Origin of the sequence: Pseudomonas sp. RW10S2 (genome assembly GCF_014268985.1) — a bacterium.
Taxonomy (GTDB): Bacteria; Pseudomonadota; Gammaproteobacteria; order Pseudomonadales; family Pseudomonadaceae; genus Aquipseudomonas; species Aquipseudomonas wayambapalatensis.
Genome location: NZ_JABWRO010000017.1, coordinates 1 through 55531, shown reverse-complemented (window position 1 = coordinate 55531; position 55531 = coordinate 1). Strand labels below are relative to the sequence as shown.

52 protein-coding genes, 4 pseudogenes and 1 riboswitch (1 of these 57 cut by a window edge) are annotated in these 55531 nt (G+C 63.6%); of the genes and pseudogenes, 28 read left to right on the top strand and 28 right to left on the bottom strand.

Going from position 1 to position 55531, the window contains the following annotated elements; all coding sequences use genetic code 11:
- The 3 genes in view from efeB to efeU are tightly spaced (at most 17 nt apart) and all read right to left on the bottom strand, a layout consistent with a single transcriptional unit that may run on beyond the window.
- Window positions 1-878, bottom strand: the 5' portion of a protein-coding gene (gene efeB / locus HU729_RS06235; RefSeq protein WP_186709108.1) for an iron uptake transporter deferrochelatase/peroxidase subunit. Its footprint begins 421 nt before the window's first position; only the first 878 of its 1299 coding nucleotides appear in the window; it begins with the start codon at window positions 876-878; the stop codon falls past the left edge of the window.
- A 17-nt stretch (window positions 879-895) separates the two neighbouring features.
- Complete coding sequence (gene efeO / locus HU729_RS06230; protein WP_186664671.1) at window positions 896-2104, bottom strand: iron uptake system protein EfeO; 1209 nt, start codon at window positions 2102-2104, stop codon at window positions 896-898.
- 2 nt (window positions 2105-2106) lie between these two features.
- Window positions 2107-2946 (bottom strand): iron uptake transporter permease EfeU, encoded by an 840-nt coding sequence (gene efeU, locus HU729_RS06225; protein WP_186709106.1) that lies wholly within the window; start codon window positions 2944-2946, stop codon window positions 2107-2109.
- Between the two features lie 158 nt (window positions 2947-3104).
- Here efeU and HU729_RS06220 point away from each other — a divergent pair, with 158 nt between their 5' ends.
- Window positions 3105-3455, top strand: a complete 351-nt coding sequence (locus tag HU729_RS06220; RefSeq protein WP_238348318.1) for an HD domain-containing protein — start codon at window positions 3105-3107, stop codon at window positions 3453-3455.
- Between the two features lie 4 nt (window positions 3456-3459).
- On the opposite strand, the gene HU729_RS06215 is transcribed toward HU729_RS06220, so the two are convergent.
- Window positions 3460-4830 carry a gluconate:H+ symporter gene (locus tag HU729_RS06215; RefSeq protein ID WP_186709104.1) on the bottom strand — a complete coding sequence of 457 codons (1371 nt, stop codon included), beginning with the start codon at window positions 4828-4830 and terminating at the stop codon, window positions 3460-3462.
- A 206-nt stretch (window positions 4831-5036) separates the two neighbouring features.
- Here HU729_RS06215 and HU729_RS06210 point away from each other — a divergent pair, with 206 nt between their 5' ends.
- Complete coding sequence (locus HU729_RS06210; RefSeq protein ID WP_186709102.1) at window positions 5037-5543, top strand: peroxiredoxin; 507 nt, start codon at window positions 5037-5039, stop codon at window positions 5541-5543.
- An 8-nt stretch (window positions 5544-5551) separates the two neighbouring features.
- Here the strand turns inward: HU729_RS06210 and HU729_RS06205 are convergent, their stop codons facing one another.
- Window positions 5552-6325 (bottom strand): helix-turn-helix transcriptional regulator, encoded by a 774-nt coding sequence (locus HU729_RS06205; protein WP_186709099.1) that lies wholly within the window; start codon window positions 6323-6325, stop codon window positions 5552-5554.
- Window positions 6326-6416: 91 nt separating this feature from the next.
- On the opposite strand from HU729_RS06205, the gene HU729_RS06200 reads away from it, so the two are divergent.
- On the top strand, window positions 6417-7349 hold the full coding sequence (locus HU729_RS06200; protein WP_186709096.1) for a DMT family transporter: 933 nt from the start codon (window positions 6417-6419) through the stop codon (window positions 7347-7349).
- Between the two features lie 137 nt (window positions 7350-7486).
- Here HU729_RS06200 and HU729_RS06195 read toward each other — a convergent pair whose 3' ends face one another.
- From HU729_RS06195 to HU729_RS06185, 3 genes are read right to left on the bottom strand one after another with little or no spacing between them, the layout of a single operon-like run.
- Window positions 7487-9685, bottom strand: a complete 2199-nt coding sequence (locus HU729_RS06195; protein WP_186709093.1) for a xanthine dehydrogenase family protein molybdopterin-binding subunit — start codon at window positions 9683-9685, stop codon at window positions 7487-7489.
- Window positions 9682-10683: a xanthine dehydrogenase family protein subunit M gene (locus tag HU729_RS06190; protein WP_186709089.1), complete on the bottom strand. Its 1002-nt coding sequence runs from the start codon at window positions 10681-10683 to the stop codon at window positions 9682-9684. The genes HU729_RS06195 and HU729_RS06190 overlap by 4 nt, the downstream gene beginning before the upstream one ends.
- A complete protein-coding gene (locus HU729_RS06185; RefSeq protein WP_186709085.1) occupies window positions 10680-11207 on the bottom strand; it encodes a (2Fe-2S)-binding protein in 528 nt (175 codons plus the stop codon). The genes HU729_RS06190 and HU729_RS06185 overlap by 4 nt, the downstream gene beginning before the upstream one ends.
- A gap of 141 nt (window positions 11208-11348) precedes the next feature.
- Here HU729_RS06185 and HU729_RS06180 point away from each other — a divergent pair.
- The 4 genes and pseudogenes from HU729_RS06180 to HU729_RS25775 all read left to right on the top strand — a co-directional run.
- Window positions 11349-11501 (top strand): annotated as a pseudogene (locus HU729_RS06180) (MBL fold metallo-hydrolase); the annotation flags it as partial.
- 49 nt (window positions 11502-11550) lie between these two features.
- Window positions 11551-12108 carry a nitroreductase gene (locus tag HU729_RS06175; RefSeq protein WP_186709082.1) on the top strand — a complete coding sequence of 186 codons (558 nt, stop codon included), beginning with the start codon at window positions 11551-11553 and terminating at the stop codon, window positions 12106-12108.
- Window positions 12109-12159: 51 nt separating this feature from the next.
- Window positions 12160-12444 carry a hypothetical protein gene (locus tag HU729_RS06170; protein WP_186709080.1) on the top strand — a complete coding sequence of 95 codons (285 nt, stop codon included), beginning with the start codon at window positions 12160-12162 and terminating at the stop codon, window positions 12442-12444.
- A gap of 35 nt (window positions 12445-12479) precedes the next feature.
- Window positions 12480-12575 (top strand): annotated as a pseudogene (locus HU729_RS25775) (copper resistance protein CopD); the annotation flags it as partial.
- Window positions 12576-12645: 70 nt separating this feature from the next.
- Here HU729_RS25775 and HU729_RS06165 read toward each other — a convergent pair.
- From HU729_RS06165 to HU729_RS06145, 5 genes are all read right to left on the bottom strand, one after another.
- Window positions 12646-14697, bottom strand: coding sequence for a TonB-dependent receptor (locus tag HU729_RS06165; protein WP_186709078.1), 2052 nt, complete (start codon window positions 14695-14697; stop codon window positions 12646-12648).
- Between the two features lie 75 nt (window positions 14698-14772).
- Window positions 14773-15180: a DUF2946 family protein gene (locus HU729_RS06160; RefSeq protein ID WP_186664724.1), complete on the bottom strand. Its 408-nt coding sequence runs from the start codon at window positions 15178-15180 to the stop codon at window positions 14773-14775.
- A gap of 101 nt (window positions 15181-15281) precedes the next feature.
- Window positions 15282-15422, bottom strand: coding sequence for a DUF2474 domain-containing protein (locus tag HU729_RS06155; RefSeq protein WP_186709112.1), 141 nt, complete (start codon window positions 15420-15422; stop codon window positions 15282-15284).
- Window positions 15423-15434: 12 nt separating this feature from the next.
- Complete coding sequence (cydB, locus tag HU729_RS06150) at window positions 15435-16442, bottom strand: cytochrome d ubiquinol oxidase subunit II (RefSeq protein WP_186709075.1); 1008 nt, start codon at window positions 16440-16442, stop codon at window positions 15435-15437.
- A 19-nt stretch (window positions 16443-16461) separates the two neighbouring features.
- Window positions 16462-17859 carry a cytochrome ubiquinol oxidase subunit I gene (locus HU729_RS06145; protein WP_186709072.1) on the bottom strand — a complete coding sequence of 466 codons (1398 nt, stop codon included), beginning with the start codon at window positions 17857-17859 and terminating at the stop codon, window positions 16462-16464.
- Window positions 17860-18147: 288 nt separating this feature from the next.
- Here HU729_RS06145 and HU729_RS06140 point away from each other — a divergent pair, with 288 nt between their 5' ends.
- From HU729_RS06140 to HU729_RS06125, 4 genes and pseudogenes are all read left to right on the top strand, one after another.
- Complete coding sequence (locus HU729_RS06140) at window positions 18148-18525, top strand: DUF2946 family protein (RefSeq protein ID WP_186664733.1); 378 nt, start codon at window positions 18148-18150, stop codon at window positions 18523-18525.
- Window positions 18526-18690: 165 nt separating this feature from the next.
- Window positions 18691-19080, top strand: coding sequence for a DUF2946 family protein (locus HU729_RS06135; protein WP_186664736.1), 390 nt, complete (start codon window positions 18691-18693; stop codon window positions 19078-19080).
- Between the two features lie 77 nt (window positions 19081-19157).
- Window positions 19158-19733: a putative natural product biosynthesis protein gene (locus HU729_RS06130; RefSeq protein WP_186709069.1), complete on the top strand. Its 576-nt coding sequence runs from the start codon at window positions 19158-19160 to the stop codon at window positions 19731-19733.
- A 72-nt stretch (window positions 19734-19805) separates the two neighbouring features.
- Window positions 19806-20051, top strand: a pseudogene (locus HU729_RS06125) (LysR family transcriptional regulator); the annotation flags it as partial.
- A gap of 77 nt (window positions 20052-20128) precedes the next feature.
- Here the strand turns inward: HU729_RS06125 and HU729_RS06120 are convergent.
- Window positions 20129-20602, bottom strand: a pseudogene (locus tag HU729_RS06120) (copper chaperone PCu(A)C).
- Window positions 20603-20947: 345 nt separating this feature from the next.
- On the opposite strand from HU729_RS06120, the gene cydB (HU729_RS06115) reads away from it, so the two are divergent.
- Complete coding sequence (gene cydB / locus HU729_RS06115) at window positions 20948-22042, top strand: cytochrome d ubiquinol oxidase subunit II (protein WP_186709066.1); 1095 nt, start codon at window positions 20948-20950, stop codon at window positions 22040-22042.
- Here cydB (HU729_RS06115) and HU729_RS06110 read toward each other — a convergent pair.
- Window positions 22029-23438, bottom strand: coding sequence for a di-heme oxidoredictase family protein (locus HU729_RS06110; protein ID WP_186709063.1), 1410 nt, complete (start codon window positions 23436-23438; stop codon window positions 22029-22031). The two genes, cydB (HU729_RS06115) and HU729_RS06110, sit on opposite strands and share 14 nt — an antisense overlap.
- Before the next feature lie 203 nt (window positions 23439-23641).
- Here HU729_RS06110 and HU729_RS06105 point away from each other — a divergent pair, with 203 nt between their 5' ends.
- The gene (locus HU729_RS06105) at window positions 23642-24088 is read left to right on the top strand and encodes a four-helix bundle copper-binding protein (RefSeq protein ID WP_186709051.1); all 447 of its coding nucleotides are present in this window, start codon (window positions 23642-23644) and stop codon (window positions 24086-24088) included.
- A gap of 76 nt (window positions 24089-24164) precedes the next feature.
- Here HU729_RS06105 and HU729_RS06100 read toward each other — a convergent pair whose 3' ends face one another.
- The 3 genes from HU729_RS06100 to HU729_RS06090 form a co-directional block, all read right to left on the bottom strand.
- A complete protein-coding gene (locus HU729_RS06100; protein WP_060497281.1) occupies window positions 24165-24596 on the bottom strand; it encodes a copper uptake system-associated protein in 432 nt (143 codons plus the stop codon).
- A 54-nt stretch (window positions 24597-24650) separates the two neighbouring features.
- Window positions 24651-26567, bottom strand: coding sequence for a TonB-dependent receptor (locus HU729_RS06095; RefSeq protein ID WP_186664748.1), 1917 nt, complete (start codon window positions 26565-26567; stop codon window positions 24651-24653).
- 108 nt (window positions 26568-26675) lie between these two features.
- Window positions 26676-27056 (bottom strand): DUF2946 family protein, encoded by a 381-nt coding sequence (locus tag HU729_RS06090; RefSeq protein ID WP_186709049.1) that lies wholly within the window; start codon window positions 27054-27056, stop codon window positions 26676-26678.
- Between the two features lie 235 nt (window positions 27057-27291).
- On the opposite strand from HU729_RS06090, the gene HU729_RS06085 reads away from it, so the two are divergent.
- The 9 genes from HU729_RS06085 to HU729_RS06045 all read left to right on the top strand — a co-directional run bounded on the left by HU729_RS06085 (window position 27292) and on the right by HU729_RS06045 (window position 36711).
- Window positions 27292-27672 (top strand): DUF2946 domain-containing protein, encoded by a 381-nt coding sequence (locus HU729_RS06085; protein WP_186664752.1) that lies wholly within the window; start codon window positions 27292-27294, stop codon window positions 27670-27672.
- A 191-nt stretch (window positions 27673-27863) separates the two neighbouring features.
- Window positions 27864-28802: an AraC family transcriptional regulator gene (locus HU729_RS06080; RefSeq protein ID WP_186709047.1), complete on the top strand. Its 939-nt coding sequence runs from the start codon at window positions 27864-27866 to the stop codon at window positions 28800-28802.
- A gap of 106 nt (window positions 28803-28908) precedes the next feature.
- Window positions 28909-30072, top strand: coding sequence for a molybdopterin-synthase adenylyltransferase MoeB (gene moeB, locus HU729_RS06075; RefSeq protein ID WP_186709044.1), 1164 nt, complete (start codon window positions 28909-28911; stop codon window positions 30070-30072).
- A gap of 16 nt (window positions 30073-30088) precedes the next feature.
- A complete protein-coding gene (locus tag HU729_RS06070) occupies window positions 30089-30514 on the top strand; it encodes a M67 family metallopeptidase (protein ID WP_186664758.1) in 426 nt (141 codons plus the stop codon).
- 51 nt (window positions 30515-30565) lie between these two features.
- Complete coding sequence (locus tag HU729_RS06065) at window positions 30566-30844, top strand: MoaD/ThiS family protein (RefSeq protein ID WP_186709041.1); 279 nt, start codon at window positions 30566-30568, stop codon at window positions 30842-30844.
- A complete protein-coding gene (locus HU729_RS06060) occupies window positions 30841-32655 on the top strand; it encodes a CoA transferase (RefSeq protein ID WP_186709039.1) in 1815 nt (604 codons plus the stop codon). The genes HU729_RS06065 and HU729_RS06060 overlap by 4 nt, the downstream gene beginning before the upstream one ends.
- Window positions 32652-34301 carry a class I adenylate-forming enzyme family protein gene (locus HU729_RS06055; protein ID WP_186664767.1) on the top strand — a complete coding sequence of 550 codons (1650 nt, stop codon included), beginning with the start codon at window positions 32652-32654 and terminating at the stop codon, window positions 34299-34301. The genes HU729_RS06060 and HU729_RS06055 overlap by 4 nt, the downstream gene beginning before the upstream one ends.
- A gap of 9 nt (window positions 34302-34310) precedes the next feature.
- Complete coding sequence (locus tag HU729_RS06050) at window positions 34311-35534, top strand: acyl-CoA dehydrogenase (RefSeq protein WP_186709036.1); 1224 nt, start codon at window positions 34311-34313, stop codon at window positions 35532-35534.
- A complete protein-coding gene (locus HU729_RS06045) occupies window positions 35524-36711 on the top strand; it encodes an MFS transporter (protein ID WP_186709034.1) in 1188 nt (395 codons plus the stop codon). The genes HU729_RS06050 and HU729_RS06045 overlap by 11 nt, the downstream gene beginning before the upstream one ends.
- Window positions 36712-36754: 43 nt before the next feature.
- On the opposite strand, the gene HU729_RS06040 is transcribed toward HU729_RS06045, so the two are convergent.
- From HU729_RS06040 to HU729_RS06010, 7 genes are all read right to left on the bottom strand, one after another.
- A complete protein-coding gene (locus HU729_RS06040; protein ID WP_186709032.1) occupies window positions 36755-37045 on the bottom strand; it encodes a c-type cytochrome in 291 nt (96 codons plus the stop codon).
- A 273-nt stretch (window positions 37046-37318) separates the two neighbouring features.
- Complete coding sequence (locus tag HU729_RS06035; RefSeq protein WP_186709030.1) at window positions 37319-37810, bottom strand: DUF1543 domain-containing protein; 492 nt, start codon at window positions 37808-37810, stop codon at window positions 37319-37321.
- A gap of 70 nt (window positions 37811-37880) precedes the next feature.
- Window positions 37881-39356 (bottom strand): PepSY domain-containing protein, encoded by a 1476-nt coding sequence (locus HU729_RS06030; RefSeq protein ID WP_238348319.1) that lies wholly within the window; start codon window positions 39354-39356, stop codon window positions 37881-37883.
- 5 nt (window positions 39357-39361) lie between these two features.
- Window positions 39362-41515, bottom strand: a complete 2154-nt coding sequence (locus HU729_RS06025; protein ID WP_186709026.1) for a TonB-dependent receptor — start codon at window positions 41513-41515, stop codon at window positions 39362-39364.
- A 71-nt stretch (window positions 41516-41586) separates the two neighbouring features.
- On the bottom strand, window positions 41587-41976 hold the full coding sequence (locus HU729_RS06020; protein ID WP_186709024.1) for a DUF2946 family protein: 390 nt from the start codon (window positions 41974-41976) through the stop codon (window positions 41587-41589).
- A gap of 297 nt (window positions 41977-42273) precedes the next feature.
- Window positions 42274-42453, bottom strand: a complete 180-nt coding sequence (locus HU729_RS06015; RefSeq protein WP_186664783.1) for a CsbD family protein — start codon at window positions 42451-42453, stop codon at window positions 42274-42276.
- Window positions 42454-42526: 73 nt separating this feature from the next.
- Entirely contained in the window at window positions 42527-43513 is a 987-nt protein-coding gene (locus HU729_RS06010; protein ID WP_186664786.1) for a hypothetical protein, read from the bottom strand.
- Between the two features lie 197 nt (window positions 43514-43710).
- Between HU729_RS06010 and HU729_RS06005 the strand changes: the two genes are divergently transcribed.
- On the top strand, window positions 43711-45186 hold the full coding sequence (locus HU729_RS06005) for a helix-turn-helix transcriptional regulator (protein ID WP_186709022.1): 1476 nt from the start codon (window positions 43711-43713) through the stop codon (window positions 45184-45186).
- A 1099-nt stretch (window positions 45187-46285) separates the two neighbouring features.
- On the opposite strand, the gene HU729_RS06000 is transcribed toward HU729_RS06005, so the two are convergent.
- The 3 genes from HU729_RS06000 to nikR form a co-directional block, all read right to left on the bottom strand.
- On the bottom strand, window positions 46286-46801 hold the full coding sequence (locus tag HU729_RS06000) for a hypothetical protein (protein WP_186709020.1): 516 nt from the start codon (window positions 46799-46801) through the stop codon (window positions 46286-46288).
- Between the two features lie 307 nt (window positions 46802-47108).
- The gene (locus HU729_RS05995) at window positions 47109-49247 is read right to left on the bottom strand and encodes a TonB-dependent receptor (RefSeq protein ID WP_186709017.1); all 2139 of its coding nucleotides are present in this window, start codon (window positions 49245-49247) and stop codon (window positions 47109-47111) included.
- A 104-nt stretch (window positions 49248-49351) separates the two neighbouring features.
- Window positions 49352-49559: riboswitch (cobalamin riboswitch) on the bottom strand.
- A gap of 52 nt (window positions 49560-49611) precedes the next feature.
- A complete protein-coding gene (gene nikR / locus HU729_RS05990) occupies window positions 49612-50028 on the bottom strand; it encodes a nickel-responsive transcriptional regulator NikR (RefSeq protein ID WP_186709014.1) in 417 nt (138 codons plus the stop codon).
- A gap of 87 nt (window positions 50029-50115) precedes the next feature.
- On the opposite strand from nikR, the gene nikA reads away from it, so the two are divergent.
- From nikA to nikE, 5 genes are read left to right on the top strand one after another with little or no spacing between them, the layout of a single operon-like run.
- Window positions 50116-51690, top strand: a complete 1575-nt coding sequence (gene nikA / locus HU729_RS05985) for a nickel ABC transporter substrate-binding protein (protein WP_186709011.1) — start codon at window positions 50116-50118, stop codon at window positions 51688-51690.
- Between the two features lies 1 nt (window position 51691).
- The gene (nikB, locus tag HU729_RS05980) at window positions 51692-52633 is read left to right on the top strand and encodes a nickel ABC transporter permease subunit NikB (RefSeq protein ID WP_186708999.1); all 942 of its coding nucleotides are present in this window, start codon (window positions 51692-51694) and stop codon (window positions 52631-52633) included.
- Window positions 52630-53475 (top strand): nickel ABC transporter permease subunit NikC, encoded by an 846-nt coding sequence (gene nikC / locus HU729_RS05975; RefSeq protein WP_186708997.1) that lies wholly within the window; start codon window positions 52630-52632, stop codon window positions 53473-53475. Before nikB ends, nikC begins: the two co-directional genes overlap by 4 nt.
- The gene (gene nikD / locus HU729_RS05970; RefSeq protein ID WP_186708995.1) at window positions 53476-54246 is read left to right on the top strand and encodes a nickel import ATP-binding protein NikD; all 771 of its coding nucleotides are present in this window, start codon (window positions 53476-53478) and stop codon (window positions 54244-54246) included.
- Complete coding sequence (gene nikE / locus HU729_RS05965) at window positions 54243-55058, top strand: nickel import ATP-binding protein NikE (RefSeq protein ID WP_186708993.1); 816 nt, start codon at window positions 54243-54245, stop codon at window positions 55056-55058. The genes nikD and nikE overlap by 4 nt, the downstream gene beginning before the upstream one ends.
- Window positions 55059-55531: the final 473 nt, after the last annotated feature.

Here is a 55531-nt window from a genome sequence, read left to right as displayed (position 1 = left end):
TCCTGCTCCTGCAACGGCGTGCGGTCCCAGCGCTCGACCAGATTGCAGATGATCCGCACCACCTGGTAGGTGCCATCGATCGCCCAGGCGGGCTCATCGCCACGCTGTACCCAGACCAGCTGGTTCATCAGCGCCGCGTCGCTGGAGTCGGGGTTGGCCGAGCCGTCACGAAAGCCCAGGAAGTTACGCGCACTTTGCTCGGGCTCTGCAGCCTTGCGCGGTGCCTGCGGCGGCACCGAGCCTTCCTGTTTCCAGCGTACGTAGAGCAGGTCAGGCAGGTTCTTGATGATGTCGCGCAGGGCGTGGATGTTGGTGTCCGGCGCGTTGGAGCAGAACTGCAACCCCAGGTCGCCATGGCAGCGCTCGGCTTCCAGCGCATCGTTGGGGAAGCCGAGCATGCGGCTCAGGCGCTTGGGCTTGGCACTGCTGAGGCCAAATCGCTCGTCGAACAGTGACTCGCCGACCGACACCGTTATGGTCAGGTTGTCTGGCGTGACTACCGGGCCGAGGATGCCCGAGTCCACAGGTGGCAGCTTCGGGTCGACCTGGGGGACTGGGCCGCCGGTCATCAGGAAGCGAATGCGCTGGTCCAGCGTGCGGAACAGGCGCTCGAGATCCTGCTGGTCCTGCGCCAGCACATCGAAGGAGACGAACATCCCGGCGGTAGGACGCGGCGTCACCACCCCCGGTTGATGTTCGCCGATCCATGCGTTGCGCTCTTGCGTGCGGTCGCTGTGCGGGGCTTCGGTGACCTTGGCCGGTGAGGGGGCGGCCAGCGCGTTGCCGGTGGCCATGGCGACGCCCGCGACACCAAGGCCAGCCAGCAGCCGGCGGCGCTCTTGGGATTGCGGGGCGTTACGGGTATCGCGGTCTGTCATCTGGGGCTCGCTTGTCTTTACTGGTCGGCCAGGCCAAGGGCCTGATCGATGGCCGCAATCGCATTGGCCAGTGCATCGGCATCGGCTGCGATCTGCTGTTTCTGCGCCTGCGGCACCTGGTCGTAGGGCATGTAGCCTTCGGCGCCGCGCAGGGCCTGCAGGTGCTGCTCGAACTGAGTCATGGCGCTATCGACTGCCGCCAACGGCTGGGAGCCGGTCCTGGCCAACAAGGGGCGCAGCAGATCGATCACTTTGCGCACACCTTCAAGGTTGGCGGCAAAGCCCTGCAGGTCGAGGTGGCTGTAGCGTTCCTCTTCGCCGCTGCTGCGGATCTGTGCAAGGTTGCGCAGGCTGCGCACGACCGCCTCGGTGAATTGCTGCGGCGCAATGGACTGGGCCAGCAGTTGCGTCTTGAGCTCGCCCAGGTCGGCCAGCAGCGCGTCGGCCACCGGTGTCAGCCCTTCGGTGGTGCGCTGTTGGAACAGGCTGTACTCGATGCGATGCAGGCCCGCAAACGCCGGATCCTGCTCTCGCTGTTCGAAGTAATCGGCGCGGGCATTGATCCGGTTGTCCAGCTCAGCCAGCCGCTGGCTGGCGGGGGCGATGCGCTGGTAGATCACCCGCGCGGCGCCATAGGCGGCTTGTGCCTGCTGCAGGTCGCCGGCCTGAATCGCGTCCTTGAGCGCCTGGCCTGCCCGCACCAGGGCGCTGCTCTGGCTGGCCAGATAGACACGGTATTCGGACAGCGGGCCGATAAAGGCGGTCAGTGCGGGCCGCGCCTTGGCGGCCGCTTCGGAGGCGGCGGTCGGGGTGACGGTCAAACTGCCACGCGGGTTGCTGAGCAGGCCGCAGGTGATCGCGTAGCGACCCGGCTGCAACGTGGCGTTGATCACCTGTGACAAGCCCGGCGCGATGTTCTCGCGTTCTTCGATCACCAGCACGCCATCGAGGATCTCCCACTCCACGGCGCGCTGGGACTGGTTGACGATGCGGAAACTGTTGGGCCCGGCCGGGACGCTCAGGTCGTTCGGTTCGCACGCGTGATCGCGAATGGTGATCAGCGTTTCGTGCCCGGCGTTGGCCGCACGTCTGGCCTGGGCCTGGTGCGAGGCATAGAAGAACACCAGGCCCGCACCGACCATCAGCAGGGCACTGCCGGCAACCGCCAGGCGCAGTACACGGGGGGAGGGGGGCTTGCCGGCGGCGCCGGTCTCGTGACTGGTCATGCTTACCCTTGTTTCTGTGCAGCGTGGGAAGAAGGCTTGGCCGGCGCCGGCCAGAAGAACAGCACCAGCGCACCGACCAGATAGAGCAGGTAGGCCCCCAGGGTGCTCACTGTCGGGGTGTCCTGGTAACCGAACATCCCCGCCAGCACCGATCCGGTCGGGCCATCCATCGGCAGGCTGTGGCTTACATCGAAGACAACCCCCTGCAGCGCATTCCAGATCCCGGCCTCGTGCAGCGCCTGCACCGAGTTGGCGAGGATGCCCGCGGCCACCACGAGGATGAACAGGCCTGTCCAGCGGAAGAACTGCGCCAGGTTCAGGCGCAGGCTGCCGGAGTACAGCGCCACACCAACCAGGATCGCCACCACCAGCCCAAGCAATGCGCCCAGGGGCGCCGCAGGCCCTTCGCTCTGCTGGAACACCGCCAACAGGAAGAACACCGTCTCCAGGCCCTCGCGGGCGACGGCGAAGAACACCATGGCGATCAGCGCCCAGGCCTGGTGCTTCGAACCGCCGAGCGCGGCATCGAGCGAGACATGCAAATCATGCTTGATCGAGCGCGCCACTTTGCGCATCCACAGCACCATGGAGCTGAGGATCACCACCGCGACCAAGCCGACCAGCGCTTCGAAGAGTTCCTGCTGTTTCTGCGGGAACTCGCTGCTCATCAGCTCAAGGCCAGCGCCGACAAAAAGGGAGAGGGCTGCGGCGAGGAATACGCCGATCCACACGGCCGGCATCCACTGGCCACGGCCGGTCTGGCGCAGATAGCTGGCGATGATGCCGACAATCAGCGCGGCTTCGATGCCCTCGCGGAGCATGATTAGGAAGGGGACTAGCATGATTCTCCCGGGATGGCTGAAAGCATCGACCTCATGGCGAGGTCGCCGGGAAATCTACTTCAATGAGAATCATTAGCGCATGTGAATAATATTTTAACTTTTGCCATGTCCTCCCTGCCCAGGCTCGGGGAAATGGGCGTTGCAAGGCTGGAGTACAAATGTGCTCCGCCGCGATTGCCATGCTCAATGAAAGAACGCTGAGGGCGATTGACCACTTCCCTACCAGAATCGACCAGTTGAAAAGCGTGCGTCGCCAATCACCGCTGCTTGACCAGAGCCGCAAGGAAAATTCCGCCGAACACTCCTGGCACTTGGGCATGTACGCGTTGATCCTCAACGAGCATGCCAGCGGGGCAGTGGACAGCAACCGGGTCATTCGCATGCTGCTCCTGCACGACATCGTGGAGATCGACGTCGGCGACTTCCCCATTCATGGAGGCTCGTCCAGCCAGTTGCAGGCGCAGCTGGAAGCGGAGGCTGCGCAGCCACTGTGGCTGCGCTGTCAGTAGCCGCTTACTGGAACCATTGCCACAGCAGCAGGGTGCCGACCAGCCCGACCACCGAGACGATGGTCTGCAGCACCGACCACACCCAGATCGTCTGCTTGAGCTGCAGCCCGAAGTACTCGCGCACCATCCAGAATCCGGCATCGTTGACATGACAGAAGAACACCGAGCCGGCACCGATGGCCAGTGCCACCAGCGAACTCTGGGTGGTCGCCAGGCCGGCCATCAATGGCGCGAGAATACCGGCAGTGGTGGTGGTCGCAACGGTAGCCGAACCCGTCGCCTGGCGTAGCGCCACCGCGATCAGCCAGGCCAACAGCACGTACGATAGGTGCGCGCCGCTGGCCACCTTGCTGATGGTGTCGCTGATTCCGGCTTCGAGCAGGGTCTGTTTCAGCCCACCACCGGCGCCGATGGTCAACAACAGCACGGCGATCGGCGCCAGGCTCTTGCGCAGCACGCTGCCGACCTGGTCACGGGCCATACCAATCGACCAGCCCAGGCAGATCACCGCAGCGATCACCGCCAGGCCCAGGGCAATCAGCGGCTCGCCAAGAAACTTGAGGGTCAGCGCCAGGGTACTTTGCGGTGCCAGGGCGATCTTGGCCAGCGTGCTGCCCAGCATCAGCAGCACTGGCAGCAGGATAATCAGCAGCGATACGGCAAAGCTCGGCTTGCGCCGGATCTCGACCTTGGCAGTGAACAGCGCACCCAGTTCGGCGGGCTCCTGTACATCCAGGCGTTTCGACAGCCAGATACCATACAGCGGGCCGGCGAGGATCACCGCCGGAACAGCGATGCACAGGCCCAGCAACATGGTCATCCCCAAGTCTGCATGCAGGGCACTGACCGCGATCAGCGGCCCCGGGTGGGGAGGCATCAAGGCGTGCAGGGTGGTCATCCCGGCGAGCGCCGGGATCGCCACCTTGAGCAGCGGCTGTCCAGACTGGCGGGCGATGACGAAGATCACCGGCACCATCAGCACCAGGCCAACCTCGAAGAACAGCGGCAAGCCGATGACCATCGCCACCAGCGCCATCACCCAGGGCAGCGCCTTGCCGCGGGCATGGCGCAACAGGGTAGAGGCAATACGGTCGGCGGCCCCGGACTCGGCCATCAGCGCGCCCAGCATCGCGCCCAGGGCAATGATGATCCCGGCCTCGCCCAGCAGGCTGCCGGCGCCCTTGCCGAAGGCCTTGGCCACTTCTTCTGGTGGCAGGGCCGCGCCCAGGCCCGCCACGAAGGTGCCGATCAGGATCGATAGGAAGGGTGGTAGCTTGGTGACGCTGATGAGCACGATGATGCTGGCAATGGCCGCCAGGCAACAGAGCACCAGGCGGGTGTCGTGGGCAAGCCACGTGGCATGAGAAAGATCCAACGGAAACCCCTTCTTGTAATGTCTTGTTACGTGTTTGGAAGGAATATACCCGATGGATTCATATAGACGACTAGCTGATCCAGTTTTTCAGGGCTGGAACACATGAAAGTTTTTTCAGAAACCGCGTAACCCTGCATCCTTGCCGCAAACCTGCTAAAACAGGCCGCCGTGCTCTGCGCAGCAGCCCCACCACCGAGGAGAGACCCATGATCAAGACCGGCGATTCACTGCCTGACATCACGCTGTACGGCTACAGCAACGGGGAGGGCGCCTGTGCGATCGGCCCGAATGCCTTTTCCATCCTCGAGCGCTGCAAGCAACGCAAACTGGTGATTTTCGCCTTGCCCGGGGCCTTCACACCCACTTGCTCCGAGCGTCACGTCCCCGGCTATGTCGCTGCGGCCGATGCGCTCTTTACTGCGGGTATCGACGAAATCCTCTGCGTTTCCGTCAACGATGCCTTCGTCATGAATGCCTGGGGAAACAGCCTGCAGGTGGGCGATGCGGTGAAGATGATCGGCGATGGCAATGGCGAATTCGCCAAAGCCCTGGGCTTGAGCCAGGACCTGACGGCCCGCGGCATGGGCCATCGTTCCCAGCGTTACGCGATGCTGGTCGAAGATGGCGTGGTCAAGCACCTCGCGGTCGAGGCGCCCGGCAAGTTCGAGGTCAGCGATGCGCAGAGCATGCTGGCGTTCATCCAGGGACGTTGAGGTTTTCATCAGTCGTAAAAACTCGAGGGCGGCACGCCGAAATGCCGCCTGAACATCGCGGTGAACGCACTCGGGCTTGCATAGCCACACTCGAAGGCGATGTCGATGATCTTCCGGCCATTGGCGATCTGGCGCAGTGCAAACAGCAACCTGGCCTGGTCACGCCACTGCACGAACGACATGCCGGTTTCCCGCGTGAACAACCGATGGACCGTCTTGCTGGTCACCTCGACCCGCTCAGCCCACTCAGCGACCGTGAAGGTGTTGTCCGGGTAGCTGAGCAGATGCTCGCAGATGAACCTGATCCGTTCATCCCTTGGCAAAGGCAAGTGCAAGGGCAGCGCTTCGGACAGGCGCAGTTCCTCGGCCAACAGCTTCATCAACAGGTCCGCCCTGGAGTGCTCGGCGTAATCACCGGGCATATCGACCGCTGCAATCACCAGCTCGCGCAGTAGTCCGGACACCCCGAGGACGCAAGTACTGGCGGGCAGCCCGTCGATTGCAGTCGTGTCGATGAACATCGTCCGCATCCGCACATCGCCGGTCATTTTCACTTCATGTTCGAGCCCGGCCACCAGCCATAGCGCCCGGTCAGGAGGCACTACCCAACAACCATCGCGCGAGCTGACCACCATTACCCCTTCGATGGCGTAAAGCAGTTGCGTCCTGGGATGGCTGTGCCAGCCGGTCGAGGCGCCGTCCGGCCAGTCAGCCTCCATCGCCGCCATGGGGGCACGCGTGTCGTGATAGCGGAGGTACTTGGTCGAGATATCCTGATGCATGTCCCAATCCCTACAGTTCAGGCCACTATAGAGCAGGAAGGACGCCGGAAGAACGCTTAGCCTCGCAACTCGACATTCCGAGGGTTTCACCATGCGAAGCAGAGCTGCCTATCTCTTTCCTTTTCTCGCCATCCTGATCTGGTCAGGCAACGTCATCGTTTCCCGGCTGTCCGCCCACAGCATCGGCCCAGGCGCGATCACCTTCTACCGGCTGTTGCTGGCGGTACTCATCATGAGCCTTTTCGTCGCGGTTCCGGCGTGGAAGAACCGCGCGGTGATCTGGCCCCATCTCGGCAAGCTGGCGATCCTCGGCTTCCTGGCGCTGTGCTTCTTCCAGGTGATGTCGTACACCGCAGCCGCCTCGACCACCGCGACCAACCTTGCCGTGTTCACCGCGCTCACACCGCTGCTGACGCTCATTCTCGGTGCGATAGTGCTCAAGCACTCGCCCACACCGGCCACGGTGGGTTGTGGTGTGGTGTCATTCCTTGGGCTCATCTACCTGGTGAGCAAGGGCGAACCGGCAAGCCTGTTCAGCGGGGGCGCTCACATCGGTGACCTGCTGATCTTCATCGCCGCACTGGGTTATGCGCTGTACGGCGTGCTGCTCAAGCGCTGGGAGCTTGGGCTGAGCAGTTGGCAATCGACCTACATGCAGTCGATCTGCGCACTGGTGATCATGCTGCCGGCCTACATGGTCACCCCGGCAGCGCAGCGTCAACTGAATGTCGATACCGTACCGCTGATCCTGTATGCCGGAGGACTGGCATCGGTGGCGTTGCCGTTCTTCTGGGTGCGTGGTGTGCAGTTATTGGGCCCCGGGCGCTGCGCCGCATTCATGAATTTGCTGCCGGTACTGACGGCCGTCATCGCAGTGATCGTGCTGGGGGAGGCGGTGCGCGGATACCATCTGGTGGGGGGAGGGGTGGCGCTGCTGGGGGTTGCAGCAGCAGAGTACTTTGCTCGAACGCCCTCCAGGGCGCCATCGGGTGAGCCAGAAAAAACAGGCCAGCGGACGGCCTGAAAAGCAAGGACGCACGTCTGCGCGTCCCTTTTAATGGTCAGCCATAGCATCGACCACCTCTGCACCGTCCTGCGACGGGGGAAGGTCCGAGCGCGCTGCCGATATCGCAAGGCGGATGGGGACCTGGCCCCACCCGATCAGAGCACTTTATCGAGCGTGATGGGAAACTCCCTCACACGCTTGCCCGTGGCATGGTAGACCGCGTTGGCCACCGCAGCGGCCACCCCGACGACGCCAATTTCGCCCACGCCCTTGGAGCCGAGCTCATTGACAATCTCGTCGTGCTCTTCAACGAAGATCACATCAATATCCTCGATGTCTGCGTTCACCGGAATGTGGTATTCCGCCAGGTTGTGATTGACGATGCGGCCTAACCGATGGTCGGTCAGCGCTGCTTCATGCAGAGCCATGCCCACCCCCCACACCACGCCTCCGAGGATCTGACTGCGCGCGGTTTTCGGGTTGACCACACGCCCAGCCGCCACGGCGCTGACCACACGTACCACCTTGATTGTGCCAAGGTCCTCGTCGACGTGGACTTCCACGAATACTGCCGAATGGGTGGCGGTGGAGAACGGTTGGCGCCTGGCGCCGGGCTCTGCCTCGATCTGCACTTCGAACTCACCGTCGGGGGCGCTGGCGACGATGTCTGCCATGGCCATGCGATGGCTGTCCGCGTGCAGGTAGCCATCGGCGAAAACGAACTGCTCCCGGGGTGTGTTGGCCACCTGCGGGTGCATTTTGCGTGCATGCTCCAGCACCTTGGCACGCAGTACCTGACAGGCCTGGCGCACGGCCGAGCCCACCGACGACACCGTGAACGATCCGCCCTGAAGCGGTGCGGTGGGCAGTGAAGAGTCACCCAGCACGAAGGTGACGTCCTGCACCCTGGTGCCGGCAGCGTCGGCTGCGATCTGTGTCATGACGGTATAGGTGCCGGTCCCGATATCGGTGGTGGCACTGCTGACGGTGAGGTGGCCCTTGGCATCGATGCGCGCCTTGGCGCTGGCCTTCATCTGCATGGCTTCCCAGACGCCACCGGCCATGCCCCAGCCGATCAATTGGTTGCCATTGCGCATGCTGCGCGGTTGGGGGGTGCGCTCATGCCAGCCAAAACGCTCGGCACCTTGCTGGTAGCAGGCCAGCAATTCCTTGCTGGAGTAGGGCTTGCCCTCGTTGCCATTGTTAGCGGCGAAATTACGCTGGCGCAGCTCTACCGGGTCGATCTTCGCAGCACAAGCGAGCTCATCCATGGCGCATTCCAGCGCAATCATCCCGGACCCGGCCCCAGGTGCCCGCATGTCCAGCGGGGTGTACACATCGAGCGAGGCCAAGCGATAGCTGAGCGCGACGTTGTCGCATTGGTAGAGCATGCCGCTCCATTCCACCAGGTGCTCGGTGAAGTCCTCGAAGCGGGAGGTCTGGCCAAGCGCATTGTGAGCGATTGCCAGCAAGCGCCCGTTTGCGTCTGCCCCCAGGCGCAAGCGTTGCTCGGTGCGGGGCCGGTAGCCAAAGGTGAACATCTGCTGACGGGTCAGGGTCACGCGCACCGAGCGCTTCAGGTACAACGCCGCCATCACTGCCAGCGGCAACTGGTACTGCGGGCGCAAGCCCGAGCCGAAGGCCCCGCCGACGAACGCCGCGCGCACACGAATGTTTGCCTTGGGCAGGCCGAACACCTTGTGCAGGTAGTCCTGGGAGTTCTGCGTGCCTTGGGTCTTGTCGTGGATTTCCAGCGTGCCGTCGGCCTTGTAGTGCACGGTCGACGCATGGGGCTCCATCGGGTTGTGGTGCTCGTTGGCCGTCAGGTAGGTCGCATCCACCTGCACCGGCGCACCGGCAAACTGCCCGGCGAAGTCGCCACGTGGCGCCGGTGTTTCGGCGGGTGCCGGATGCGACTGCTGGCATGCGCCCAGGTCTGTCTGGTGAGCCTCCTCGGCATACTCGATCTTGAGCAGCGAGCCGGCATACCGGGCCAGTTCGAGGGTTTGAGCGACCACCAGCGCTACCGGTTGCCCGCTATAGAGCACTCGATCATTGAACAAGGGCCGAAACGGCGAGCCCTCGGCAGAGTCGGCATCGCTATAGTCGTCGTCATAACTCGATATATGCGGACGATGGCCATGGTCGAGCACGGCGATTACCCCGGGTACGCGCAAAGCCTGTGTGCTGTCGATATCGAGTACCCGACCGCGGGCGATGGTACTGGACACGACACTGCCGTGTAGCAGGCCCGCCTCGGGATATTCGCCCGCATAGCGGGCCTGCCCGGTGACCTTCGCCACACCGTCCACGCGGTCCAGGGGTGTGCCGACTACTGGTGTGCTTTTGATCATGGTCGTGCTCCCCCGTTAGCGGCGCCGCGCGCCGCGTCATCCAATGCACGCACGATTGCTCGCTGAGCGAGCGTTACCTTGAAACCGTTGTGGCGCAGAGGTTGTGCACCTTGCAGCAACGTTTGCGCAGCGCGGGTAAAGAGTGCTTCAGAAGGCACCTGGCCGACCAACATGCGCTCGACAGCCAGGTCCCGCCAGGGCTTGTGGGCAACGCCGCCCAACGCCAGGCGCGCCTGGCGGATCACTTCGCCATCGAAGCTCAAGGCTGCAGCGACTGATACCAGCGCGAACGCGTAGGAGGCGCGGTCGCGTATTTTCAGGTAACGGTAATGGTGTTCGAACATTGGGGGCGGCAGCTCGATGCCTGTCACCAGTTCATCGAATGCCAGTTGATTGTCGCGCTCGGGGGTGTCCTGGGGCAGGCGATGGAAATCCGCGAAGGGTATCTGCCGCTCACCGGACGGCCCCTGTACGTGCACCACGGCTTCGAGCGCTGCCAATGCGACGCACATGTCCGAGGGATGGGTCGCGACACAGGCATCGCTGGCGCCGAGAATGGCATGGATGCGGTTCATGCCTGTGCGCGCAGGGCATCCGCTGCCCGGTTCGCGCTTGTTGCAGGCGGTGCCGGTGTCGTAGAAGTAGTAGCAGCGGGTACGTTGCAGCAAGTTGCCACCGGTACTGGCCATATTTCTCAACTGCGGCGATGCCCCGGCCAGGATCGCGTCGGACAGCAGCGGGTATTGCTGCTCGATCATCGGGTGCCAGGCCAGGTCGGCGTTGCTCACCCGTGCACCGATCAGCACGCCGCCGCCGGGCGTGGGGTAGATACCGTTCAGCCCGAGTCCGGAGATGTCGATCAAACGCTTGGGGCGAACCACGTTTTCCTTCATCAGGTCGACGAGGTTGGTACCACCAGCGATGAAGTGCGAGCAGGCGTCAGCCAGATTGACCGCTTCGCTGACCGAGTTGGGCTTGTGGTAGCTGAAGGGTGTCATGGTTCCTGCCCTCGTTGTGGCTCGATCCCATCCCTCATCAACGGCAGGGCTTCTTCCACCGCCGCGACGATGTTGCCGTAGGCGCCACAGCGGCAGAGATTGCCGCTCATCTGCTCACGAATGGCCTCGCGGGTGTCGGCACGTGCTTCGTAAACCAGCCCGACCGCAGAGCAGATCTGCCCCGGGGTGCAGTAACCGCACTGGAACGCATCGTGGTTGATGAAGGCGCGCTGCATGGGGTGCAAAACGTCGCCGCTGGCCAGCCCTTCGATGGTCACCAGGTCGGCCCCGTCGCACATGATGGCCAAGGTCAGGCAGGCATTGACGCGCTTGCCATCGCGCAGCACCGTGCAGGCGCCGCACTGGCCATGGTCGCAACCCTTCTTGGTGCCCACCAGGTCCAACTGCTCACGAAGCAGGTCGAGCAAGGTGACCCAAGGATGCACCTGCAGTGTTCGGGGCTGACCATTGAGGGTCAGACAGATGGGGTGCGTTTCAGCCCCATTGGAAGAGATCGCGCTCATGGTGAGGTCCTCACGGTCAGGGTACGCGCAGTGTGCTGCGTCTTTGTTGTGCGACCGGGGCGGCTGAATAAACGTTCAGTCGGCTCGCCGAAAGCTTGACGTGAGGTGGCAGGGGCGGCACGTTGAAGGGCAGGGCGCATTGATCTGACCGAGCAGTCTCTGGCCCAAGCCATCAACCAGACTCTCCTGCGTCATGGCATCATTCTGGTTCCCTCATTCGCAGTGGGGCGCGCCCAACTGCTGATGTATTACCTCTACAAGCTCAAGCGTGACCGGCTGATTCCGGATATTCCGGAGCTCAAAGGCGGGCTACGGTCCGGATGAATACTTTCGAGGCTGAGCCATGAATATCTATGAGGCGATTCACGAGCGTCGCTCGACCCGTGCGTTCACCGCCGAGCCTGTCGAGCAGCATCTGATCGTCCGCCTGATCGAAGCCGCGGCACAGGCACCGAGCGCGATGAACCTGCAACCTTGGGTGTTCACCGTGGTACGCGACCAGGCACTTCTGGAGCAGGTATCGTCCGATGCGAAAGCGTACCTGGCAAAGCACTGTGGCGATCAGTTGCCTGAATCTTTGCAAGCGATGTTGAATGATGAGCGCTTTCAGATCTTCTACCACGCTCCTGCGCTCATCGTGATCGCTGCGAAGACGGCCAGTGACTGGGCCGTTGAAGAGTGCGCGCTGGCTGCGCAGAACCTGATGCTCGCGGCGCATGCCGAGGGCCTGGGCAGTTGCTGGATAGGGCTGGCGCAGCGTTATCTCGCCACGCCGGCTGGCAGACAGGCTTTGCACTTGCCCGATGAATGCGCTCCTGTCGCACCGGTGATTGTAGGTTATCCCAGCTCAGTGGCAGCTGATGTGCAGCGCAAGGCGCCGGAGATTCACTGGATCGGTTGACGCGCCGTGGACCTTGTATCTGCAGGCTCACCGCGCGAGCGAGGTCGCACCATGACCCTCCCTGAACGCTTTCCACTGGGGATTATTGAACCCGTCGCCAACCTCGTGCTTGGCTATGTGCGGCAAATTCCAGGGGTTGCGCAGGCGACAATCGCAGGAAGCATACGTCGCATGCGCGATACGGTAGGCGATATCGACATACTCATCGAAGCCGAGGCCGGCGCGGATATCATCGCGCAGTTCTTGCGCTTCCCAGACATCGCAGAAGCACTGAGCAAGGGGCCCGTGCGCGCCAGTGTCCGCTTGAAATCCGGGCTGCAAGTGGACGTTAGGTAAGTGGTGCCGGCCGTGCATGGAGCTTTATCCACGTACTGCGCACCAGCATCCTGGTTGAATGGTTTAGTGGGGTGGCGGCAGTCGCAGCGGTCTCACTGCTGGGTACACGCCCACCCACCCCGCTCAACTGATGCAAGTGATCGCCAGAACGCTAGCGTTTTGGCGTAACAGGCCACTCACCAGGCAGAACGCAGATCCCCTTTAGAAATCGAAGGTCATCCCGGCATACAGGGCCCGACCGTCACCCGGTGAATGCAGCGAGGCATCGGCGCCATCGGGGTCGTACCAGACGTACTCGTAGTAGCGGTTGGTCAGGTTCTTCAGTTGCAGGTCTACGCTCATGGTTTCGCTGAGCTTGTAGGTCGCGCCCAGGTTCATCAGCACGTAGCCGCCGTAGGTGCCCTGGGTGTTCTCACGCTCCAGGTAGTAGTTGGTTTGGCCGTTCGCCCAGGCGCTCAGTTGCAGGGCAGGGGTGGCCTGATAGCTGATGCCGGTGTTCCACAGGTGGTGCGGCACGTGGTCGATCTCCTTGCCTTTGCTGTCAGGCAGCGTGCTGCTGGGCTGAAGAATCTTCGAGTATTGCCAGGAGTACGACATCCACATCTCGGTGCGTTCGCTTGGGTGCAGGTTGACCTGCAGGTCGTAGCCCCAGCGCCGTGTTTCGCCGACGTTGTCCGACTCGCCGCTAGGGTCGTTGAGGCGACGGCTGACTTCACCGCTGGCATCCTGGCGCCAGTAGGCTACGCGGCCATCGACCCAACTGGCCGGGGTGAATTTGATACCGGTCTCCCAGCCTTCGTTGATCGACGGGGCCAGGTCTTCATTACGCGGTGGCACCTTGTAGGCCGCTGCACCGGTACCGACCTGGAAGGTGCGGCCCCAGTTGGCGTAGACACTGGCGAAGCGCCACGGCGAGTAGACCACGCTTAGCTTGGGCTGCTTGATCAGCCCGTAGTCGTTGATGTCATAGTCTTGTCCGGTCATCTTGTTGGTGAAGTCACCACTGATCTTGTCCACCCGGTACGCCGGTACGATCTTCAACGATTCGAATGGCTCGATCTCCGCCTGCACGTAGGCACCGACCGTGTTGAAGTCGAAGTCCTGATCGCGTGTCTGCGCCTGGCGTACACGCTCCACGGTGCGATAGCGCTCGCTGCGGTTCTGTTGCTTTTGCACATCGCTGCCACCTTCCAGCGCAAAAGCGTGCAGCCAGTCCACCTGGGGGCGCCAGGTCAGCGAGGTGATGGCACCGTACTGGTCTTCGTAGGTGTCGCGCTCCTGCTGTGAGCTGGTGCGCCAGTACTGGGTCCAGCGGCGGTCGTCGAAGGTGTTGAGGTAGGTCTTGGCCGACCAGGACAAGTTGTCGGCCAGGTCCGTGTCGAAGTGCACGCTGACCTGGTTCATGCGCCGCGTGCCTTTGTCCGTGGCGTTGTAGGCGTTGCTCATGCGCGGATGATGGCGGGCATCGTCTTCGGTCAGGTAGCCGGCCTCCTGGGCTTCGGACTCGTAGTGGCGGGCGATCAGGCCAAGGCGGTAGCTGCCATCGTCAGGGGTGTAGAACCACTTGCCGCCGAAGCTGTAGCGCTCGGTGTCGGCATGGTCACGATAGCTGTCGACCTGCTGGCGGCCGAAGAAATAGTTCTGCGTCCAGTTGCTGGTCTCGATGCCCTTGGCCAGTTGCACCTCGCGGGTGTTGAAACTGCCGTAGCGCACGCGCGCCTTGTTGTAGTTACCGCCGGTACGGGTGTTGATATTGACGTTGCCGGCGATGTTGTTCAGGCCGTAGCGGGGGTCGCTGGTGCCGCGCACTACCTCAATGCTGTCGATGTCCATCGGGAACACCGAGTCGATGAAGGGCATGTTGCCGTCGTTGGTGTTGCTGGGGATGCCATCGATCAGCAACTTGACCGCGTTCACTTCGCCTTCGCCATTGAAGCCGCGAAACGACAGTTTGCCCGAGGTGGTGCCCTGGTTGAACTCGGTCAGCATCACCCCGGGTGCACGGCTGAACAGTTCCCAACTGTAGGTCACCGGCATTTTTTCGAGGATATCGCCGCCCAGGATGTCTACCGAACTGAGCACGCTGCTGGTGGCCAGCGGGCCGCTTTCGGTACTGGTCACGTTGACCGCGCCAAGGGTGAGGGTGGAGTTTTCAGCGGGCAGTGTTTCGGCAACTGCCAATGACAATGGGCTGAGGCTATAGAAAGCGAGCACGGGCAGGACGGCGCGAGCGGTGCAGCGGAATGCGGACATGAGTGGTTCCTGGAGACGGTCGGGCAGGGCTGCGCACCGCAGGTCACGGGGCAGCTATGGGCAAGTAACGACGGGTCAGGCCAGGGGAGAGGCTCGGGGGTTGAGCTTTGGCCACTGATCGCGTGGCAGTGGCAACCTGTGGCTGTCACCGAGCAGGAGTGCATCAGGCCAGAAGCGGGGGAGCAGGTGACGATAGTAGTCGCTGGCCAGCAAGGCATGCCCGGCATGGCCACAGCAGCAGTCGCCAGCCTGGTGTTTCATTTCTGGCTGATCGTCGAGTTGCGGCAGCTCGGCCTTGAGCTGGGCCAGCAGTGACTTGGGCAGGCTCTGTGCACCGTGCAGGCTGCAGAAGCTGCCGAGGATCAGCGATTGGCTGTCGATACGGGGTGTTTGCAAGGCACGGTCGAGCGGCATCGCCAGCAGATTGAACAGCACGGCGAAGCAGGCGAACAGACAAAGATGTGCACGTGCACGTGAAAGCATGAGTCACCCGAACGAATGTGGCGCGCATTAAGCCGCATCCGTTGCGGGCTGTACAAGTTCCGTGGTGCGCCTTTTTGTCGCAGGCGCGCCACGCTGACGGCTCAATGGCTGCGCATGCCGGCGGCCATCATGAACAGTCGGATCAGCCAAGCGAACAGCCCCAGCGCCGCGACGCTGCCTGCCCAGATCAGCACCAGCCAGGCAAGGCGGCGCCATATAGGTTGCTTCACACTGGGTGTCATCACGTTGGGCTCCTAGTGATAGCCGTCTTCATGGGTCACCTTGCCGCGGAACACGTAATAGCTCCAGAACGTGTAGCCGAGGATGATAGGCAGAATGAACAGTGTGCCCACCAACATGAAGCCTTGGCTCTGCGGCGGCGCTGCGGCCTCCCAGATGCTGATCGACGGTGGGATGATGTTTGGCCACAGGCTGATGCCAAGGCCGCTATAGCCCAGGAAGATCAGTGCCAGGGTCAGCAGGAACGGCGTGTAGTGTGCATTGCGTGAAACGGCAAGTAGCAGCCCGTAGAAGGTGACCACTACCAGGATCGGCACCGGCAAGAACCACAGCAGGTTGGGCATGCTGAACCAGCGGGCGGAGATCTGCGGATAGGCCAGAGGCGTCCACAGGCTGACCACAGCGATGACCACCAGCAATACCAACGCCAGCGGCCTGGCAACATCGTGCATGCGCTGCTGCAGCGGCCCCTCGGTCTTCATCACCAGCCAGGTGCAACCGAGCAAGGTGTAGGCGACCACCAAACCCAAGCCGCAGAACAGGCTGAACGGCGTGAGCCAGTCGAGTGCGCCGCCGGCGTACCTGCGCTCGACCACCTTGATGCCTTCGATGAAGGCGCCCAGGGCAACGCCTTGGGAGAAGGTCGCGACCAGCGAGCCCCAGATGAAGGCTTTGTCCCAGAGATGGCGCTTGGCGGGTTTGGCCTTGAAGCGGAACTCGAAGGCCACGCCCCGGAAGATCAGGCCGATCAGCATTAGAATCAGCGGCAGGTAAAGCGCCTCCAGCACCACCGCGTAGGCTAGCGGGAAGGCGCCGAACAGCGCTGCACCGCCGAGTATCAGCCAGGTTTCGTTGCCGTCCCATACCGGGGCGACGGTGTTCATCATCACATCACGGTCACGCGCGTCCTTGACGAAGGGGAAGAGCATGCCGATCCCCAGGTCAAAGCCATCCATCACCACATACATCATCACCCCGAAGATGATGATCACCGCCCAGATCAGTGGAAGGTCGATGCCCATGTCAATTCACCTCTGCCTGTTAATCGTCGGCGGCGGACAGCGGCCGCGCCGGGGTATGTTGCTGGCCGGGACCGCCTGGCGTGTGATGGTCGCCCTCGCCAGGTTTCGGCCCTTTGCGCACCAGGCGCATCATGTAGCCAAGTCCGGTGCCGAACAGGGCGAAATACACCACCACGAACGCCACGAGGGTAATGCTGAGTTGGGTGGCGTCATGGTTCGAGACCCCGTCGGCCGTGCGCAGCAGGCCGTAGACCACCCATGGCTGGCGTCCGATCTCGGTGGTGAACCAGCCTGCAAGGATCGCGATCAACCCCGACGGCCCCATCCACAGCGTGAGGTAGAGGAACGGCCGCGAGCTGTACAACGTGCCGCGCTTGCGCAGCCACAGGCTCCACAGGCCGACGAAGATCATCAGCAAGCCCAGCCCGACCATGACCCGGAACGACCAGAACACGATGCTCGAATTCGGCCGGTCCTCAGGCGGGAACTCCTTCATCGCCGGCACCTGCTTATCCAGGCTGTGGGTCAGGATCAGGCTGCCCAACGCCGGAATCTCGATCTTGAAGCGCGTGGTCTCAGCCTTCATGTCGGGGATGCCGAACAGGATCAGCGGGGTTGGCTCACCCGTCACGTTCTCCCAGTGGCCTTCGATGGCGGCGATCTTCACCGGCTGGTGCTTGAGCGTATTCAGGCCATGGAAGTCACCGATCACTGCCTGGATCGGCGCGACGATCAACGCCATCCACATGGCCATCGACAGCATCTTGCGCACTGCCGGGTTGTCACGCCCGCGCAGCAGGTGCCAGGCCGCCGAAGCGCCGACGAAGAAGGCCGTGGCAACGAACGCCGCGGTGGCCATGTGCATCAGGCGGTAGGGGAAGGATGGGTTGAAGACGATCGCCAGCCAGTCGACCGGTATCACCCGGCCATCGATGATCTCGTGGCCCTGGGGCGTCTGCATCCAGCTGTTGGACGCCAGGATCCAGAAGGTCGAGACCAGCGTGCCGAGCGCCACCATGCAGGTGGAAAAGAAATGCAGGCCACGGCCGACACGGTTCCAGCCGAACAGCATGACGCCAAGGAAACCCGCTTCGAGGAAGAAGGCGGTCAGGACCTCATAGGTGAGCAATGGGCCGGTCACGGCGCCGGCGAAATCGGAGAAGCGGCTCCAGTTGGTGCCGAACTGATAAGCCATGACCAGACCGGACACCACGCCCATGCCGAAATTGACGGCGAAGATCTTCGACCAGAAGTGATAGAGGTCGCGGTAGACCTGCTGATTCGTTCGCAGCCACAGGCCTTCAAGCACGGCCAGGTAACTGGCAAGGCCGATGGTGATGGCGGGGAACAGGATATGGAAGGAAACGGTGAAGGCGAACTGGATTCGAGCCAGGTCTAGCGCCTCGAGCACGCTCATGATGATGGAGCCTCACAGGGTGGCGCACCTTGGCGCCGTTTTCGGGAAGCAGAGCCCGGGTCCTGGCCGGCTCAGCGTTGCTGTCTTGGGAAATTGCACGGGCCATTGCGATGGCGGCGCCACTGTAAGGACGGTGGCGGGTGTGACCAACTGCGACAATCTGTCCCTGAGGGGCACCCGCGCGGGTGAATCGAGGCCAGTTAAGAGGGGTGTGACGGCTTGTCGCAGAGAGGGTAGGCCGAGGTTGATGCTTCTGCGGGGCCGGTATCGATGCTAAAGTTGTCGCCCATGAACCGCCTGCCTTCACACCGCCCCCTCATTGCCTGGGCACTGTACTTCTGTGTCCTGTTCAATGTACTTGGCTGTGGCCTTGCCCACGGGCAGGCATTGGGATTGGCGCTGAATGGATTCGGCGGTGCGTTCTGCAGCCTCGGGGGCGATACTGGCCTGCTGAAAGCCAAGCAGGACAACGCCTTGGCGGGCGACCTGAGCATTCCCTTCAGTTGCCCGATGGGGGCGGCGGCCTTTCTTACCCTGGTTTTCCTGATTGCCGTCGCCTGGCTGCTGGCCAGCCGTGAGCGCCGGCCATTGCCGCGCGAAATCCGCAGCCAGGCGCCGCCGCGTTATTGCTGGCCCTCGTCCAACCCTCGCGCTTCACCTCTCTGACGCTACCGGCGCCTTGGCGCCCTGGCGGGCCTGTGCCTGCCCTAAGCACGCCGGACCGGCAGTGCATGCCTTGCATGTAACTGCTGGCTGGTTTGACCGTCGCTGGAGAGAGCCCCTCATGACCTGTCGAATCTCCGCGCCCGCGCTACCTGGCGAGGCGTGAACATGCGCCGTTGCGGCCTGCGCGCACGCACCTGGGACAACATCTGGGTCGCCGCGCTGCTAGCGATGCTGCTCAAGGTACTGGCACTGCCGATGGCCAGCACCCTGGGCGACCTGAGCCTGCAGCAATTGCTGGCGGGCAGCTACTGCTCGTCGGGCGGCGTACAGCCGGCGATGCTGGACAAGGATGGCAACCTAAGCCCGAAAACGGCCGACCCCGGACATTGCTGCTGCGCCCAGGGCGGCCCGGCACCCATGCCTGCTGCGTTGGTCCTGGCAGGCTTTGCCTTGCCTGCGCTGCCTATCGACCGGCAACCAGCTGTTGCGCTGCATTCGCCCCGGCACCGCTGGCCGTCGATCAATCCACGTGCCTCCCCGGCGGCGATCGCCTGACCTGCAAGGACCCAGGCCGCACCCGCGAAAGGCGGGGCGTCGGCCTGCCGATGGCTAGCCTTACCCGGGAGCACACGATGTCTCGTACCCTGACCGCTTCAGCGTTGCTGGAGCCTTTCGCTCGTCCGTCGCGCAGCGGCGACTTTCTGTTGCCGTTTCCCGACTACCCCTGCAATGCCCGCAGCTTCGTCAACCTCGATGCGCGCCTGCTGCCTTACTGGCACACACTGTTCGACGTCTGCCCAGGGCTGCTCAAGCTTGATCCGCCAGAAGGCCTGGAGTTGTTCCGACGATTCATGACCTGGGCATACCGGCACCATCCGGCGCTGGACTGGACCTACTACATCAGCGTTTGCCGTTGGTTACTGAACTCTCCTTACCAGGCACGGGTGACGGAGGAGCACATCGAAGCCTTCATGGTGGCTGCAGCGGCGCTGTGGGTGGCAACTGACGTGTCTCAGGCCCGTGGCCTGGTGCTGGCCTGGCAACCGATGGGCGAATGGGTGGTGGAGTGGAAAACCGGCGTGCGCCCGGCGCTGCCAGCGCCCCAGGCGGATGAAGACTTGCCGCCACCCCCGTGGGAATTTTCCTGGAGCCCGTTGAGCGCCAAGGGCGCGAGCAGCTTCCGGCGTTGGTTGCCGGTGCCCGGCTGAGCCAGGCCAGGGCCTGGGCGGCAATACGCCGCCCGTTTCCCACTTCACTGAATACCTAGCGAGATACTGACGATGGACGTACTCCAAGCCATGCGCGCGTTCAGTTGCGTGGTTCAGGCCGGCAGCCTGACCGGCGCGGCCGAATGCCTGGACACCACGACTGCCAGCGTTTCCCGGATGCTCTCCAACCTGGAAGCGCACTTGCATATTCGTTTGCTCAACCGCACCACCCGCCGCATCGCCCTGACCGAAGCCGGCAACCGTTACCTGAAACGCTGCCGTGTGATCCTCGAACTGGTGGATACGGCGGAGCGCGAGATACACCGCACGCTGGATTTGCCCGCCAACGGGCTGCCTCGCACGGGAGCAGGCTCAGCACTGCAAATGGGTGCTTGCTAGTCCGGCAAGTCGTCGCCGCTGGCCAGCGGACGTACCGGTGCATCGACCTTGACCGAGGTTTCGTTGCCGTCTTCATCGACAACGGTCAGGGTCAGCGGCACCGTGGCGCCTTCCTTGATCTGCTCTTTGGGGTTGATCAGCATGATGTGCTAGCCGTGGGTGTCGAGTATCACTGGCTGGCCGGCGGGCAACTCAAGGCTTGCCAATGGCTTCATGGTCATGACTCCGTCCTTCATGGTCATCTCGTGCAGTTCCGTCTTGGCGGCCACGGGAGAGTTGACCCGAACGAGTTTGACGTCTTCGTTGGCGGTAAGGCGCATGAAAGCACCCGTAGCAGGCTGGTTGGGCACCGTGGCCCTGACCCAGGGGTCTTCAACCTTGACTTCGACCTGGGCCAGGGCGGTGCTGGCGAAGCTCGTCAACAACACGCCCAACAGCAATCCATTGGCTTTGCGCAAGCCTTTGAACATGAAAGGTTTCATCGGCAGCTCCTTGTTTGATTGGTGCGGCAGCCTTCGTTGTCGAGGCTGCCTGGCCATTTAGCATAGTCGCTGCTGTATCGGGCCGTGGCCGGGACAATGCCGGTACGCTGCGGTGCGACAGGTTGCCACAGTATTCCCTGCGCCACTGCTGGGCGCCCGTGGAGCCAATGCTTACCACCCACTGCGACGGGCTGTCGCAGTTGGGAGCGCCGCAGGCAACGCCTAGCATCGGCAGAGCCTGCTTTGCCGTTGTCCCATCCACGCTGCACGGCAGGCAACCCACAGCGGCCCTTCTTCGGACGGGCCGCTTTCTTTCTGGCTGGGAGAGCCGTCATGGACCACGAACTGCTGAAGATCGTCTGGTGGTTATTGATTGGCGTGATGCTGATCGGTTTTGTGCTGGGCGAAAGTCTGGACGTGGGCGCGCGGGTGCTGGTGCCGTGGCTATCGGGGCAAGGTGCCGAACCGCTGCAGCCGTCTGCGGCCGCGCCTCGGCCTATCAACCTGCTGTGGTTGCTGGCCCTGGGTTGCACGCTTGCGCTGGTCTGGCCATCGCTCGGAGGCCTGGCCTGCCTGATGGCAGGCTTGGTGAGCCTGCTGATACTGCTGCGTCGATCTGCCTGGCAAGCCGCCCGACCGCGCCAAACCTGGAGAGTGTTGGCAATCGGCCTGCTGCCGGCAGCTCTGTTGGGGGGCATGCTGGGCAACCTGCTCCTTGGGTTGCCATTCAGTCGCTGTGGTCAGGCGGGTATGCAGTTTCACGGCTCTTTGGCCGGTCTCTTCAGTCCGTTCGCCTTGCTTTCAGGTGTCGTGAGCCTGGCGATGGTCTGCCAGTGTGGCGCTACCTGGGTGATGCAGCGTGGTGGCCACTCCCTGTATCAGCCAGCAAGCCGGGTTGCAGGCGTTGCGGGCGTGATGTTCCTGGCCAGTTTCATCGTGGCTGCGATAGGGCTGGCAGCGAACGCACGCGGTTACAGCTTGTGGGCCGTGGAGCGTCCGGCCACCTTGTGCGGACCTGGCGCGTTCGTGGTGCTGGCCAACAATCCAGGTTGGCTGGCCAATTTTCAGGCCTGCCCTGCAGCCGGCCTGGCACCAGTGCTGGCCTTGTCTGGCACGATCATGAGCCTGTTCGCCTGCACCCATGCCCGGCCTCGCATGGCGCTGTTGGGCAGTGGCCTGACAGTAGGTGCAACGCTGTGCAGCGCAGGGCTGGCGTTGTTCCCCTTCATCTTGCCTTCCAGCGTGCAACCGTCTGCCAGCATGACCCTATGGAGCGCGGCCAGTGACGAAAGAACCTTGGGTACCCTGCTGATTCTCGCCAGTGTACTGCTCCCAATGTTGCTGGCGTATACCCTGGCTGCCAGCCTCAAGGGCTCGCACCTGCTGATCGAGTCCCGGCCGCTTGGTCTTGGCTTCAAAGCGAGTTGAGAAACGACAGCAGCGCCATGCGCCTGCCTCGATCCATGGCAATCACGGCATCGCGTGAGTCACGTGCTTCACCGTCATGCCACAAAATGGCCTCCAGCACATCCCGAGCCCGGCCATCGTGCAGGAACTGGGTATGCCCGCTGACCCTTGCTGTCAGCCCCAGCCCCCAAAGTGGCGGCGTACGCCATTGGCGGCCGTTGGCGCGAAATTCCTCACGGTGGTCGGCCAGCCCTTCGCCCATGTCGTGCAGCAACAGGTCGGTGTACGGAAAGATGTGTTGCTGACTCAACTCTGGCAAAGCGTGCTCACCCGTGACGTAGGAGGGCCGATGGCAGGCAGCACAGCCTGCCGCATGGAACACGGCTTTGCCCTCCAGCACCCGCGGTGTGTCGCTATCACGGCGGGCCGGTACACCCAAGGTACGGGTATAGAACAGTACCTGTTCACGAACCCTGTCGCTGACCTCAGGCGCGCCGCCCTGGGGGGCCTTGCGGCAGGCTGACTGCCGTTCGGTGCAGTCATCGCTCGGCAGCAGGCTGCTGGTCAGGCCCATATCACCGGCGAAGGCGTGGGCGTTTTGCTGATCGAGCGTAGGCTGACCGGCTTTCCAGCCGAAGCGCCCCATGCGGGTCTGCTGGCGCAGTTCGTCCCACACCTGGTTGAGCTGCCCATGCACCAGGCCACCTTCGCGAGCCTGGCGGGCTGCGTTCTGCTCCAGGTCGCTGTCGCGTATCGCTTCGAGCAAGCCCAGGCCGATCATGGGTGGCGCCACCCGTAACGACATCTGCGTCTGTGGGTGCAATGGGCCGTAACCCAACTGGCCAATGGTGAACACTGGCTGACGCAAGGTGATTTGCTCGCCGTCGGCAAGGGTGACGACCCGAGCCTGGTAATGCAGTTTCACCCGGCCCTCGGGAGCATGGCCGTCGATGGCAGCATCCTGCAACTGGCCACCGTAGGTCGGCTCGGGAATGATGCCAAGGCGCTCGATCAGCGCTGCCTGATCGGGAGGCGCCGGTATGGACAGGCGCACCAGCGAAGACAGGGCTGGCGCATCGCTGCCTACGGCCGGCGGGAAACCACGGCCATCCTTGATATGGCAGCTTTGGCAGGAGTCGGTGTTGAACAAAGGCCCCAATCCGATCCGACCACCTTGCTTGCGGTCGGCGCGGGCTGCATGCCAGTTGCCACGGAAGAAAGCATTACCGACAAAGAAGTCCATGCGCCTGGACGGACTGAGGTTCGCCACGGGCATCGAGAAGGCATCCTTGTCGAACCGTTGGACGGTGGTGGCGCCTCCGGCGAGGTGCTCGCCAGGTTCCGGTCGGGCGTTCGGGTCGCCACAGCCAGCCAGCAAGCCGGCCAGTGTTGCCGTGAGCAGGTAGAGGTTGCGCATGTGTCTACTCGCGATGATGCAGGATTGAGTGCGATGGCTGCGCACTGGAAGACGGTGCGGCAGACTAGCAAGAGGGGCTTGGTTTGCCTGGTGCGACAACCTGCCGCGGGCCTGCGCGACCTTGTCGAATGAGCCTGGTTGCCTGTAGGGTGTGGCACAGTGCCGCAGTGAGGGTACGGTGCATGTCCAACAAGGAGTGAGCAATGCAGCGACGTGAAATACTCAAGACCGTTGCCGGCGCGGTGGCGGTGGCCATGGTGGCGCCGGCGTTGGCCGCGACTGAAGGCCACGAACACCACCATGATCATGGCGGCGGCAAGCCGTTTGCAGGCGTGATCGACACCAGCAGTGATTGCCTGAAAACCGGGGAGGCCTGTCTGGCGCATTGCCTGGTGCTGTTGGGGCGGGGTGACAAGGAAATGGCGGGCTGTGCCCAGTCAGTCAATGAGCTGCTGGCGACCTGTACAGCCTTGATGAAGCTGGCCGTGCAAGGTTCCAGCTTCACACCCGCCATGGCCAGGATGGCGGCCGATGTGTGTGCCAGTTGTGAAAACGAATGCCGCAAGCACGCAGACCAGCACGCTGAATGCAAGGCATGCGCAGATGCCTGTGCCGATTGCTTGAAGGCCTGCAAGGCAATCACTGCCTGACCATTGCCTGGAGCATTTCCTTGAAAGGGGGCCGCTGTGACACACAAGCCGGGCTTGAAAAGCCCCGGCCTGTTCATTAGTGATTCCCGTGGGCAGCGTCCTTATCGACCTTGACCACGCCCTGGAACAGCGCGAACTGTTTGACCCGCTCGGTTGGCTGTTCACTTTCGGCCTGGCGCACGGCCTGGCTCAGCCGGGCCGCGTCCTGTTCGCCGAGCCCCGCGCTGCGCAGGGTAGCCGGGTCGAGCAACGAATCGCCGGCGCACAACACCACCCGCCAGCCATGAGGCCCCTTGCGCAGGAGCGCGCGGCCGCCGCGCTGGTCCTGCAGCCAGCCGGCCACCGCATGGTCGCCTTCGACAGTCACCGGGCCGACGTCCAGCGGTGCGTCGGGGCGTTCGAAGTTGTGCCGCATCAGTTGCTGGATGCTCTGTTGCTCGCTGGCGGTGTCGGCCATGGCCAGCAGCGGACTGCAGGCCAGCAGCAAGGCAAGGATCGGTGCTTTCATCTGCGTTTTCCTTTATGAGGCTGCCGACGACTGTCGGCAGCGACCGGTGAGGGCTCAGAAGCCCATCTTCACACCCAACTGCGCCGAAGTGCCGGGCATCGGGTAGTTGGTACGGTAGGCGTAGTCGCGGTCGAACAGGTTCTCCACGGCGACGAACACTTCGCCAACCTTACCCAGCGCCGGCACGGCGTAGCCCACGCGCATGTTGACCACGGTGAAGCTGTCGACCTTGGAGAAGTTGCTGGCACCGGCGGTGCGCTCTTCGGCCAGTACGTACATGTCTTTCTGGTACTGCGCGTCTGCCGACAGGCGCCAGCGGCCGATCTCGTAGGTGGTGCCCAACGACAGCGACTTCTGCGGCGCATAGGGCAGGGTCTTGAGCGACGGGTCGAGCCAGGTGAAACCGACGAAGCTGCTCCAGTTGCTGGTCCAGCGCTGCTGCCAGGTGGCTTCGGCGCCCTTGACGTTGTAGTCGCCCAGGTTGATGTAGGACGGGCTCGACACGGTCGGCGGGAAGGCAAACAGGTAGCGGTCCTGCAGCTTGTCCTTGAACACCGCCAGGTCGAGGGTGGCGCTGTCGATCGGGTTGAAGCGCACGCCCAGCTCCTGATGGTCGAGCTTTTCGGGCTTGAGGTCTTTCCAGGTTTCGCCCAGCGCCGGGATCAGGCTCGACATCACCGAAGCCTCCAGGCCTGGATAGTTGATGCCGCGCGAGGCATTGGCGCGGAATTCGACATTGTCCGACGACAGCAGCAGTCCGGCGTGGGGTGCGGTGGCGCTGTCGAAGACATTGTGGTTGTAGGTGCGCACGCCCGCCGATGGCGTCAGGGTCCAGCGGTCGTTGAGGGCGAAGGCATGGCTGACGGCGATATGTGGTGAGGTCACGCGCAGGGTAGGGGCGTCGAACTTCGCCTGCGGCGCTGGGGCAATGCGCTTGAAGTGCACTTCACCCTTGCTTTCGTCGACGTCCAGGCCCAACGCCACTTCGCCGTCTTGCCAAGGGCGCAGTTGCTCTTCCCAGCGAATGCCCTGAAGGGTGAAGTCGCTGATGGTGTCGCCGTCCAGGCCGGTCTGGTCAAGGGCGGAACCACGGCCCTCGTTATGGTAGAGCTTGAGGCTGCCATTACCCCAATCGTGCTCGTGGGCCACAGACAGCGAGGTCAGGGTGCCACGGGTGTTGAATTCGCCGTTCTTGGTCTCTGGCAGGCCTTTCTGGCCGGGATCGGATACCTGGTTGTTGGCGTGCAGCACCAGCAAGCCGGTGCTCCAGTTGTCGTTCAGGCGATAGCCCAGGCGTGCCATACCGTTGTTCAGGCGGCCGTCGCCGTCGCTGCGGTCACCGTCCGAGTGGGCGGCGCCCTGTGCCAGCAGGTAGTCGAAGTCGCCTTCGCGGCCAATCAGGCTGGCCTGTTCGGTGGCGGTACGGAAGCTGCCACCGGTCAGTTGCAGTTCGCCGTGGTGGTTATCGCCCTGTTCGGCCACCTTGGGCGTGAGGTCGATGGCGGCGAAGGTGTTGCCGAACTTCTGCGGCTGCGGGCCCTTGTACACGCTGATGCTCTGCATGGCATTGATCGGCAGCAGGTCCAGCAGCGGGTGGCCCCACACCCCCATGTAGAATGGCACGCCGTCGATGTAGGTCTTGATCTCGCTGCCCGGGCGGCTGGCACCCATACCGCGGATGTACACGGCGCCACCCTCGGCGCCGCCAAACGAACCGACCGGGTTGAAGCGCGATACGACCACGCCAGGGGTGCGGCGCAGGGCGGAGGACAGGTCAAGGGCGTTGAGGTCGCGAATCTGCTCCTGGCCGACCACGGTGGTCAGGCTGGCGAAGCTGTCAACGTTGTTCTGGTCGATGACCGAAGTGCCGACCACCGTGGTTTCGGGCAGCTCCACGCTGTCGGTCTGGGCCAGTGCGGTACCACTGGAAAGGGCAAGTGCGGCGGCGCAGCAAAGCGTCTTGTTCTTCATGCTCTGGGTGTTCCTGTTGCGATAAGTCGAGGCGGGCCAGCCCCGCGCGCATGGCGGCATCCCCAAGTGCATAGAGCCAGGGGCGTGGGGCGGGTCAGGGACAACGGATCAGGCCAGGGCAGGCGAGGCGCGGGGGTTGGCTGCGGGCCACAGGCGCCGGGGCCAGGCTGCCGGGGCTGCGGGCAGGCGGTCATCGAGCGCAGCGTGTGCGAACGGCAGGTCTGGCAGCAGGGGCGTGAACGCCAGGCCAGCGTGGCTGCACAGTGGGCAATCGAGCGTGGTACTGGCGGCCAGGTTCTCGCCTAGCCATTGTTCGAAACCGATGGGGCCAGGCGGCGCACCAGCGTGGCCGCAGAACGCGCTGCCGGCGCCATTGAGCGCCAAGCCGGTGGCCTGACCGTGGCCGATGCCACAGTGCAGCACGGCGAACAGCACGCTGGCATAGAGTATCCAGGCGAAGGCGTGGCGACTTCCTGCTGCTCGGTGCATATCCTTTGCTCGATGGCCGCTACGGTTGAATGGGGTGAGGCGCGAGTCTAGCAACGCTGCTCGATTGCGCAGGGTGCGACAGTCTGACACACCCTGCCGAGGCGACTATTGTTTCGCCACCGCTCGGCAAGGGGTGTGGCGGATTGTCGCACAAGAGTCTAGAAAGCCTTGTGCGGATTGCCAGGCGAGAATCGCAGTCGGCATCCGCTCACCTTCAACGCCACGGATCCGGTGCATGAACCACCCCCCGACACGACGCGCCTTCATTGCCTGGGCCTTGTACTTCAGTGTGCTGTTCAACGTGTTCTCCTGTGGCTTGGGCCATGGGCAGATGCTGGGGTTGGCGCTCAATGGTATCGGCGGGCAGTTCTGCTCGCTCGGCAGCGACACCTCGGCGCTGGCCGCCAAGGACCTTTCGGCCTTGCCCGACAGTGGGTTGGCAACGCCGTTCAGCTGCCCGCTCTGCGCGGCGGGCTTCATGCACCTGGTGTTCCTGGCTGCACTGGCCTGGCTGCTGTCGAACATCGACCGGCGCGCTTTCGCCCGCGCGCCCCTCGGGCATGCGCCGCCTCGCTATTGCTGGCCGTCCTCCAATCCTCGCGCCTCTCCGCGCTGAACCTCACTGCGCCACACGGACCTGTGGCCGTGTGCGCGTCTGCGGCCCATGGCAAAGGGTACAGGGCCGAAGAGGTGGCTTGCGGGCTTAACGCGCAAGCCGTTAGCCAGCGGAGCGGGTGGCGGGCCAGCAAGGTCGCACGTCGCTTCATGGAGGAGTGCCGGCGATGGACGCTACCTTACAAGTGGCGAATGAAACGCGTGGCATACGCTAGCGTCGACCTGCGCCGCGTTGCCCCGGATGCCCCGTTGCAGCGCCTGCGCGCCGTGCCGGCGAGCGCGCCACAAACACTGGCCATCGAGGACGACCTGCTGCTGTTGCGCCTCGATGCCAGCCACTCGGGCACCGGCGTACAGCGCACCTGCGAACTGTTCGGCGGGCCGCTGCTGTGCCTGACGTTCCTGGAGCAGGGCCATGTGCAGTACGCCGACCGCAAAGGCCGCTGTTGGCGTTTCGAGGCGGGGCAGAGCATCGCCCAGTTGCTGCACGCGCCACAGCAGGCCAGTCGCTTTCAGTTCGGCAGGGGCGCCAGTGGTCTGCACCTGCTCGTCGGTGAGCACACCTTGCGCCGTTACCTGGGTGAACAGCAGGCCTGGCGCCTGCTGCATTGCCAGGGCGAGGCGCCGCTGCTGCAGCATGCTACCAGCCGTGATGCGTGTAGCCACGTCCAGGCCCTGGCCACGCGCCTGGCGCAGGGGCAATGCGCGCCACTGGACACCCACTTGCATGTGCTGAACCTGTTGAGCCACCCCCTGCGCCAGCTGGCCGTGTCGTCCCAGGCCACGCCGCTGTTGCCTGCTGCTCAGGTCAAGCGACTGGAGCAAGCCCGGCAACTGTTGCACGACGAACTCGACCAGCCCCTGACCGTTTCGCTGCTGTGTCGCCGTGTCGGCCTCAGTGCGGCGAAGCTCAAGCAGGGCTTTCATGAGCTGTTCGACACCACGCCTTATCGCATGCTGCTGGAGCTGCGCATGCGGCGCGCGCATGTCTTGCTTCAAGAGGGCTGCCAGGTCGCCCAGGTGGCTTACCGGGTTGGCTACAGCCACCCCAGCAATTTCAGCGCGGCCTTCAGTGGCTATTTCGGCTTTGCGCCCAAGGAGGTCGGCAAGCGCGGTGCCGTGCCGACGTAATCCATACGTATCAGAACGCAATCCATATGAATCCAAGCCGCCAACGGATGGGCGCCCCTGTTGGGCTGGCGAACAATGGACAGGCCCTAAGCCAAGGAGCTTCACGATGAAACTTCCCGCACTGGTTGATGCCTGCGCCCAACTGAGCAGCGAAGAGATTTCCCGCTACAGCCGCCACCTGTTGATTCCCGACGTCGGGCTCAACGGCCAGCGCCGGCTCAAGAGCAGCAAGGTGCTGGTCATCGGCGCTGGTGGGCTTGGCTCGCCAACCTTGCTGTACCTGGCGGCAGCCGGCGTCGGCACGCTCGGTATCGTCGATTTCGATGTGGTCGAGGCGTCCAACCTGCAACGCCAGGTGATCCACCGCCAGTCCACCCTGGGCCAGGCCAAGAGCGACAGCGCCGCCCAGGCCATCGCCGACCTCAACCCTTTCGTCAATGTGCGCCGACACACCCTGCGCCTGGAACCGGAGAATGCCCTGGCGTTGTTCGCCGAGTACGACCTGATCCTCGACGGGACCGATAACTTCGCCACTCGCTACCTGGTCAACGATGCCTGCGTGCTGGCCGGCAAACCCTATGTCTGGGGTTCGATCTTCCGTTTCGAGGGCCAGGTCTCGGTGTTCTGGGAACAGGCGCCGGGCGGCGCGGGCCTCAACTACCGCGACCTTTACCCCGAACCGCCGCCTCCGGAGTTGGCGCCGTCCTGCTCGGAAGGTGGGGTGCTGGGCATCCTCTGCGCGTCGATCGGCTCGATCATGGCCACCGAGGCGATCAAGCTGATCACCGGCATCGGCGACACATTGCTGGGCCGCCTGATGGTCTATGACGCTCTGGACATGAATTACCGCCAGATCCGCCTGCGCCGCGCGCCGGACCGGCGGCCCATTACCCGATTGGAGGACTACCAGGCCTTCTGCAGCGGTATATCGCAAGCCCCGGTGACGGTGCCGCAGGTCAGTGCCATGGAACTGAGCCGGCTGATGCGCGAAGACCCGGCCGCGGTCCTGATCGATGTGCGTGAACAGACCGAATGGGACATCGCGCACATCCAGGGCGCACGCCTGATGCCCAAGAGCGACCAGTTGGCCGGACAGCTCAAGGCCCTTTACGCCAGCGATACGCCCCTGGTCGTGCATTGCAAGTCCGGCGCCCGTTCCCGGGCGGTAGTGCTGCAATTGCAGGCACTGGGCTTCACCCAGGTGCAGAACCTGCAAGGCGGCATCCTGGCCTGGATCGATGACGTCGAACCCGATCTGCCACGCTACTGAAAGGAAGGAGCCTCCCATGCTGATCATTTCCAGGGCGTTGCTCGATGCCGCCATGACCCATGCACAACAGCAACATCCCCTCGAAGCCTGTGGCGTGATGCCCGGCCGGCAAGGCACTGACCGGCCTTCGCGCTGGGTGCCCATGGTCAACCATGCCGGGTCGCAGACCTTCTTCCAGTTCGAGCCCCGCGAGCAGTTGCGGGTGTGGCGCGAAATGGACGCGCAGCAAGAAGAACCGGTGGTGATCTATCACTCACACACGGCCAGCGATGCCTACCCGAGCCGGGCCGACATCGACTTCGCCAACGAGCCGCACACGCACTACCTGATCCTGTCCACCGCCAGCGGTTGCGAATACCCGGTGCGCAGTTACCGCATCGCCAATGGCCAGGTGATCGAAGAGAGCCTGCGCATCGTCGACGTCGATACCCGCGCGGCCTGAGCCGCGCCGCCTCCTTCCTTATTTGATCGGCCATTGGCCGAGGAGTACGCCATGCCGGTTTTTGTCAGTGTTCCGACCCTGTTGCGCAGCTACATCCAAGACAGCAAACGCGTGCAAGCGCAAGGCACGACGGTGCGCGAGGTCGTCGACGACCTCGAACGGCGCTACCCGGGCATTCGCTCACGGCTGATGGATGTGCAGCAATTGCACCGCTTCGTCAACGTGTACCTCAACGACGAGGACATCCGCTTCCTCGACAACCTGGACACCGTCTTGGCTGACCGCGATGAGCTCACCATCCTGCCCGCTGTCGCGGGTGGTGCACGATGAATCAAGCGGCGGCGCTGCACGGCTGTCGCCTGCTCGGTGCGTTCGCCGATGAGCATGATCCGTTGCAGCGAGCCCTGGCGATGCAGGCGAGGGCGCTGGGGATTGCCGTCGAGCCTGTAACCGACGCAGGAAGCGAGCAGATCTATTGCCTGCAAGGCCAGGGGTTGGCACCCACGCATTGCCGTCTCACCGGCTGGGACGACGAAGCGCCTCGGGCCATCAGCGAATTCACCCTCCAGGCTGCCTGCGGGCTGATGGCGGTGCACGGCCGGGCCAGCGGGCAGGCCCGGGCCATCGACCTCGACTATCTCGCTCATGTGGTCGCGAGCCTGGCATTGACCGGGTTGATGGCGACGGCGTTGGCGCGTCTGCGCGGTGGCCAGGTGACGGACTGCAGCGTGTCGCTGCCAGGCGCCGGTCTGCAGTGCATCAGCCAGTACCTGGCTGGAGCAACGGCCGAGGAGGGCGCAGAGCGATTGCTAGCGGGGTGCTCGTCTGCCCGCTTGCGGCCACCCTTTGTCAGTGCCGATGGCGTGGTTTTCGAGCTGGAAACCCTGGACGCCGGCCCGTGGCTGGCATTCTGGGACGGCCTGGGCGCTGCCCGGGCCGACAGCAGCAAAGGCTGGCAGGGCTTCCTGCTGCGGTATGCCCGCGCCATTGCACCGATGCCCGAGGCGTTATGTCGGACGCTGGCTAGCCTGCCGTATGCGCAGGTCGTCGAGCACTGCACGGCGGTGGGAATGGCCGTCACGCCAGTCCATCAACCTGGCCAGCGCGATACCCTGACGCCAGTTGGTGATACGCCTTGGGCGTTCAAGCTGCATCCGGTGGCGGTGCCGTCGCGCCCATGCAACCAGGCCCTGCCATTGAGCGGCTTGCGCGTCATCGAGTCGTGCCGGCGTATTCAGGGGCCGTTGGCCGGCCATTTGCTGGCGACGCTCGGGGCACAGGTAACCCGCCTGGAAATGCCCGGCGGCGATCCGCTGCGTGGCATGGCGCCGCTGGCGCAGGGCTGCTCGGTACGTTTCGATGCGCTCAACGGCCTGAAGGCAGTGGTCGAACTGGATCTGAAGTCGGCCAGCGAGCGTGAGCAGTTGCGTCGGAACATCGCCGAGGTGGATGTGTTCCTGCACAACTGGGCCCCTGGCAAGGCCGAGGAGCTGGCGCTCGAACAAGCGGACCTGGCCCAGGTCAATCCCGCGTTGATTTATGCCTACGCCGGTGGTTGGGGCAATGCCCAGGTGCCCGTCGGGCTACCGGGCACCGACTTCACTGTGCAGGCCTGGTCGGGGATCGCCCACCTGATCGGCCAGGGCGAGGGCAACCCCGGCGGCTCGCTGTTCACCGTACTGGATGTATTCGGCGGGGTGATCGCCGCCCAGGGCATCGTCGCCGCGCTGCTGGCTCGCCATCTGCACAGCCATGCCGGGCGCGTGGACAGCTCGTTGCTCGGAGCCGCCGATCTGCTGTGCCGCTCGCGGATGACGCGTACACGCCCACTGAGCGCCGGCGTGTTCCGCTGCCAGGACGCCAGCCTGGCGATTGACTGCTGCGCCCCTGAACACCTTGAAGCCCTCGCACGCTTGTTCGACTTCCCCAGACCGTGCGTGTGGCAGACCCTGCGCGAGCCGTTGGCGCTGCAACTGGCCCGGCAGCCGGCCGCCCACTGGCAGGCGCGGTTGCTGGCCGCAGGCGTGCCTGTGGCGATCGTCTGCCAGGACCTTGCCGAACTGCAACAAGACCCACGTCTGGCGCCTTGGCTCGCGCCTGGCCGTTATACCCGCGTGCTTTCCCCATGGAGGTTCACATGAACGAATCCGGCATCATCGATCTGGTCCCCGTCACCGTCAGGCAGGCCTGGCGCGAGGCCGGCTGGTACACCGACCGACCGTTGTTCGAGTTGTTCGAGGCGCACGCGCTGGCCGAGCCCGAGAAACCGGCAGTACTGACCCTGGACGGGCAGGTGAGTTACCGCCAGCTCCACGACCAGGCCCTTCGCCTGGCCCGTGGCCTGCGTGAGCGTGGCGTGGTGGCGGGTGATGTGGTCGCCTATCAACTCGGCAACGGCTGGCAGTGCTGCGCCATCGACCTGGCCGCCGCCGTACTGGGCGCGGTGGTCGCGCCGTTCCCACCGGGGCGCGGGCGGCTGGATATCGAAGCCTTGCTCAAGCGCTGCTGTGCACGGGCGGTGATCGTCGCGCCTTGCCAGGGCGAGGTCGACCTGTGTGCAGTGGTGGAATCGTTGCGCCCTACCTTGCTGGGCTTGCGCGTACTGGTGGTCGACGGTGACGAGCGTCAGGGCTGGTCGACCTTGAGCGGGCTGCTGGCATCGGAACCGCTGACGGCGGCCGAGCGCCCCCAGGTATGCCCCGACAGCCCGGCGCGGTTGCTGGTGTCTTCCGGCACTGAGTCCGAGCCCAAGCTGGTGGCCTATTCGCATAATGCGCTGGTCGGTGGACGCGGACGCTTCCTGCAACGCATGCATCCAGAGGGGCAGGCTTTACGCGGGCTGTATCTGGTGCCACTGGGCTCGGCGTTCGGCTCCACCGCCACGGCCGGGTGCCTGGCTTGGCTAGGCGGCTCGCTGGCGGTGCTGGCGCACTTTGAAGTGGCAGATGCCATCCGCGCCATCGAGCAGCTGCGCCCGACTCACGTCTTCGCAGTGCCGACCATGTTGCAGCGGATCGCCGCCGAGCCGGCACTGGCCCAAGCCGACCGCCGTAGCCTGGTAGCGCTGGTCAGTGGCGGAGCACTGATCGACGGGCAGAGCATCCGCCGCTGTGTTGAGGCGTTCGGCTGCCCCGTGGTGAGCCTGTACGGCTCGGCTGACGGAGTCAATTGCCACAACCTACCGGATGACCCGCTGGAGGTGGTGTTGAACAGCGTCGGCACACCCAACCCTAGCGTGTGCCAGATCAAGATCGTCAATGACGATGGCCACGAACTGCCTGCGGGCGCTGTCGGCGAGATCAAGGCCCGCGGCCCCTTGAGCCCGATGCAGTATGTCAACGCGCCCGAGCTCGATCAGCGCTATCGCGATGCACAGGGTTGGGTGTGTACTGGCGACCTGGGGCTGATCGATGGGGAAGGACACCTGGTGCTGGCCGGGCGCAAAAAGGACGTGATCATTCGCGGCGGCGCCAATATCAGCCCGGCACAGATCGAGCGGCTGGCCACCGCGCACCCGGACGTTGTCAGTGCCGCCTGCGTGGCGGTGGCCGATGCCGAACTGGGCCAGCGCGTGTGCATCTGCCTGAGCCTGCGCCAGGGCGCCCGGCGTTTTGCCCTGAAGCACCTGACCGACTACCTGGGCGATCAGGGCCTGGAGAAGAACAAATGGCCGGAGTATCTGCGCTTCTACCGCGAATTGCCCCTGAGCCCCGCCGGCAAGGTGGACAAGAAAGCGTTGGCCGCCGACCTGGCGTTCCTGCAACGCACCCTGAACATTGCCTGCTGAGGAGCGCGCATGCTTGAGCATGATCAACTTCATCCCGTGGCCCGGCGCATTCGCCGGTTCGTGGACCAGCGGCTGTTACCGCTGGAGCCATGCCTGGACGCAGGCGATGCCAAGGCCGAGGACTGCCTGGCGCAACTGCAGCAGGCGGCTCGCAATGCCGGCTTGTGGGGGCAGGCCAACGGCCTGGCGCCAGGCCGGCTGCTCGACTACCTGCCCTTGGCCGAGCAGGAAGGCAGGTCTGAATATGGGCCGGCCGTGTTCGGCGCCGAAGCTGTGCTGGACGGCTACATGTTACGTCACGCCAACCCACGTCTGCAGCGCGAGGTGCTTGCGCCCGTGCTGGCAGGGGAGGCGCTTGCCAGCTATGGCATGTCCGAGCCGAACAGCATCGGATCAATACCCGCGACGCTGGCCACCCGCGCCCGTTGGTGCGGTGACCACTGGCAACTGGACGGCGAGAAGTGGTTCATCTGCCGCGCCGAGCAGGCGGCTTTCATCACCGTGGTGGCACGTACCGCCGAAGGGCCGGTGGAGCGAGCCCTGAGCCTGTTCGTGGTGCCTGCCAGTACACCGGGGGTGGAGGTTGGTGAGCGGATGAGGGTGCTGGGGCGCTATCAAGGGCAAGCGCCGGTACGCCTGAACGCGGTCCGGCTCGCAGAGGATCAGGTGCTCGGCCAGGTGGGCCAGGGATTCGCGCTGATCCAGGAGCGCCTTGCCCTGGGCCGGCTGCTGCGTGCGGCGCACTGGCTGGGCATGGCCCAGCGCTGCTACGACCTGATGGGGGCGCGCATCGTCTCGCCCCGTGGCGCCTTGGCGCGGCTGGCGGACAAGCAACTGGTGCGCCTGCGCATGGTCGAGGCGTACCAGGCCATCCATGCCGCGCGGTCGTTGCTGCACGATGCCGCGACCCGGTTCGACCAGGGCAGGAGCAATGACGTGGAGGCCAACCTGGCCAAGCTGGCTGCTTCGCGGGCCTTGAGTCTGAACGTCGACTCGGCGATCCAGATCCACGGCGCCGAAGGATTGACCGACGGTACGCCACTCTCGGGGATTTACCGGCACGCCCGCGCCACCCACTTCATGGATGGCACCGACGATGCGCTGGTCAGTGCCCTGGGGCGACAGCTGATCGGCGCCTATCAAGAAGGAGGCGGGGTGAATTTTGCCGCGCCTTCATCGTCTCCCATGAACTGGACAGGTTCAGTGGACGAGGACGGCCCCCATGCAGACTGATCACGTGCTGACCAGCCAGTCTTCCACCTGGCTGTTGCGCAGCTTGCTGGGCGCGGCCATGGCGCTGCCCATGCTGGTGTTCTATGCCATCGGCGCGCTGGGGCCTTTCCTGGTTGCCGACCTGCAGGTACCTGAACACTGGCTGGGTTACCTGACCATGAGCGCTTTTGGCCTGGCTGCGTTGCTGTCGTTAGGCGCCGGGGCCATCGTCCAACGGCTGGGCGGGCGTCGGGCGCTGGGGCTGTTGTTCGGCTGCTGCGCCGTGGCCTACACCTTGGCTGGCGTATTGCCGGGGTTTCTCGGGCTGGTGCTGGCGCTGGCCGTGTGTGGCGTGGCCCAGGCCTTGGCCAACCCGGCCACCAACCTGCTGATCGCTGAACAGTTTCCAGTGGCCGAGCGGGCCGCGACCGTGGGCTTCAAACAAGCCGGCGTGCAAGTGTCGGCGCTGTTCGCGGGGCTACTCTTGCCGCTGTTGGCCCAGTACCTGGGCTGGCGGGTAGCGCTGGTACTATTCGCGCCGTTGGCGTTGCTGCTGGGCTGGACGGCCTTGCGTCATCTACCGCGCTTACCGGGCAGTGCTCGCGGTGCCTCGACCACCCTGCGTCGGCCCTCGGCCGGGCTGGCGCTGTTGATGGCCGTGCAGTGCAGCGTGGCCATCGCCCTGTCATCGTTCGTGACCTACCTGGGCGTGTTCGCCCGTGCCCAGGAGGTGCCAGCGGTGCTGGCGGGTTCGTTGGTGGCGGTGTTCGGCGTGATGGGCATCGTTGCGCGGGTGTTGCTGACACCCCTGGCGGCGCGGCTGCGCGACGAGAGCCTGATGCTGGGTGCGCTGTGCGCGTTGGCGGCGCTGGCGGTGTTCAGCCTGAGCCGGGCTACGCCGCAAGCCTGGATCTGGCTCTGGGTCGGCAGCATCGGCATGGGGTTGACGGCGGTGGCGACCAACGCGGTGGCCATGAGCATGGTCCTGCGCGATCACGCATTCGGCGCGCCGGCGGCTTCGGCGAGCCTGCTGTCGGTGGGGTTCTTTGCGGGCTTCGCGCTGGGGCCGCCGCTGTTCGGCGCATTGCTGCGGGCTCGGGGCTACGGCCTGGTTTTGGACACGATGATCGTGGCGTTGTTGTTGGGGATGCTGCTGTGCCTGTGGCTAAGGGCCTGGCGCCGGGCGGAGCGCCGGTAGGGGTGTTACCCGTGCGGTGCCGGGCACGGCACGGGTGGCCGCATCACTTGGACATGTAGTCGATCACTGCCTGGTAATCCTCGGCGGTGCAGTCCATGCACAGGCCTCGCGGTGGCATGGCGTTGAAGCCTTCGGTGACATGCTTGACCAGTACGTCGTTGCCCTTGGCCAGGCGAGGCTTCCAGGCGTCTTGGTCGCCCTTTTTCGGCGCCATGGGCAGTTGGCCGTTGTGGCACATCTGGCAGGCGCGGTTGAACACCGCCTCTGGCTCCTGGGCCGCCTGGGCCACGCTGGCGAGTGCCAGGCAGGCAAGCATTGCAAATGTTTTTTTCATGACCGACCTCTCAGGTTTTTTATTCGAAGCCGGAGTCTATGTAAGTGTCGGTAGCTGTCAGGTGCGACAGTTTGACGCAGGTGTGGAGCATCGACTGTGCCGGCGGCATCGCCATCAAGGGTGCGGCAGGATGTCGCAGGTCGAGGGTGGTCGAGTGTCGTGCTAATTTGAAATTGGCCCGGTGTTTTGCTCTTGGCAGGGTTTTCACCGGGCCGAAAAAAAGCCGGGGCTGGTCACCAGCCCCGGCTTGGTTCTTGCCTCGGTTCTTGGTCTTCAGAGCAGGATGTAGTCGCTGAACTGGCGAATACCCGTGTGCTCGCCTTTGACCAGATGTACATAGCGTCCCGCCACCAGGTCGACTGGCAGGCAATCGTCGACGTCGAGCACAGCGTCGGCATGCGGCTTGAGCCAATCAGATGCCATGCGTTGCTTGCCCAAGCGCTTGGCCTCGGCCTTGTCGGTGGCCGCCACCACCAAGTAGCGATGCGCTTCACCGAATACCTGCCGTTCATAGCCACCCAGGTTCAGGAAGAACAGGCGCATGGCGTCAGGGCCCGGAGCCATCTGGCTCACTTCGACGCGATAGCCATCGACCCCGGCGACTTCCAGCCAAGAGTCGATGTGCAGGCCTTCGGCGCTGCCGAACCAGGCTTCGCGCAACTGGGGATGGAGCTGCTCCAGCGTTTCAGCTTGGGCGAAGACCACATCGTGGACTTCGATACGTGCTCCCGGGTGGCGTCCGCCAAGCATGACGATGCAGAGCATGATAAATCGTTAAAGGCAGCAAAAAGCCGCTGTAGTGTGAACACCACAGCGCTGTTCACCAAGCGTGCAATCAACGTAACGGCAGCTTGAACACCCTGCGCAGACGTCGCCAGCCCAGCACGACACCACTGAGCGCGATTACCAGGCCACCGATGCTCATGGTAATGAGCAGGCTCTCTCGCAGCAGCGGCCTGGCCAGCAGAGGTTGCCAATCCCAGCTGTGCAGCAGGTTGAACAACCAGCGGCCGACCCGTTGCGTGCGGTCGAAGCTGACCACCACCTCGCCGCTGGCCGGGTCCAGGTATACCCACGTGCGCGCAGGGTCAGCGAAGTGCAGGCCCAACACGGGCAGTGGGCGCATCTGCAAGCCGTACATGCTTTGCGGATCACGGGCAAAGTAGTGGAAGTCGTAGGCGGTCTGCCAGTAATCCTCGACAGCGCCTCCCGGCGCGATGGCCTGGGCGGCGGCCAGCAGCCGCTGCCTGGACAAGGCTCGCTTCGGTGCCATGCCGGCTTCGACCAGGCGGCTGTCGCCGCTGGCGCTGCGTGCGACCACGAACGTGACGCCAGCGAGCCGCTGCCATTGCAGCTCGACCGGGACGAATCCATCCTCCTCGGCCAGGCGCGCCATGACCTGGCGCAGCGGCATGGCGAAATCGTCGGGGCGCAATGGCCCTTGGCGCAGGGCCGACAGGTCGAGGCGCGAATGGCTGTTGGTCAGGCCCCAGGGGCGCATGGACATCAGCCCACTGAACACCCACAACACCAGCATCACGCCGAACAACAGCCCGCCGATGTGATGCCAGCGCAACCAGCCACCGGGGTAGGGGCTGCATGACCCGCTGCGATAGCGTTTGCGCAACCGCAGGCGCAGGACCCCCACCGTCATGCCCAGGACCGCCATGAGCGTACCGAGCAGGGAGAGACCAATCACCAGCGTGCGCCAGCCATTGTCGAAGCCGAATCCCCCTCGCAAGGGATACAGCCAGTGAAGCCAGGCACCGACCCAGTTCCAGGCGCGCTCCTGGGCGGTGGCGTCGCGCACCACCTCGCCGGTGCGTCCGGACAGGTACAGCCAGGTACCGGCAGCATCCGCTACCTGCACTTTGTGCAAGGGCCGATCGCTGTCCAGGGCGCGTGAGTGGGTCCACATGTCCTCATCCACGGTTCCCAGGTACGTCAATGCCGCGTCACCGGCATACTGTCGAGCAGTGGCCAGCGCCCAGGCGGCATCGCTGCTGGCCAGCGGCTCACCGCTGGCAGCATCGAGGGTGACGCGGCGGCCGTCGGCCAGTTCCAGTAGGTAATACGGTCGCCCGCCCAGGCTGGTCAGGCGCAGGGCTTTCATTGGCTGCTGCGCCCAGCTGGCCGGCAACTCGGCGCAGCACCCTGCCGGCAACGCCGGCAGATGGCCCAGGCGCTCAGCCGGGGTCAGCTTGGGGTAGCCGACATACAGCATGACCACCCCGGAGACGAACCACAGCGCCATGAACAGGCAGGCGACGATGCCCAGCCAGCGGTGCCAGAGATACAACTGGCGCTTCAGGCCCATCAGTAGCGCCACTGCACAGCGACTTCCAGGCTGCGCGGTTCACCCAGGTAATACTGGGTGTTGGTCTGGTGGATGAAGCGGGCGTAGACCTCGTCGGTGAGGTTGCGCAGGCGGGCGCTGACCTGCACGTGCTTGTCCAGGTCGTGGGTCATGGACAGCCCGTAGACGGTGTAGGACGGTACCCACGCGGTATTGGCGGTGTTGGCGTACACCGACGACACGTAGCGGGCGTCGGCGCCGACCTGCCAGCCCGGCGCCAGGTCGTAGGTCAACCACAAGTTGGCCACGCGGTCCGGGATGTTTACCGGGTTCTTGCCTTTGCGCGAATACACCACACCGCTGATGGTCTCATTGAACTCGTCATACTCGGCATTCACCCAGCTGAAGTTACCTGCTGCCAGCAGCTTGGGCGTGACCTTGAACGAGGCCGCCAGCTCGATGCCGGTGGAGGTCTGCTGGCCAGCCTGCTCGGTGGTGTTTGGCACGGTCGAGGAGGGCACCGAGATGTTCTTGCGCACGATCCGGTAAGCCGCTGCGGTAGCCGTGCCGCGTCCGTCGAGGAAGTCGAACTTGCTGCCCACTTCAACCTGCCTGCCGGTGCTCAGGTCGAAGTCGCCTACCTGGCTGATCGAGGCACTGGTCAAGGTACCTCCCGGCGGCTCGGCCGAGGTGCTGTACTGGGTGTACAGGCTGATGCTGGAGGTCAAGTCGTAGACCAGGCCCAGGCGCCCGGTGATGGCGTCCCAGCGCCGGTCGAGCTTGGCGCGCGCCACATGGTCGACCACGTCGAAATCGATATGGTCATAGCGCAGCGCAGTGATCAATGACAGTTGGTCGGTCAGGCGGGTGCGGTTCTCGATGAAGGCCGAAGTGGTGTCGGTGGTAGTGGTGCGGCCCTTGGTCATGGGTGCGTCCATGCCGGGGATATCGAGGAAGTGCCCGGGCTCGAAGCCGTTCGGGTCGACCGTGTCGAACGCGCCCTTGGACAGCGGGTAGTTGGTCTGCTGGTTGGTGTTGTAGTCCATGCCGAATGCCCAGTCACTGGCCAGGCCGAACAGCTGGCCCTGGTGGGTCAGCTCGACCTTGTCGCCGTTGACCTCCTGGTCGTGGCGCTGGCGGTAGCCGCCGGAGCGGGCGATGCTGGTGTTGCCGGCGTTGTAGCGGTACACCTCGAGGTTGCGGTAATCGCGCTGGCCGTTGTAGTGGTAGAAGGTATTGCGCAGTTGGGTGTTGTCGTCGAAGCGGTAGTCGGTGATCGAGCGTAGCCAGCGGGTGCGCTGCTCGTAGCGACCGTCCTCGACGTTGTAGTTGTTGAAACGGTTGTGCTTGTCAATGTGCAGGGTGCCCACCAGTGGCTGCAACACCGGCGTGCCCCAGTACGGGCTGTCTTCCTTTTCTTCCAGGTATTCGATGGCGAGGGTGTGCGAGAGCTGGTCGTTGATATCGCTGAGCAGCGAGAAGGCCAGGTTGCCGGCACCGTTCTCCTGACGGTCGATGTAGCCGTTGCTGCTGGTGCGGCTGTAGTCGAGCCGCGCGTAGTGGCGTGGGCCGTCGCCGCTGTTGAGCGCCTTGTTGAAGCCGACCGAGGTTTCCATCGTGTCGTAGCGCCCGTAGCTGACGCGGCCTTCGAAGGTGTCCTCGTCGCGGTTGGCCAGCTTGGTGATCATGTTGAGGCTGCCGCCGACGGCGCCGCTGCCGTTGAGAAACGACGAGGGGCCGCCGAGCAGTTCGACGCGGTCGTAGATCCACGCACAAACCGGGCGCGCCGTGGCGCCGTATTGCAGGTTGATGCCGTTGAACAACTGACTGACCTGGGCGCCATTGAAGCCGCGGTACGACACGTAGCCGCCCCAGCCGGGCGGTGCCGAGGCGTTGACCCCGGGCAGGGCGTTGGCGGCGTCCTGGAAATTGCGCGCGCCGATGCGCTCCATGGTCTTGCGGTCGGCGACGCTGACCGAGGCGGGGTTCTCGCGGGCGCTGAGGTTGAGCCGCGAGCCGCTTTCGATGGGGCGGTCAAGGTCGAGGCCGGTGGCCTCCTTGGGTTGGTCGGCGGTGGCCGTGACGTTGCTGGCGGGCAGGGTCAGGGTGTCATCCTGCGCCCAGGCGCAGGTTGCGCTGCCAATGAGCAGCGCCAAAGTGGTCATGCGGAACATGCAAGGCTTCCTGGCTGAAATCGGTGAGCGCACGCTTGCTGCCGATCAGGCGGCACTCGGGCGTGGCGATGTCAGAACGCGAGAAGCAAAGCGGGGGACGCGCGGGGATTGACCAGTGGCCAGCGCTGCTTGGGCAGGCGTGGCGTGGGTTGTTTGGGTAAGGGTTTACTCGACTCGCGGGCAAGCAGGGCCAGCAGGCCGAAGAACACCGCCAGCAGGGTGGCGCTGAACAGGCTGGCGATCACGCAGTCGCCGCCGGCGGAAAGCACCGGGTCGGTGGTGTCTTGGTCGCCCTTGAACACGCCGCTGCTGTCGGCCGAGCACCAGGCAGCGTCATCCAGGCCAGCCAGGCGCAAGCCGGCCATCTGCCCATGGCCCATGGCGCACAGCAACGAACCGAACAGGATGCTGAAGTACAGCAGCCAGGCAACGTGCGCTTTTTGATGGCGGGCCAGCATCATGGGCAAAGCTCGGGTGGTGGAGAGGGCTGATCGGCGACGAATTCTACAGGTTTTGCGGTATCTGAAAAGTAGGATGGTGCGTCAGCGAGCACTCAATTGGATGCATTAGAGCTGTGTTGATTGGGCATCGTGCCCACAGCCTGTCCTGGATTGGTCAGAACGTTGAAGGACTGGCATGAGCTGGTCGGTAACGCTGGCTACGCGCTGATTGGCATTCATGCTTGCGCAAGCCAGCAAAGCACGCAATGAATGAGCGGTCGTCCGCTGACGACCGCTCATTCACAACAGTTGACGAGGTTAATCCTTGGTGAGCGCATCCTTGACATCACCGACTACTTGCTGTGCTTCCCCTTTTTTCTCCTGCAGTTTGCCTTTTAACTCGAGGTCCGTGTTCCCGGTGGCCTTGCCTACGGCTTGTTTGACCTTGCCGACAGCCTCGTTAGCCATGCCTTTAACTTTGTCCGAAGCGCTGCTCATCATTTTTCTCCTGCGACAATCATCAGTGAAACGTGGGTTGGAAGAACCGTGCGTGCATCGGTTGAGTTGCATGTCATTCAGCGATGACACGTGTCTTGCGTGACAACAACGCGAAGCGGCCGACTGCAAAGCTCAAGGCAGCACCGATCAGAAGCGTTACCAGGGTGCCCCAGGCGGCTTTCGATACGTTGCTAGCAGCGACTTGAGCAGCTTCGCGTGCCTGCTGCTCTGCCTGTTCTTTCAGAGCCTTCACCTGTTCAGCCGCCTGTTGATAAGCGCGGGCGTAGTTATCAACCACTTGCTCGGCCTCTTGCTGACTCTTTCCGGTGCGCGCAGCGACGATATTGACCAAGGCTTCCTTGTCTGCCGCACTCAGAGCAGGCTCACTGGCTTTGCGTACTCGCTCGAACCACTGCTTGAGCTGGTCGATCGTCAGGGTCGGGTTTTCGGCTGCGACTTGACCCGCAGACTCACCTTGGGCTTGAAGCTGATCGGTCTTTTGCTCCAAGGTCGAGGGGTTAAGTTCAGCCTTGCCGGACTGCTCAAGCGTTTTGTTCAGCTCAGCTTCCAGGCTGTCCCAGTCAAGCGAGATACCCTGTCTGTTCAGTTGCTCCTTGATGCCTTGGCCAACACCAGGCGCAGCAGCAGCGACGCCATCGGCTGCAAGCGACAGGCCTTTGCCGGCAATGTTGCCTGCGGTGCCGACCACGCTACCCGCCAAAGAAGCCAGCAGCCAGGTAGCCATCAGCGTGGTCAGCGTCCAACTCAACAGGCCATGCAGGCCTCCTCGGGTAGGGGCGGTACGGCCGGCCACCCAGGCGCCGGCTGCCACGGAGATCACCGTGCTGATGAACAACCAAACCCCCGCGCCCGTACCGAAGCCGCGTAAGGGATTGCCTTCAGCCATAGGGTCAACGGCCCCGGCGCCGATGGCCGTTCCCAGCACACTGAGTATCAGGTAGCTGGCCAAGGCGATGGCGCCGCCTGCGAACACGGCGCTCCAGGATACCCTCAGCGTGCTGACAGCGTTGGCTGGGGTGGTCACATACGATTCCGTCATCTATGCATCCTCGAGAGTTTGGACTGGCAGCACCAGCAACTGATACCTCTGGTGCAACGTCAGGGCCAGTTTGCAGGTCTCATGCAAGGCTGTAATGGCGCATCTGCACCTGATCGACTAGTGCATTGGCACCACCCTTGGCCTGGTTGCAGCGATTAAGCTCCAGGTAACACCGACATGCGCAATGGAGAACTGCCATGAGTGACGCCGTGCTCGCACGCGAGACCAACCGCCGCCAGCTTCAGCAAATCATCGCCGGCTTGTCCGATGGTGTGATCCTGCTGGAAGTCGACCAATCGATAATCTGGGCAAACGAAGCGGCCCTGCGCATGCATGACGTCGACAGCCTGGAACAGCTGGGCAGCAACGCTGAGGGTTACCGCGAGCGATTCACGTTGCGTTACCGCAACAATCACCCGCTTGAACCCGAGCAGTACCCTATTGCCCGGGTGGCCGCTGGAGAGGTCTTCAGCGATGTGATGGTAGAGGTTACGGCCGTTGGCGAGGAGGAGGCGCGCAGCCGGGTACACAGGGTGCGCAGCATGGTGCTGGCGGACAGCAAGGGCGACGCTGAATCGCTGGTGCTGATCATCGCCGATGCCACTGAATGGGCCAGCGCCGAGCAGCGCTTCGAAAAAACCTTCAATGCCAACCCGGCGCCTGCGGTTATCTGCCGGCTCAGCGATCTACGTTTTATCAAAGTCAATCAAGGCTTTCTGGAAATGACCGGCCATGTGCGGGATAACGTCATCGGCAGGTCTGTCTATGAGGTAGATGTGCTGGAAAACGCCGAGCGCAAGGAATTGGCGATCGAGCGCCTCATAGAGGGGGCAACTATCCCGCAGATGCAGGCTGAATTGCGCTTGCCGGATGGAGGCACGAAGCTGGTCATCGTGGCGGGACAACCACTGGACATGCATGAGGAAGATTGCATGTTGTTCTCATTCACCGACCTTGAGCCCAGGCGCAAGGCGGAAAATGCACTGCGTCAGAGCGAGGAGCGCTTCGCCAAGGCGTTTCGCCTGAGCCCCGTGCCTACCTTGTTGTGCAGCGCTGACAGGCAGCAACTGATCGATGCCAACGAAGCCTTTCTCGACACTCTGGGGTACACCGCACAGGAACTGCTAGGCAAAACGGTGGCTGAAATCGATTTCATGGACGATAGCCGCATTACGGCTCAGGTGTTCGACGTGTTGGAAAAAACAGGGCGCATTGAGGGGCTGGACCTGAAACTGCGTAAAAAAAATGACGACCGACTCCACTGCGTCCTGCAAGCTGACACCGTAAGTCTGCAGGACACTCCATGCTACCTGCTAGTCATGATGGATATCACCGAGCGCAAACGTTCGGAACTCGAGCTGGTCGAGGCGATCGAGACAGTCATGCAGGATGCATCGTGGTTTAGCCAAACCCTGATAGAAAAGTTGGCCAATGCCAAGCGCATTAACACAGGCCGTTTGCCTGATGCGTCGTTTACCAACCTTACGCGAAGAGAGCGTGATGTGTTGGCACTCATTTGCGAAGGTCTTGCCGACAAGGAAATCGCAGCGCGGTTGAACCTGGCACTCAACACCGTGCGCAACCATGTAGCCACAGTGTATTCCAAACTCGACGTACACAGCCGTAGTGAGGCGATCGTCTGGGCTCGGGAGCGAAGATTGTTTGCAGGGTGAATGCGTGCGTTTCAAGATGCTTGGTTCGACAATGCACGTCATCGGTAGGGCTGGTGCGTTGTCTTGGTTTTCCAATAATCTGCGGCTGAAAATCGGTCTTTTCGGCGTCCCCAAGCCGCCCATTTCCGGCTGATGGGCAACTTGTTCAGAGTTTCCTTAACCGCTATCTGGAGCTCTACGGCCAAGTCCGTATGGCTGAGATGCGTCGCGAGAAGAATCTGCGTACCTTGGTTGGTCGTTGGTGCGGGTTCGAATCGCAACATGAGCCGGTCCTTTGAACACGTAGGCTGGAGGGGAGGAGGAGGGTGATGCCTGTTCGTGATCGGCTGATTGAGTCACGACGAACCTTCTTGACTGTCAAGTCGGCCCCAAGCTGCCGAGGCACGCTGTGCGTTATGGCGGTTCGTAGACTCGGCCAGATAACGACGTGGCCTCGCCGAGGTCTCAGTCCAACCGCAGACTCGCCGGAGTTCGCCCGTGGCGCGCTCCATGCTGCTCGACCAGGTAAGCCAAGAAACGGTCGGCGAACGTTCGCTCTGGATGTAGTGCTCGTAGACCTCATGCAGCTGCGCAGAAACACCTACGGTTCGTCCGTGGGTTTTCAGCGCAGGCTCTTCAGTACGCGGGTTGGCGGGGTCATGTTCGCGGTCATTGGTGGTGACATAGGCGTGCTTAGAACCTTAGGCGCGGCGTTATCAGCCTGCAAGAGCAGCGGTACACGCTGACCTGAAGAAAGACGGCACTGAATCAGATTCATCGGCAGCCACCTAACTCTATGGTTCACCATGAACGCCAAGGCCATACAAGGCTCATGAACATTTATTACATAGCACATGATTTAACATAATATACATTATGCGCACCTTCGTATGGAGCTGCCGGGGCGTGGGTTGGCCAGATCGGAAGCCAGATCGCACTGCGATTTTCGCGGACGCGAAAAAACGACCCGCTCGGCCGGCACCAGGTGTTGCTACTAGCAACACCAAGCAGATCTAAAACCAGTCACTGCACACTGCTCGGCGCCAAGGTTTTCACGGTGAAAACTCCACGGTGGAACTCCAGATCTCAGATCGCACTGCGATTTACGCGGGCGCGAAAATTACGGTCGCTGTTGGCTCTTAGATCGGCGTTGTGTCATTTGGTCCAGCACCTGATCCAGATGCGGCGCGAGCTTCAACACGTCCAGGTCTACGGCTTGAACTGAACCGGCTTCGTACGGATACCGCGTGCCGACGAACAGATTCGAGGCAGTACTTATCCATTTTTCCAACTCGAAGCCAGGTGCCAGGCTCTGCGAAATGGCACGAAGCTGGCTGGCCAGCTCGGCAGGAATCGCGTTGTACAGATCAAACAGGCCGTGCCCATTACCAGGTGGCCTCAGGCGCAGTCGCAGATGCCCTTCAGGATCATATTCAGATCTGGGGTAACGAGGATCAGCCTCAACCAGAAGCGACTTGAAAAAAAGCTCACAAGCCAGCGCCGAATTCATGATGGCGGGCCAGTAAAGACTCGGGTCACGGTCACTTTGCGCCGTAACCTCAAGGATTTGCGCAGCTCGCAGAAACGCCCGTGCTTCCTCGATAACCCAGGTACTGGGCAGTGGTTCGTAATCCATCTGATAGCGCCTTTTAAGTGAGCCGCGCGCGGAGGTGTTGCTAGTAGCAACAGCCTCCGAATCGCATGGTAATGAAGAAATGAGCCTGGTACCCTGCCCTTATAATATGACTAAAAAGAATAACTATACTAAATATTCATTTAGTCGAGTTATAAATGAGATTTTTGCTCAACACCACATCCCTCTTCAATCTAGAGCTTGGCTGGCGCCCCGGCGCCTTCAACGTCCAGTCCAGGGCTTCGATATTCAGCGTTGTCATGCCGTGCCACCTCAGCAAGGCACCGGCCGGCTGGCCGGTGCAACAGTCTCAGAAGCTGTAGTCCGCCGTGACGAAGAACGAACGTGGCTCGCCCAGGTACCACTGCCGGCCATTGTTGTCGGTGCTGGTGGCGTACTGGCGGTCGAACAGGTTGTTCAACTGCAGGCCCAAGGTCAGGTCCGCTTGCACGTGCCAGTCGAAGTTGGCATCGACCACGGTGTAGCCTGGCACCTTGACGGTGTTGGCGTTGTCCGCATAGCGGCTGTCGACGTAACGGGCCCCGGCGCCTGCGCTGAAGCGCTCGCCGAAGTCCTTGCTGAGCCACAGGTTGGCCGTGCGCCGTGGCACGTTGATCGGCCGGTTGCCCGAATAGTCGTTGCCAGCACTGGCGAACTCGTCGTACCTGGCCCGTACCCAGGCCGCGTTCGCCGACAGTTGCAGGTCGTACGGCAGGCGCAGTTCCAGGGTCGCCTCGAGGCCATCCGATGACTGCTGGCCTACCTGCTGTTGCAAAGTAGGGTTCAGTGGGTCGGTGCTCAGCAACTTCTTCTTGACGATGTGGTACGCCGCCAGCGTCCACTCCCCTCGCCCTTCGGGCAGCATCTGCTTGATGCCGACCTCGGTCTGCTTAGCCGTGCTCAGGTCCCATTGCTGCTGGGCGGCGTTGAGGGTCAGCAGGTTGCTCACGCCCTCGGTGCTAGTGGCGTACTGGCCGTAGACCGACAGGTCCTCGGTCAGGGCGAACACAAGCCCCGCCCGCCAGTTGTCCCCCGACAGGCTGCGGTCGCTGCGGGTGTCGGCGAGCAAATCCTCGCGGTTCAGGTGCACCTGATCACGGCGCACGCCGGTGATCAGCGAAAGGCGTTCGGTCAACTGCGTGCGGTTCTCGGCAAACAGCGAGAACTGCCGGGCCTGGTTGGCTTCGCGGCTGCGGAACGGGTCGTTGCTGATGTACTCGCCACCCCCGGAACCGGACAGCGGCACGGTGTCGCTCAGGGTGTTGCCGAAGTCGTGCTTGCGCACGAAACGGATGGAGTTGTAATCGGCGCCGACCACCGTCTGGCTGTCCAGGCCAAACAGCGAGTGCTGCAGGGTGAAGGTCTGGCGGTCGCCGATCTGCTCCTCGGTCTGCTTGATGCTGATGAAGTTGCTGCGCAGGATCTGGTCACCCGGTTGCCAGGTGTAGCTTTCGGCATTGCGCCAGCGGCGCTGGACCTTGAGGAAGTACAGCTGGTTGCTGGCGCTGAGGTTGTCGTTGATCTGCCAATCGGTGACCAACCGCGTGGACTGGTCGTTGTAGTGCACTTCGGCATTGTCGACGTTGTAGTTGTGGTCGCGCAGCGACTCACGGAAATGCCCGTTCACCAGCGGCGTGCCGAAATACTGCTGCGGGTCCTGGTCGGCGTAGTCATGGCTGAGGGTGACGCTCAGGTCGTCATTCGGCTGCCAACGCAGCGAGCCACTGAGGGCGAGGCTCTGCGAATCGCCACGGTCGACCCAGCCGTTGCTGGCCAGTTTGTTCAGATTCAGCCGGTAGCTGAGGGTATCGCTCAGCGAACCACCGCTGTCCAGGGCCATCTGGCGACGATCATCGGAGCCGTAGCCCAGGCGCAGATGGTTACGGATCTCACCCTCGAACGGCTTTTTCGGCACCACGTTTACCACCGCGCCGGTGGCGCCTTCGCCGTACAGCACCGACGCCGGGCCACGCAGGATGTCGATACGCTCGACCGACCAGGTGTCTACCGGGAAGGTGACCGTGCCCGCACCGACATACAGGCGGGTGCCGTCATACAACTGCATGGTCGAACTGTGCCCGGTAAAGCCCCGCGCCGACAGGGCCGTGCCGCCGTTGCCGGGTGTGCCGATGAAGGTGATCCCGGGGGAGCGGGTCACCGCGTCCTGGACGCTGGCATTGTTGCGCTCGAGGATTTGCGCCGAGCTGATGCTGGTGACACTGGCAGGCGTCTCCAAAGCAGTGAGATTCAGGCGCGAGCCGCTGGTGGTCGGCGTATGCAGGTCTGGCTGAGGGTTCACCACTGCGACACCGGTCACATCGGTGGCCGGCAAGGCCAGGGCTTGATCGGTTTCGGCGGCCTGGGCCGAAACGCACAGCAACAGGCAGGGCGCCAGGCTGGCACGCAGCACAGAAGCGGGCAAAGGACTGAACAGCGAAAGTCGGGACATGTCGTTCCACTTGAAGCAGGAATGGAAGAAGCCCGGAGGGATAAACGCACAGGGAAACGCAGGCGTGCGCCTACGCAAACCGGCCTGCGCCCGCCCACCGCGGGTTGCCTATACATGCTTCAGGCCGGTCTCCGGGCTCGCGAGGGTCATGAAGCATTCACCTTCCCATGCCAGGGCACAGTGGTCTTTCGAATGCTTCGCTCGCATACCGTTGCGGGGGCAGCGCCGGACTGATCATCACGCGATGACGAACCGGCTTCCCGTTTCACCCCTGGCTCGACGGCAAGGGGCACCTGAAACAGGCGCGCAGGGGAACATCAAAGGGCCGCTACGTCAAGCGCAGGCGGCAACCCAAGGGACGGGCTCACTCACCTTCCCCACGCCGTGGCGCCGGAAGGACATGCACATGCCCATGCTCGACTCCACGCTCCACCGTCAATTGTCGGGACAGGCGCTCGAGTGCCCCGCTCGGCCCTTGCAGCACGGAAACTTCCAGGCAATGGCCGGCATCCAGGTGCACGTGCAATGTCGAGCGCGTCAGTTCATGGTGGGCATGCAGGGTCTGGTTGAGGCGCTTAGGCAATTCGCGGCTGGCGTGGTCGTACAGATAGCTGACCACCGCCACGCACGGTGCCTCGTCGGGCAACGCCTCGGCCTCGCGCAGGCCACTGCGCAGCAGATCGCGAATGGCCTCCGAGCGCCCTTGGTAGCCCTGCGCGTCCACCCGTCGGTCGATGAGATCGAGCAGCTCTTCGTCCAGCGTGATGGTGATCCGTTGCATTTTGTAACTTCCAGTAAGATGATTTTACATAGACATCATACCCACCCTTCTTTAGCCTACGGCCTCCGTTGAAGTGGGGGACGCAGTGTGAAGCAGCAGCCTGGCAAACGAAAGCCCGCCCTGTGGGGCATCCTTTGGCTCGCGGCGAGCACCTTCGCTCAAGCCGCCGACACCCAGGCGCCAAGCCCGACACTGGTGTACTCCTGGCCCGTCAACGCGGGCCCGCTCGACCCGCGCGGCTACTCGCCGAATCAGATGTACGCCCAGGCAATGGTGTATGAACCACTGGTGCGCTACACCCACGCCGGCACTGTCGAGCCGTGGCTGGCCACCGGTTGGAAGATCTCCGAAGACGGCAAGACCTACACCTTCACCCTGCGCGACGGGGTGCGCTTCAGCGATGGCAGTGTGTTCAATGCTGCGGCCGCCAAGGCCAACCTGGATGCGGCCCTGGCCAACCGCCAACGCCACCGCTGGATGGAATTGGTCAGCACCCTCGACCACGTAGAGGCCCCTGATCGGCTGACCTTGCGCCTGGTGCTCAAGCACCCTTACTACCCCACCCTGATGGAGCTGGCCCAGGTTCGCCCGCTGCGCTTCGGCGCGCCTGCTGCCAAGCCTGGGCAGCCCGTCGGTACCGGGCCCTGGGTACGTGCCGAGTCTCGTCTGGGCGAGTTCGACCGCTTCGTGCGCAATCCGCTGTACTGGGGGCCGAAGCCGGCCTACGGCGAAGTCATGGTCAAGGTCATCCCCGACCCCAACAGCCGTGCGCTGGCGCTACAGGCTGGTGAAGTGGATTTGATCCAGGGCGCCGCAGGCGAGATCACCGCAGGCACCTTCGTGCGCCTGCGCGACCAGGGCTATGCCACGGCGCTGTCGGCGCCACTGGCTACGCGCACGCTGGCCATGAACACTGGCCGTGGTGCCACCCGCGACCTGGCGGTGCGCCAGGCGATCAACGAGGCGGTGGACAAGCAGGCAATCATCGACAAGATCCTTTACGGCCTGGAGCCCAAGGCCGACACACTGTTCGCCAGCAACATGCCGTACGCAGACATCGGCCTGAAACCCTACCCGTACGACCCCGCTCAGGCGATGCAGGAATTGGAGGCCGCAGGCTGGACACTCGCCCCCGGCGCGTCCGTGCGCAGCAAGGGCGGCGAGCCACTTACAATCGAACTGGTGTTTCTCGGCACCAGCGCCCTGCAGAAAAGCCTGGCCGAAGTGCTGCAAGGCGAGCTGGCCAAGGTCGGTATCCACATCGAACTGCGCGCCGTGGAAGAAGGTGGCTTGGTTCGCCGCCAGCGCGATGGTGATTTCGGCATGATCTTCGCCGATACCTGGGGCGCTCCTTACGATCCGCATTCGTTCGTCAGCTCGATGCGCTATGCCGGGCATGCCGACTACATGGCCCAGCGCGGCCTGGCGATCAAGGACGAGCTCGATCAGCGCATCGGTCAGGTACTGGCCAGCACCGACGAGCAACAGCGCGCCGAGCAGTACCGCTTCATCCTCACCACCCTGCACGAACAGGCGGTGTACCTGCCGATTTCGCACCTCACCGCCATCAGCGTGCGACGTGACTCGGTGGCGCATGTGCAGTTCGGCAGCACCTTGTTCGATGTGCCGTTCGAGGCCATGACACCGAAGCAGGAGCCCTGACATGCTGCGCTACATAATGATGCGCCTGGTGTTGCTGGTGCCAGTGATGTTCGGCGTGTCGCTGCTGGTGTTCGTGTTGCTGCACCTGGGCAGCACGGACCCGGCGCTGGATTACCTGCGCCTGTCGCACATCCCGCCGACCGATGCGGCCATCGCCGAAGTGCGCCACACCCTGGGGCTGGACCGGCCCTTATACGCGCAATACCTGAGCTGGCTGTGGAACGCCCTGCACCTGGACTTCGGGATCTCCTACCTCACCGGTCGGCCGGTGCTCGATGACCTGCTTTACTACCTGCCTGCCACCTTGCAACTGGGCGGCCTGGCCCTGGCTTGCACACTGCTGCTGTCGATACCACTGGGGCTGATGGCGGCGCGCTGGCAGGGCCGCTGGCCCGACCATGCGGTGCGCGCGGTGACCTTCCTGGGCGTGTCGATGCCCAACTTCTGGCTGGCATTCTTGCTGATCGCGCTGTTCTCGCTGTGGCTGGGTTGGCTACCGCCACTTGGGCGCGGCACGGCCGGGCACTTGATCATGCCGGTGCTGGCCATTGCGCTGATGTCGATGTCGATCAACGCCCGCCTGCTGCGCGCCAGCCTGCTCGAAGCCAGCGGCCAGCGGCATGTCACCTATGCCCGCGCCCGCGGCCTGCCCGAGCGTCAGGTGTGGCGCGACCATGTGCTGCGCAACGCCTGGCTGCCCTTCGTCACCGCCACCGGCATGCACGTCGGCGAGCTGATTGGGGGCGCGCTGGTGATCGAGACCATCTTCGCCTGGCCCGGCGTGGGCCGCTTCGCCGTCTCGGCGGTGCTAAACCGCGATTTCCCGGTGATGCAGTGCTTCACCCTGCTGCTGACCGGCTTGCTGATGGTCTGCAACCTCGTGGTGGACGTGTGCTACGCCTGGCTCGACCCGCGCAGCCGGTTGGAGGGCGCAAGCGCATGAGCACGCTCCCGCTAATTCGTCGACCGACATTGGCCGGTCATGCTGGCCTGGTTCTGGGTTCGGTGCTGGTCGGCCTGCTGGTGCTGCTGGCCCTGTTCGGCCAGTGGCTGGCGCCACACGATCCCGACCTGGTCGACCTCAGTCAGCGCCTGATGCCACCGGACGCCAGCCATTGGCTAGGCACCGACCACCTGGGCCGCGACCTGCTCTCACGCCTGATCGTCGGCACCCACCTGTCGCTGGGCAGCGTGATGCTGACCCTGGCGCTGGTCGTGGCCCTCGGCCTGGCCGTGGGCGGCGTGGCCGGTTTCGTCGGCGGGCGCACCGACCTGCTGCTGATGCGCCTGTGCGACATGTTCATGACCTTCCCGACCCTGGTGCTGGCGTTCTTCTTCGTCACCTTGCTCGGCACTGGCCTGACCAACGTGATCGTCGCCATCGCCCTGTCGCATTGGGCCTGGTACGCACGCATGGTGCGCGGCCTGGTGATCGCCCAGCGCGGGCGCGAATACGTACTCGCAGCACGGCTGGCCGGCGCCTCGCGCTGGACCCGCCTGCGCCAGCATGTGCTGCCCAATATCGCTGGCCCGCTGCTGGTGCTGGCGACCATGGACATCGGGCACATGATGCTGCACGTCTCGGGCCTGTCCTTCCTGGGCCTGGGGGTGACGCCACCGACCGCCGAATGGGGCGTGATGATCAATGACGCCAAGGAGTTCATCTGGACCCACCCACAGCTGCTGCTGTTGCCAGGGCTGATGATCTTCTTCTCGGTGATGGCCTTCAACCTGCTGGGCGATGCCCTGCGCGACCGCCTCGACCCGACCCGGGAGCACCACTAGATGACCCCCTCGACCCTTGAAGTGCGTGACCTGCGCATCGAGGCCCAAGCCGGCCTGCTGGTGCAGGGCGTCGACCTGCAACTGCGCCGCGGCGAAGTCTGCGCCTTGGTCGGGGCCAGTGGTTCGGGCAAGTCGCTGAGCTGCCTGGGCATGCTCGACCTGTTGCCGGCCGGCGTTGCGCGCGCGCAGGGCCAGTTGCTGCTCGACGGCCAGCCAGTGAGCGCCGCCCAGGCACGCGGCCGCCTGGCCAGCCTGGTGCTGCAAAACCCGCGCAGCGCCTTCAACCCGGTACGCGACATGGCCAGCCATGGGCTTGAGACGCTACGCCTGCGCGGCACCACCGGCGGCGCAGCCCGCGAGCGCATGGCAGAGTGCCTGAGCGGCGTGGGCCTGGCAGATCATGCGCGGATCATGCAATCGTTCGCCTTCCAGCTCAGCGGCGGCATGCTGCAACGCATGATGATCGCCCTGGCGCTGATGGCCGAAACTCCGTTCCTGCTGGCCGACGAGCCCACCAGCGACCTTGACGCCGTGAGCCAGGCACGTTTTCTCGATGTGCTGATGGAGCTGGTCGAGCGGCATGGCCTGGGCGTGCTGCTGGTCACCCACGACATGGGCGTGGTCGCCCGCTGCGCCGATCAGGTAGCCGTGATGGACGCTGGCCGCATCGTTGAACGCCAGCCCGTGCACGCGCTATTCGAGCACCCGGCCAGCGCCACCGCTCGAACCCTGCTCGACGCCCACCAGACCCTCTGTAGGAGCCACCTATGAGCCTGCTGCACGCCCACAACCTGAGCCATCGCTACCGTACCGGCGGGCTGCTGCACAGACGCGGCTGGCTCCAGGTACTCGACGGCATCGACCTGCAGTTGCAGGCGGGCGAATCGCTCGGCTTGCTGGGCAGCAGCGGCAGTGGCAAAAGCACCCTCGCCCGCTTGCTGCTCGGGCTGGAAACCCCAAGCCAGGGCCAGGTGACCTTCGCCGGACAGCCCGTCAGCCAACTGCGCGGCGAACAGGCACGGGCCTTCCAGCGCACCGTGCAGTTGGTGTTCCAGGACGCGCCGGGCGCCTTCAACCCGCAGCGCAGCGTCGGCTGGAGCATCGCCGAGCCGCTGCGTCACTTGAGCGATTTGAATGAGGCTGCCCGCCACGCGCGGACCGCTGAGTTGCTGGAGCAGATGGGCCTGGGCGCCGAGCATGCAGAACGCCTGCCGCAGCAGCTCAGCGGTGGCCAGCTACAGCGGGCCAACATTGCCCGCGCACTGGCGATCTCGCCAAAACTGGTGGTGCTCGACGAGGCGCTGTCGAACCTGGACCGGGTCCTGCAACTGCAACTGCTGCAACGCCTTGATGCACTGCGCCGCGACAACGGCACTGCGTTCGTGCTGATCACCCATGACCTGAGCCTGGTGCGTTACTTCTGCCAGCGGGTGGTCGTGCTGGACGCAGGGCGCATCGTCGAGGATCTTATGGTGAGCGGTGACCTTTCGTTCGACCACCCCGCCGGACAGCAACTGCAAGCCGCGGTGCTGCCTGAGCGCCCAAGAAAGACCACCGATCAGGTCAGTAGATCTCTCGTATGAACAATTGAACGTTTTTGGTCCTCATCACCAGTGGGTCGAGAACGAGCGGTCAGCACTGAACGCTATCGACCCATTGCGGCTGTTGGAGAATAACGCATGTAGCAAGGCCGACACGCACTCTGTGGGAGCGGGGTTATCCAGGCGTCGAACCGCCGCGAATCAAGCGCCGCGGTGGATGGCGCCGGCTATGCCGGTGTTCGCGGTAAATCCGCTCCCACAGAGTGAGGTTGTGCCCACCGGCCGATTCGGGTCGGAAGTTGCCACTCAGTGAAGGTGATGAAACCGCATGATAAAACCTTAACCTTCCTCACCGCGTGGTTCATAAAGGCTGCGCGGCCAACTTGGAGTCCGGACAGTGAGACGCGCCGCCGGGAAACACTGTCACTATCGAAAATGCATGGCATCGAAGTCGGTGCTAGTGCGCTGGCTAGGTAACCTGCGATGTGTAGTGGTCAACTCATCCCGGACACGGT

What these genes read in the sequence shown, in the direction of transcription:
- nikE (WP_186708993.1), top strand. Translation starts at nt 54,243, where the DNA reads ATGAGCCTGCTGCACGCCCACAACCTGAGCCATCGCTACCGTACCGGC.
- HU729_RS06195 (WP_186709093.1), bottom strand. Translation starts at nt 9,685, where the DNA reads ATGATCAAAAGCACACCAGTAGTCGGCACACCCCTGGACCGCGTGGAC.
- HU729_RS06000 (WP_186709020.1), bottom strand. Translation starts at nt 46,801, where the DNA reads ATGGATTACGAACCACTGCCCAGTACCTGGGTTATCGAGGAAGCACGG.
- HU729_RS06020 (WP_186709024.1), bottom strand. Translation starts at nt 41,976, where the DNA reads ATGATGCTGGCCCGCCATCAAAAAGCGCACGTTGCCTGGCTGCTGTAC.
- cydB (WP_186709075.1), bottom strand. Translation starts at nt 16,442, where the DNA reads ATGGGCATCGACCTTCCACTGATCTGGGCGGTGATCATCATCTTCGGG.
- HU729_RS06010 (WP_186664786.1), bottom strand. Translation starts at nt 43,513, where the DNA reads ATGACGGAATCGTATGTGACCACCCCAGCCAACGCTGTCAGCACGCTG.
- HU729_RS06140 (WP_186664733.1), top strand. Translation starts at nt 18,148, where the DNA reads ATGAACCGCCTGCCTTCACACCGCCCCCTCATTGCCTGGGCACTGTAC.
- nikD (WP_186708995.1), top strand. Translation starts at nt 53,476, where the DNA reads ATGACCCCCTCGACCCTTGAAGTGCGTGACCTGCGCATCGAGGCCCAA.
- HU729_RS06175 (WP_186709082.1), top strand. Translation starts at nt 11,551, where the DNA reads ATGAATATCTATGAGGCGATTCACGAGCGTCGCTCGACCCGTGCGTTC.
- HU729_RS06045 (WP_186709034.1), top strand. Translation starts at nt 35,524, where the DNA reads ATGCAGACTGATCACGTGCTGACCAGCCAGTCTTCCACCTGGCTGTTG.
- nikB (WP_186708999.1), top strand. Translation starts at nt 51,692, where the DNA reads ATGCTGCGCTACATAATGATGCGCCTGGTGTTGCTGGTGCCAGTGATG.
- HU729_RS05995 (WP_186709017.1), bottom strand. Translation starts at nt 49,247, where the DNA reads ATGTCCCGACTTTCGCTGTTCAGTCCTTTGCCCGCTTCTGTGCTGCGT.
- HU729_RS06210 (WP_186709102.1), top strand. Translation starts at nt 5,037, where the DNA reads ATGATCAAGACCGGCGATTCACTGCCTGACATCACGCTGTACGGCTAC.
- HU729_RS06200 (WP_186709096.1), top strand. Translation starts at nt 6,417, where the DNA reads ATGCGAAGCAGAGCTGCCTATCTCTTTCCTTTTCTCGCCATCCTGATC.
- HU729_RS06170 (WP_186709080.1), top strand. Translation starts at nt 12,160, where the DNA reads ATGACCCTCCCTGAACGCTTTCCACTGGGGATTATTGAACCCGTCGCC.
- efeU (WP_186709106.1), bottom strand. Translation starts at nt 2,946, where the DNA reads ATGCTAGTCCCCTTCCTAATCATGCTCCGCGAGGGCATCGAAGCCGCG.
- HU729_RS06035 (WP_186709030.1), bottom strand. Translation starts at nt 37,810, where the DNA reads ATGCTCTGCATCGTCATGCTTGGCGGACGCCACCCGGGAGCACGTATC.
- HU729_RS06080 (WP_186709047.1), top strand. Translation starts at nt 27,864, where the DNA reads ATGAAACGCGTGGCATACGCTAGCGTCGACCTGCGCCGCGTTGCCCCG.
- HU729_RS06025 (WP_186709026.1), bottom strand. Translation starts at nt 41,515, where the DNA reads ATGTTCCGCATGACCACTTTGGCGCTGCTCATTGGCAGCGCAACCTGC.
- HU729_RS06145 (WP_186709072.1), bottom strand. Translation starts at nt 17,859, where the DNA reads ATGAGCGTGCTCGAGGCGCTAGACCTGGCTCGAATCCAGTTCGCCTTC.
- HU729_RS06070 (WP_186664758.1), top strand. Translation starts at nt 30,089, where the DNA reads ATGCTGATCATTTCCAGGGCGTTGCTCGATGCCGCCATGACCCATGCA.
- moeB (WP_186709044.1), top strand. Translation starts at nt 28,909, where the DNA reads ATGAAACTTCCCGCACTGGTTGATGCCTGCGCCCAACTGAGCAGCGAA.
- HU729_RS06090 (WP_186709049.1), bottom strand. Translation starts at nt 27,056, where the DNA reads ATGCACCGAGCAGCAGGAAGTCGCCACGCCTTCGCCTGGATACTCTAT.
- HU729_RS06105 (WP_186709051.1), top strand. Translation starts at nt 23,642, where the DNA reads ATGCAGCGACGTGAAATACTCAAGACCGTTGCCGGCGCGGTGGCGGTG.
- HU729_RS06135 (WP_186664736.1), top strand. Translation starts at nt 18,691, where the DNA reads ATGCGCCGTTGCGGCCTGCGCGCACGCACCTGGGACAACATCTGGGTC.
- HU729_RS06130 (WP_186709069.1), top strand. Translation starts at nt 19,158, where the DNA reads ATGTCTCGTACCCTGACCGCTTCAGCGTTGCTGGAGCCTTTCGCTCGT.
- efeO (WP_186664671.1), bottom strand. Translation starts at nt 2,104, where the DNA reads ATGACCAGTCACGAGACCGGCGCCGCCGGCAAGCCCCCCTCCCCCCGT.
- nikR (WP_186709014.1), bottom strand. Translation starts at nt 50,028, where the DNA reads ATGCAACGGATCACCATCACGCTGGACGAAGAGCTGCTCGATCTCATC.
- HU729_RS06095 (WP_186664748.1), bottom strand. Translation starts at nt 26,567, where the DNA reads ATGAAGAACAAGACGCTTTGCTGCGCCGCCGCACTTGCCCTTTCCAGT.
- HU729_RS06110 (WP_186709063.1), bottom strand. Translation starts at nt 23,438, where the DNA reads ATGCGCAACCTCTACCTGCTCACGGCAACACTGGCCGGCTTGCTGGCT.
- HU729_RS06205 (WP_186709099.1), bottom strand. Translation starts at nt 6,325, where the DNA reads ATGCATCAGGATATCTCGACCAAGTACCTCCGCTATCACGACACGCGT.
- HU729_RS06060 (WP_186709039.1), top strand. Translation starts at nt 30,841, where the DNA reads ATGAATCAAGCGGCGGCGCTGCACGGCTGTCGCCTGCTCGGTGCGTTC.
- HU729_RS06100 (WP_060497281.1), bottom strand. Translation starts at nt 24,596, where the DNA reads ATGAAAGCACCGATCCTTGCCTTGCTGCTGGCCTGCAGTCCGCTGCTG.
- HU729_RS06050 (WP_186709036.1), top strand. Translation starts at nt 34,311, where the DNA reads ATGCTTGAGCATGATCAACTTCATCCCGTGGCCCGGCGCATTCGCCGG.
- HU729_RS06155 (WP_186709112.1), bottom strand. Translation starts at nt 15,422, where the DNA reads ATGACACCCAGTGTGAAGCAACCTATATGGCGCCGCCTTGCCTGGCTG.
- HU729_RS06220 (WP_238348318.1), top strand. Translation starts at nt 3,105, where the DNA reads ATGTGCTCCGCCGCGATTGCCATGCTCAATGAAAGAACGCTGAGGGCG.
- HU729_RS06055 (WP_186664767.1), top strand. Translation starts at nt 32,652, where the DNA reads ATGAACGAATCCGGCATCATCGATCTGGTCCCCGTCACCGTCAGGCAG.
- cydB (WP_186709066.1), top strand. Translation starts at nt 20,948, where the DNA reads ATGGACCACGAACTGCTGAAGATCGTCTGGTGGTTATTGATTGGCGTG.
- HU729_RS06005 (WP_186709022.1), top strand. Translation starts at nt 43,711, where the DNA reads ATGAGTGACGCCGTGCTCGCACGCGAGACCAACCGCCGCCAGCTTCAG.
- HU729_RS06065 (WP_186709041.1), top strand. Translation starts at nt 30,566, where the DNA reads ATGCCGGTTTTTGTCAGTGTTCCGACCCTGTTGCGCAGCTACATCCAA.
- HU729_RS06015 (WP_186664783.1), bottom strand. Translation starts at nt 42,453, where the DNA reads ATGAGCAGCGCTTCGGACAAAGTTAAAGGCATGGCTAACGAGGCTGTC.
- nikC (WP_186708997.1), top strand. Translation starts at nt 52,630, where the DNA reads ATGAGCACGCTCCCGCTAATTCGTCGACCGACATTGGCCGGTCATGCT.
- HU729_RS06160 (WP_186664724.1), bottom strand. Translation starts at nt 15,180, where the DNA reads ATGCTTTCACGTGCACGTGCACATCTTTGTCTGTTCGCCTGCTTCGCC.
- HU729_RS06185 (WP_186709085.1), bottom strand. Translation starts at nt 11,207, where the DNA reads ATGAGCGCGATCTCTTCCAATGGGGCTGAAACGCACCCCATCTGTCTG.
- HU729_RS06040 (WP_186709032.1), bottom strand. Translation starts at nt 37,045, where the DNA reads ATGAAAAAAACATTTGCAATGCTTGCCTGCCTGGCACTCGCCAGCGTG.
- HU729_RS06165 (WP_186709078.1), bottom strand. Translation starts at nt 14,697, where the DNA reads ATGTCCGCATTCCGCTGCACCGCTCGCGCCGTCCTGCCCGTGCTCGCT.
- HU729_RS06085 (WP_186664752.1), top strand. Translation starts at nt 27,292, where the DNA reads ATGAACCACCCCCCGACACGACGCGCCTTCATTGCCTGGGCCTTGTAC.
- HU729_RS06190 (WP_186709089.1), bottom strand. Translation starts at nt 10,683, where the DNA reads ATGACACCCTTCAGCTACCACAAGCCCAACTCGGTCAGCGAAGCGGTC.